This window comes from Rothia gullae (assembly GCF_024294905.1).
Lineage (GTDB): Bacteria > Actinomycetota > Actinomycetes > Actinomycetales > Micrococcaceae > Rothia.
On record NZ_JANCOC010000003.1, the window covers coordinates 1 to 52,103 of the forward strand.

Here is a 52,103-nt window from a genome sequence, read left to right on the forward strand (position 1 = left end):
CCCCCCCCCCCCCCCCCCCCCCCCCCCCCCCCCCCCCCCCCCCCCCCCCCCCCCCTCCCCCCCCCCCCCCCCCCCGGGGGGGGGGGGGGCCCCCGCCGGGGGCCAGTCCTTCACTAAGTGTACTCGCGACCTCAAGAGTGCAGAAGTGTGAGTTGAAGTTCCAGATTTGCGGAATATTTGCAGAATTCGACTCGAATGACCCTCAGCTCGTGAGCTACGGGTTCAGGTGTTGTATTCTGAGTGCATATGCACCGGAGTGTGCGAACCCTGCGTTTAGGCGGGTGCCGCCCGGTGTGAAACCAAGAAGGCAACGACGCCCGCATCCGACGCGGACGCATCAGCGCTACAAATACACGCTATTCATAGCGCCACACGACCAGAAGGAGCATATATGTTCGGTTTCGGCAAGAAGAAGAAGGAAGCTGCCGCACAGGAAGCATCGTCCGCAGACGTCTACGTCGCACCTGCTGCCGGCGAGTACCTGCCGCTGAGCGAAGTCTCCGACCCCGTTTTCTCTCAGGGCGTTATGGGCGACGGCTACGCAGTGAACCCCACCGCAGGCACCATCGTCGCACCCGTTGCAGGCACCATCGCACTGATTCAGGACACCCTGCACGCATTCATGCTCCGCACTGAAAACGGCGGCGAGGTACTGGTCCACATCGGTATCGACACCGTTGAGCTCGGTGGCGACGGCTTCACCAAGCTCGCTAACGTAGGCGACAAGGTTGAGGCAGGCGCACCCATCATCGAGGTCGACTGGGCAGCTATCGAGGGCCGCATCCCCTCCAAGGAAACCATGGTGATGATCACCAACACCGCAAAGTTCAACATCTCCAAGGACTCTGAGGCACGCCGACCCGTCGCAGCCGGTGACCGCGTCGCTCAGGCATCCAAGAAGTAAGCTGAACCAGCGAAAATAGCTCAGCTTCAACAGCGGTAAAAAACCCGCGAAAAATATTTCAATACAAAAGGTCGCGTCCTGCAGGCTCAATCGGGCTGTGGGCGCGGTCTTTTTCGTTACACGAGAAACTTTTTAACGCCGCATGAAATGCCGCTAATAAAAGCGGTGGAAAAGGAGAAACACATTCACCCGCATTACACTGCGGGTAAGAATGAGGCGCATATAATACCCTATTTGCCTGTGAATGCAGTGAATTACCGATAAAAAAATCGTTATCCTACATAGAGTTGCAGTTTGAGTTGAGAGAATCGGGACCCTCAGCTATAAACCAAAACTTCAATGACCAACCACACACATTACGCTCAACTCATAAACGAAAAAGAACCACTACGGTGACTGCATTCCCGAAGATCTCCAAGAATCTGAGCCGCCGCGGCTTCATCGGTGCCTCCGCACTGGCACCCGCCGCCCTCATGCTCCAGGCAGGCGAACCCCACGCCCCAGCCAGCACCCGCGCACAGCTCGCGGCAGTACACAGCGGCTCCCCCGCACATCAGCTGCTCTACAAGACCTATGAATTCTTCATAGCCCACCGCGGCGCCGGCAACATCAGCCCCGAACACACCGCCTACGCTTACGCAGAGTCCGTAAGCAGCGGCGCCCTCGCCGTCGAAATTTCCGTACGCACCACCAGCGACGGCCGGTTCGTCTGCATGCACGACACCAACATCAAGCGCACCACCGGTGCGTCCATGGACGTGCGCGGCCACACCCTCGAAATACCATGAAGCTGCGCCAGAAAGTCACCACCGGCCAGGTAGTGAACTGCAAGGTGGAGAGAGCGGGCGAGGGTGCGTAGGGACGCTGGGATGTGTATGTGGGCGGGGAAGGTTCGCAGGGTAGGGGAGCGCGCGGGACTAGAATTAAAAGCGTCAGAGTCGACCGTACCGGACGCCCCAACCCGAAAGGCACGCCATGACCACCTCACCCGAAAGCTCCGCCGAGAATCCCACCGCAAAGACCGCTGCGAAATCCGCCCAGCTACGAGGCCGCACCGAACCGCACATGCAAAGCATCAACATGCCGCAGCGTGAACCCATCGACCCCTACGAACGGCCCTCCTCCCCCTTCTTCTACGTGCCCACCGACCTGCTCATCGGCGGCAGCTGGGTCACCGGCGACAACGGATCCTTCCCCGTACACAACCCCTCCTGCGGCCAAATCCTCACGCACGTCGCCGACGCCAGCATCGAACAGGGCATCGAAGCACTCGACGCCGCCTGTGACGCCCGCACCTCATGGGCGGCAACCAGCGTCCGCGAACGCGCCAACATCCTCAACCGCGCCTACACGCTCATGACGCAGCGCACCGAAGTCATCGCCCGGCTCATGACCCTCGAAATGGGCAAGCCCCTCGACCAGTCCCGCGGCGAAGTCGCCTACGCGGCAAACTACCTGCGCTGGTACGCCGAAGAAGCCGCCCGCAACTTCGGCCGCACCGCCGTCGCCCCCGAATCCGGGATGCAGATCACCACCGTACGCCGCCCCGTCGGCCCCTGCCTGCTGATTACCCCCTGGAACTTCCCGCTCGCCATGGCGGCACGCAAGGTCGCCCCGGCGCTCGCGGCGGGCTGCACCGCGGTGCTCAAGCCCGCCTCCCTGACTCCGCTCAGCTCCCTGTACTTCGCGTCCCTGATGCGTGAGGCGGGCCTGCCGGACGGCGTGCTGAACGTGGTAACCACCTCCCGTACCGGCGAGGTTGTCTCCGCGCTGATGGCTGATGAGCGTCTGCGGAAGGTCTCGTTCACCGGCTCCACCGCCGTGGGTCGCACCCTGCTCGCGCAGGCCTCGCAGAATGTTCTGCGCACCTCCATGGAGTTGGGCGGCAACGCCCCGTTCATCGTCTTTGAGGATGCGGACATCCCTGCCGCCGTGGAGGGCGCCTACGCGGCGAAGATGAGAAATATGGGCGAGGCGTGCACCGCCGCTAACCGATTCATTGTGCACGAGGACATTGCGGAAGAGTTCACGGCCGCCTTTGTAGAGCGCATGGAGGCGACCGTCGTGGGTGACGGAACCGTCAACGGAACCGAATGCGGACCGCTAATTCAACCTTCAGCGGTTGAATCCATGCTTTTTATGGTCGAAGACGCCCTGGGCAAGGGTGCGCTCCTCGCCTGCGGCGGGTACATTCCCGAGCTTGAGGAGAACGTTCCGAGCGATACCGGCGGCATGCCCAAGAACCTGAACAAGGGCAACTTTGTGGCCCCCACCGTGCTGACCGGCGTGACCGATTCGATGCGCGTGTGGCGTGAAGAGATTTTCGGGCCCGTAGCCCCGATTGCCACGTTCGGTGGCTACGGTGAGGAGGGTGAACGCACCGCCCTGAAACTCGCCAACGACACCGAGTACGGCCTGGCGGCGTACGTGTACACGAGCAACCACCCGCGCTTTACACGCATGGCGGCTGGTCTGGAGTTCGGGCTAATCGGTTACAACTCCGGCGTTATCTCGAACGCGGCAGCCCCCTTCGGCGGCGTGAAGCAGTCCGGCATGGGTCGCGAGGGCGGCCCCGAGGGTTTGGAGGAGTACACCGAGCTGCAGTACATCGGCGCGCCGAACCCGTTCGCCGGATAAGCCTGTTTGCCGGGTACGGCGGGATACCGGCTGCGACGAACCCTGGACACGGCGAACTTTGGATACAGCGAAGCTCCGGCGGGTACCCGAGAAGGTGCCCGCCGGGGCTTTACGCTGTCTACATCATGCGCGGGTGCTAGAACTGGCTCTGTCTAGAGCTGGCGCAGTGCGAGCAGCTCGCGGCTGAAAGCATCTGCGGGACCCTTGCCGCACGAGTTGGGGCGCGGCTCAAGGGTGACCCGCTCAAAGAAGGTGACCCAGGTGCGTCCGTCGGTGTGGGAGGTGAGCGCCACCTCCATGGTGGGGTGTTCGGCGGTATCTGCCGGGGGCTCAATGCCCGCCTCGCGGAGCGCAATGAATGCCTCCCGCCCCGATGTTTCACGTGAAACCAAACCTCCAGAGGTTACTTCTTCACCTTTTTTCTCCAGTTCGAAGCGTACGGCAACCTCCGCCGCCTGCTCCACCGGGGTATCCGTGCTGCGGCCTCGCAGGCCGTGCAGCGACGGAATGGAACGACCCGCCAGCGACAGGTACGCCGCCAGCGCCGAAGGCTCCGACAGGCGACCGTAGGTGTAGCCGGTGGGCAGCATAATGCCGACCGGGGCAAAGCGGTGACCGCCCGTATGCGAGCACTCCCAGACCACATTACCCGGCAGGATATCCGCCAGGTGCGCCGCAATGGGGCGACCGCGCAGGGCACAGCAGCGGTCACGCTTGGAGTGGGCGCACACGAGAATGGCGGGGGAATCAATGAGCTCCGCGCCGGTCACCTGAATCAACTCCTGGGGGTTGCCCAGGGGTAGGTCGAGGAGCTGTTCGGGGGTGCTCACGCTGAACGAGTAGAGCTTCTCCTCGCCCGGGGTGCAGAGCGCGTAGAGCACCCGGTGGGTCGGGTTGCCGGATGCATCCGGCGCACCGTGCAGCACGCGGCCCGCCCTGCCCGTCTGGCGGATCAGCAGGAACTTCAGCCCCGCCTGTGAGACTGCCTCACCCAACGCCTCCGAAAGCTCCTCGCCGAGGGCGGAGCCGTCCAGCACGTCGCGGCCCCACTGGCCCACGTGCTCGAGAGCCAGCCAAGCGGTGGCGCGTCCGGCGGTGCCGCCGAGAGCCTCGTCGCCGTAGAGGGAGCAGGAATCCGTCGGGATGCTCGTGGCGCGGGTGCGTGAAGAGAGCTCATCGGCGTGTGCGGCACGCAGGTTGTTCAGCTCGGCGGGGTTGGTGGCGCGCGGCTCGGGGGTTGCGGGGGTGCAGGATTCAGTCATGGTTCCTTGATTCTACGCCTGCAGGATGTGAATGACCTATGTTGCCCCTGTATGGTCTAAATGCTGAAAAACAACCGCACAAGGGTGATTTTTGGGGGCTATCGGGGGGGGGTAACTACTCAGGAAGAAGTGCTGAGGCGACGCGGTAGAGGCGGTCCTTTTCCTTGGGGGTGCCGAAGAAGGAGCGGAGCATGTACCCCTGGAAGACCATCATGAAGGCGTCTGCAGTGTCGCGGGCGTAGTCGGCGATGAGCGCCTCCTGTTCGGGGGTGCGCTGCGCCGAATTGGGGTTGATTTCGTGTAGAACGCGCAGCTGTTCGGCTGCCCAGGGGGTGAGGGTCTTTACGATGATGCCCTGCAATAGAGGCATGATGTCCGCGGTTGCCCTGGCGATTTCGGGTGCGTGGAGCGATTCGGCGCGGATGCGCAGCATGGCAGAGAAATTGTCGTTTACCAGCTGGTTCGTGTGGATGGTTTCGAGAATATCCTGGGGGCCTGCGCCTTCGGGGAGTGTTTCGTAGAGCTCCTTGACGTTGTTGAGGCGCTCGTTGATGGCGGTGATGAGGATGTCTTCTTTGCCGGAGAAGTGCGAGTAGATGGACCCGGAGGACAGTCCGGAGGCTTTGATGATGTCGCTCATGGAGGTGTTGGTGTAGCCCTTTTCGAGGAAGCAGCTAATGGCGGCTTCGATGATTTGGGCTCGGCGTGCGGCTTTGGTGGCGTCTGTTAGTCGGGGCATGGTTCCAGTCTAGGGGGTGGGGCTAAAGAACGCGTAAACACAACACTGATTCTTTTTGTGACTTTACAAACAAAATAGCTATTTTGTTTGCACTCGGTAAAAATCGAGAGTAGAGTTCTGACTCGTAAACGAAATAAGCATTTTGTTTGGAGATTGTCATGAACAACGAAACCACCACCGCAGTCACCGCAGAAGCAGTGACCGCCGCAGCCACCCAAGCTGCCGCATCCCAGAAGATCGCGGCAAAGAGCATTGCAGAAACAAGCACGCAAGAAACCACCGACCGTTCCTCCTGGCTCAAGGTCGTCACCACCTCCGTACTATCATCCTTGGTGGTAGCACTCATCGTCCTAGCCTTCACCTGGCCCACCAAGACCATGGAAGCAAAGAACCTGCCCGTCTCTATCGCAGGCCCCGAGGTGACCGTCAGTCAGTTTGAACAGTCCCTCAAAGACCAAGGTATTGAAACCTTCGACTTGAAGCAGGCATCCTCCCGCGAAGAGGCTGAACAGCAAATCAAGCAGCGCGAAACCTACGGCGCAATCATCTTCACCGAAGGCGCCGCCCCCGAAGTGCTGACCGCACCAGCCGCAAACGCCGCAGCAACCCAGATGCTCAACAGCGTAGCCACCCAGCTGAACGCACAAATTCAGCAGAAGGCACTCGCCGCCAAGACTGAGGCCCTCACCCAGGCGGTGCAGGCGGGCGGTGAACAGGGTGCGCAGGCTGCCGCCCAGCTGGAGCAGATGAAGGTGCAGGCCGAGCAGGCATCCGCAATGGCGGTGAAGACCACCATCGTAGTACCCCTGAATGATGTTGACACCTCCGGCACTGGTATCGCTATCTCCGCATTCCCGCTGGTTATTGGCGGTATTCTCGGTGGTTCCTTCTCCGTACTGTGCGTGAACGGCACCTGGCGCCGCTTCGCCACCGCAACCCTGTACTCCGTCATCGGTGGTGCACTGACCGCCCTGATTCTGAACGTCTGGTTCGGTTTCATCCCCGGCGACTTCGCAACCCTGTGGGCTGCGTTCGGCGCTACCTACCTGGCGACCGCCTTCTTCATTGTGGGCGTGGGTGCGCTGTCTTCGCCGCTGGTTGGTCTCGCTGTAGGCGCGGTCATCACCATGTTCATTGGTAACCCGATTTCGGGCGCAAGTATGCCGAGCGTGTTCCTGCCCGGTGCGTGGGGGCAGATTGGTCAGATGATGGTGCCGGGTGCTTCCTCGACTCTGCTGCGTTCGATTGCGTACTTCCCGGAGGTTGCAACGAGCGACCAGTGGCTGGTGCTTGGTTCCTGGATTGCGTTCGGTCTGCTGACCGGCGTGATTGGCTGGGCTCTCAAGGAGCGCCGCCCCGCACGGGGGGCGGCATACCCCCGGGGGGTGGCATACCGGGCGAAACGTCCCCGACGAAATATCCCGGTAAAAAGTTAAGAGGGGTGTGGGCGGGGTCCAGTCAACCCGGCACACACCCTTTTCTGTCGGCCAACCGGCTGTTATTCGCTGTTATTGGTTGTCGAGGACGTACTGCTTGAACTGCTCGTCCCGGCGCTTGAATTCTTTAAGCTCATTCTCCAGGGCTGCCTGGTTCTTGGCGACGAGCGGCTTCTGGTACTGCGCCTCCAGGTCGTAGAGCTTCTGCGAGCGGCCTACATCCTGATTGCACTGTGCCTGGATGGTGGCCATTCGAATTTCTTCTTCGGAGGCGACGGTGCTCTGACGAATATTCTTTTCTTCCTTAACGGTCACCTCACTATCGGGGGTGAGGCCCTTATCCTTGACGCATCGCTTCCACTCGTCGTCGAGAGATTTTTTGAGTTGCCTATCGCCTGCGGCATTTCGGGCGTCGGTCTCCAAACGCGTAAACGTGCTGCTTCCGAAGGGTATCTCTCCAATTTGCTTCATCTCATCGACGGCGCGCTGATAGCATTCGGTGCGGACATCCTTCCCAGGGTCGGATGAGGCGGCAGGGGAGGAGAGGTCCAGCGTATTTGAGTCTTCGCGCTCGTGGAGGCCGTATTTTTGGGCGTGCTCAACGTTCCAGATCCCGTAGGTTCTGCCGAGGTTCCTGCCGGATCCTTCGGTGGGGACGAACATCTCGTAGTGTTGCCCGTGTTCGGCAAAGCACTTTTTGCGGGCGAGCTCAAGGGCTTTGGTGAAGTATTCGCCCTTGCCGGCGGTGTTGTATGCGTCCAGAGGCAGGATCACCCGGTCATTTTCTGTGTCGAAGATTGCTCGGGCGCTTTCATCCTTCTCCAACGTGGGACCGAAGGAGCAAGAAGACAGCACAGTGCTGATGAGGGCAGCCGCCAGAAGCTTTTTCAAAGCTGACATGGTGCTCCTCCAATCTATAAGATTCGTTGAAGAGAGCTGATGCGGTCGTTCCAATCGAACGGGTCCCACCACTCAAGTCCTTCGCGAACACCCCTTAGATTATTGAAATCTCGTGCATTCGTAGTAAGGCATGCCCCTCGGTACCCCTCGTGTTCACAGACGCGGTAGTTCTCACCGTAGCTACGAATCGAGCTAATCGAATCGTTGTAAGTTCCGTACCCCCACCACACGGCAAGGTTTTCGACGGAGTGTCCCTTGGTATCCAGGGTAAGGAATCCCTGCCATTGGGCTTCGGTAAAGAACTGAGCGGAATGACTTGCAGGGACATTAATCCCTACCAACGTGGTAGCAACCAAGCCGGTTGCCAACAATTTTCGCAGACGCATTGAGTGTCTCCAATCTGTCTCAGGGGCTATAGACGTCGCGGTCGTTGCCCTGTAAAACCACATGGTTTATGTGGTTTTTGAAATACTTCTCAAGAAGTATTTTAAAGATACACCAAGTCAGGAGTGATTTGCATGAAAATTAGACATGTGTTTTGGTGAAAATTTCACACAAAACCCTATGTGGCTGATCTTGTAGTCGCTGACGTGGTTGGCTGGTTCGTCTTGGCTGGTTCATCAAGGAGCGCCGCCCGGCACCGGGGGGAGGTATAAGCGCCTCCGCAATAACCACCATGTGAACCCTGCCGATAGGCTCGGGGAAAGCGATAGGCGGGCGGGCGCACCTGATTTGGCGCCCCGCCCGCCTCGCGCCACAATGAACACATGACCGCAGAAGACACCAACGCACTAACCAGCGCCAGGCTCGACCTCTGGCTCTGGTCAGTGCGCATCTTTAAAACCCGCTCCCTCGCCGCCGACGAATGCAAAGGCGGCCACGTGCGCGTCAACGACGCCCCCGCCAAACCCTCCCAAAAACTCAAGAAGGGCGACGTGGTGCGCGTGCGCTACCCCGGCTGGGAACGCGTCTTCAAAGTCGAAAAACTCCTCGTCAAACGCGTAGGCGCACCCATCGCCGTCACCTGCTACGAAGACCTCTCCGGCCCGCGCCCCGCCTACCTCTCCATGCCGCCGGTCGCCAAACGCGAACGAGGCAGCGGCCGCCCCACCAAGAAGGAACGCCGCGCCCTCGACGAACTACGCGGTCGAGGCGCCTAACTGCGCATCTCGCACGCCCATCTCGCAGAGTGCACCCCGCCCCGCGCGCAGGCACCCGCGGCGGCGCCGGGGAGTAGCCTAGAAGGATGAGCACACAGAAGCACCCGAATACCGAACCCGCTGCGAACACCACCGAGCCTTCGCTGAACCGGCGCATCCTCGCGCTTGCCGTACCCGCCTTCGGCGCGCTCATCGCCGAACCCATCTTCGTGCTCACCGACTCCGCCCTCATCGGCCAACTCGGCAAGGCAGAACTCGCCGGCATGAGCATCGCCGCCACGCTCGTCACCACGGTCGTGGGCCTCATGAACTTCCTCGCCTACTCCGTCACACCCGCCGTGGCGCGCGCCTTCGGCGAGAAGAACCTGCGCCGCGCCTGGCAGATCGGCGTGGACGGCGTGTGGGTCGCCTTCGGCCTCGGCATGCTCCTCATGATCGCCGGATACGCCTTCGCAGACCCGCTGCTGCGCGGCCTCGGCGCGACCGACGAAACCATGAGCTACGCCCTCGACTACCTGCACCACTCACTGTGGGGCATCCCGCCGATGATGATTATCCTCGCGCAGGTCGGCACGCTCCGCGGACTGCAAGACACCGTCACCCCGCTCAAAGTCGCCACGGTCGGCACGCTCGTAAACATTGTGCTGAACTGGCTACTCATCTACCCGGTCGGCTGGGGTGTTGCCGGTTCGGCGACCGGCACCTCCCTCACCCAGTGGGGCATGGCTGCCGCGCTCGGTGTGGTCATGATGCGCGGCACCCGTGAACACGCCGTCCCCTGGGCACCCGATGTCGCCGGCATGCGTTCGGTGCTCTCGCTCGGCTCCTGGCTCATGCTGCGCACCCTGTCCATGCGCATCGCCTCCCTGCTGACCGTGTTCGTCGTGGCACGATTCGGCACCGAACACACCGCTGCCTACCAGCTCGGCATGGGCGTATTTAACCTTTTCCTCTACGCCCTGGACTCCCTCGCCATCGCTGCCCAGGCGCTACTCGGCAAGGAACTCGGCGAACGCGACCTCAACGTAGAAACCGAACGTGCGAAGGTGCGCCAGCTGAAAAACCGGCTGCTCCGCATGAGCCTCATCTACGGCGTCATCACCGGACTGATTTGCCCGCTCATTGGCTTCTTCGGCTCCTGGATCTTCACGCAGGATGCGCAGGTGGCGTTCCTCTTCACCATCGCAACCGTCATCATTGCGCTCGGCCAGCCCATCGCCGCGTACGTGTTCACCCTGGACGGCATCCTCATGGGCGCGCAGGACGTGAAATACCTGGCAATCGGCTGCTTCATCATGCTCGTCATGTACGTGCCCGTCATGCTCGGCCTGCACTGGGCTGTCGGCGCCGGTGCCATGGATGCGCTCGCCGGGTATTGCGGCTTGTGGGCGGCGTATATTCTGTACTTCCAAGGAATCCGCGCGGTCATTTTCGGTCGCCGCGCCCGCTCGGATGTGTGGATGAAAGCCGGTGCCTAAACCCTTCGAGCCTGACTGCTTTGGAACATGCGTGCTCTGGGCGTAATGGTTCACAATTAGACCGCCCGCACCTTCCGCAGGTGTAGCACGATGGGGTATTGAAACCCTCATGTAAAGGATGAAACCGTGACCGTAACCCGCGAAGAAGCCCTCAAAATTTTCGCCCGCCGCCGCTCCATCGAGGACCTGGTCACCTGGGCGTAAGGTGCATGCCGGGCTCTCGGCGAGGTTTTCTTGCCGCCGTCCGTGAAAACTAAATATAAAGAAATGCACCTCCTTTACACGGGCGGTGCATTTCTTTATATCTTTTACCGCGCAAAAAGCAGGGTGAGATGCGCTTTTGAATTTTTCGTTTAGGCTATTGAGGAGCTAATTTTCGGATAATTTCGCGCTATACGCTCAGGCAATTTCTCGCCGTATTTCGCTACTTTCTAAACGCCGTCAGACGCATAGAATTCAGCACCACAAATACCGAACTAAACGCCATTGCCGCAGCCGCAATCATCGGGTTCAGCAGACCCGCCACAGCGACCGGAATAGCCGCCGAATTGTAGGCGAACGCCCAGAACAGGTTCGACTTAATGGTGCGCAGCGTAGCGCGGGAGAGACGCAGTGCCGTCACCACCGAAGCAACATCCGAACGGGTCAGCACAATATCGGCTGCCTCCGCGGCAACATCCGTGCCCGAACCCATCGCAATGCCCAACTCAGCAAGAGCCAGCGCCGGGGCATCATTCACGCCATCACCGACCATCGCCACGCGGTGACCGGCAGCCTGCAACTTCTCAATCACCTGCGACTTACCCTCCGGGGTCACGCCGGCGTACACGTTCTCAGCCGAAATACCGACCTGCGAGGCGACCGCCTGCGCAACCTGCGGGGCGTCACCGGTGAGCAGGATTGGCTCCATGCCGAGCTCACGCAGCTGTGCCATGGTTTCTGCCGCCTCCGGCTTGGGGATGTCGGCAACCGAAATCATGCCGACCGGCTGCAGAGCGGAGGTGCTGTTCGGGGTGTCATTCGGGGCCTCATCAGGGGCCTCGCCGCGGGCGACAACCACCGTCGTTAGACCCGCCCGGCGAGCCTGATCCAGCAGGGCCAACTGAGCCTCGCTCAGCTGCGCACCCGCCGCCTGCAGGTACTCGGGAGTACCCACAACAACCAGCTGGGAGGTACCATACTCGGCGCCACTCTCAGTGCCTTCACCCGCGCCGCTCAGCACGCCGCGCACGCCTCCGGGAACACCCTCAAAGCCGCTCACACTCGGTGCCGAAGCGCTCTCCGCCAGCACGCCCTGCTCACGGGCAAAACCGGCAATCGCGCGGGCAATCGGGTGCTCACTCAGCGCCTCCACGGCGGCGGCATCACGCAGAACAGACAGGGAACGCTCGTTCTTGGAGTCGGCAGAATCCGGCGAAATACCGGACAAATCACCCGCCGACTCATAGTCACCAAACGTGCCGTAGAATGCCACAGACATCTCTCCGGTCGTCACCGTACCGGTCTTATCCAGCACCACGCGATCAACCGTGCTCGTCGCCTCCAACACCTGCGCATTACGAATCAAAATGCCCAACCGCCAGCCGCGACCCGTACCTGCCAGCAGCGCCGTCGGAGTAGCCAAACCCAAAGCGCACGGGCACGCCACCACCAGTACCGTCACCGCCACTGACACCGCCGTCGCACCGTCACCAGAAACCAGCCACCAACCGACCAGTGTCAGCGCCGAAATCACCAAAACCACCGGCACAAACACCGCAGAAACACGATCCGCCAAGCGAGCAATCGGAGCCTTCGTCTCCTGCGCGCTCGCCACCAGCTCACCCATCTTCGCCAGAGTCGTCTCAGCGCCCACGCGGGTCGCACGCACCGTCAACGAACCAGACGTATTCACCGTCGCACCCGTGACCGCATCACCCGGATGCACCTCAACCGGCACAGACTCACCCGTCAACAGGGACGCATCCACCGCCGATGAACCCTCAACCACCACACCATCCGTGGCAATCTTCTCACCCGGGCGCACCAAGAACAGATCATCCGGCATAAGGTCCTCCACCGGAACCTGCACCTGCTTCGTCACGCCCTGCTTATCGGTGCGCAGCAGAGTCGCCTCCTTCGCACCCATACTCAGCAGGGTGCGCAGCGCCTCCGAAGAACGATGGCGAGTACGGTGCTCAATCGCGCGGCCAATCAGCAAGAACAGCGTCACCATGGACGCCGAATCAAAATACAGCGGCGCATGGTTGCCGGTAAACATCGACCAGAAACTACCGCCCGCATGATGCACATGCGCCGTCAACGCCGGGTTCATGAGCAGCTGCGCCAGCGAATAGAAATACGCCAACACCACGCCGAGAGACACCAGTGTATCCATCGTGGACGAGCCATGACGCGCATTAATAAGCGCCGCACGGTGGAACGGCGCAGCACACCAAAATGCAACCGGCGCCGTCAGAACCGCCACAACCCAACCCCAATTCGGGAACTGGAACGACGGGAACATCGAAATCAAGAAAATCGGCACACCCAAAATCGCCGCATAAATAATGCGGTCAGTGAAGTCGCCATTCATGCTCGGAGTGCTGTGATGGTTGCCGCCGCCGGATGCGCTCGCGTTCGTTCCAGCGCCCGCGCGCGGCCCGTTCTTAAGGTGCGCCGCGTAGCCGGCATTGTTGATGGTCTCAACGATCTGTTCGTCGCTCACGCCCTCAGGTACGATGACGCGCGCCGACTCCAGCGGCAGGTTCACCGCCGGGTCAACGCCGGGGATTTTGCGGAGCTTACGCTCCACACGACCCACACAGGATGCGCAGGTCATACCCTGAATATCCACGTGAATGATTCGGGTGGACTCCGTTGATTTTACGGTTGTTCCGGCAGGATTAAAAAGAGAGCGCTCACTCTGTGATGAGGGTTCACGGGTGGTTGGTGAAGGCTGTGTAGAAGACACAATACTTCCTTAAACTCAAAAAAAAGGGGGGTAGAAAAAGGTACACCAAGCCGGGGGAGGGGCCCCGAAGGACCCCGCCCTGGACGGTGTGTGGTGCAGTGTTTAGGGTGCAGTACTGAGGGTGTCGCGCGAGGGCGAAAGCTGCGGGTAAAACAGCGAGGCTGTAAACGCGGCGGCGGGAGTAATGCTGCGGCGGCTTAGTGGTCGCCGGGCAGCTCATCCAGCCTGCTCGTATGCGGGCGAATACCGGTCACCTTCGCGCCACGATCAGACACACCGTAGGCACGTTTCACGGCAGCCCGCGGGAACGGTGAAGCGTTCGCCTTCTCGCACGCTTTCACGCCCTGCTCGTGCTCGGCGGAACGTTTATTCGCGCTCGTGCCGCTACGTCGTGCCGCACCGGGTGCATCCTCACGCGCCGTATATTCGGGGCTCTGCTTCACCCACGAATCGACCAGCGCCGCATCCAGATTCATCTGCCTGGCCACGCGGGTGATCGCGTCGCGCAGGTGCATGTTTTCGGTGCCGACAAGGGTGCGAACCGCGCCAACAACCATCGCAATGTACTGCGGAGGGTAAGCCATGATGACTCCTAATCGAGCCGGCTACCGCGCTAGACGGCAGGGGTGTAGCCAGCCTCCACGATAGCGTCTGCAACAGCCTGGGTGCTGAGGGTGCCCTCGTGCTCAATGGTCACGGTGGAAACGCCGTCCTTGACGACGTCCACGGTCACGCCGGTCACGCCGGGAACTTCGCTGACCTCTTCGCTGACGCTCATAGCGCAGTGGTTGCAGGTCAGGCCGGTTGCCTTAACGGTGGTGGTGCTCATGATGATTTCCTTTCGATAATGGGTTGAAAACTTGGGCCCGCCCGGTGTTTAGGTGCGGGGCGTTTAGCTGCGCATGAGGCGGGAGATCGCGGCGGTTGCCTCTTTGACCTTGGCTTCTGCGATGGTCGGGTCGCCGGTGCGTTCGGATTCGACGGCGGCGCCGGTTACGCAGTGACCGATGTGCTCTTCGAGTAGGTTCAGAGAGACTGCGTGGAGCGCCTTGGAGACCGCAGCAACCTGGGTGAGGATGTCAATGCAGTATTTATCTTCGTCGACCATGCGGGCGATGCCGCGAACCTGCCCTTCGATGCGGCGCAGGCGCTTGAGGTGCGCCTCTTTGTTGGAGGTGTAACCGTGCTGGGTTTTGGGTGCCTCGCCGCTGCAGCATGCGCCGGTGTGCGCCTCGGTGGGTTCCTCAGTGGGGTTTTCAGTGGGCGTGCCGGATGCGGTGCTGACCTGGGTGGATGTGCTGTGACAGCACTGGTTGCTAGTGGTTTCCATGGCTTCATTATATACCCTAGGGGGGTATGCCACAAGGGGGTGTTACGGGTTGTTACGCGGTATGGGTGTGGGGGCTCGTTGGTACGGGGATTCTTCGATAGGTTACGGCCCTGTCGATAGGTTAGTGACTTTAATGCGGGTTAAAGATCCACCGCGAAGACACTAACCTATCGAAAACCTCGGTCTAAAAAGCAGGCGACCCTGAATGTTCAAACATTCGGGGCCGCCTGCTGCGGTTATCTATATATTGGGTCAGAAGTGGTTTACATGTCGGGCCAGTCACGGTGCAACGAATACTCCGTGTCCCCATCGCCACTGTCATTCAGATGCCAACGCTGACCGGTACGAATATCGGCCTTGCGTAGGCGCGGGTTCGGGTTATCCTTCTTACCCATGGTGGGATCATTCTTGCAACCCCAACGAGTGTCGTCTTCATCGCAGGTGCCGCCGACACGGCCCACATCAACCCACCACACACGAATTAGCAGCGGGTCACTGGTAGCCTGCGGAGTCACCTCCATCATCTGCCACGGGCCACCATCCACACGGAAACGAGCCGTGTAATGCACGGTCGCGTACGCATGGAAGTTACCGGAACGCTGGTAGGCGTAGCTGGTATCCGTCTGCCTCGGACGCTGACGAGGGTAGGTGGTGACCGGTTTGCCCGCGGTGTAATTGGTGTCTGTATCACCATTGCCGTACTCGATGACATAGGAGGAGGGCATGAGCTCAATTTCGACGTGCCCGGCGAGCATATCTGCTTCGAGACGGTAAGGGCCTCCGTCATCGACGTAGAAGTTGATCTGGTCGCCCTTGTAGATGTTCGGGTCGCCTTCTGCTCGGCCGGTTCCTGCGGGGTTGTTGTAGGACTGGTGCAGGGTGGGCTTGCCCGGCTCTAGCGACTCTGCAGCATGGCGAATTTCCGTCATAACTTCTTCGTAGGTCGGGCCGGCGGGACCTGGGCTGTCGGCACTGGTTAAGGTGCGGGTATCGTCGGGGACGCAACTAGCAGAAGAGGGGCTTCGAGGACTTCCATGGTCTACAGGAATGCCAGATTCAAGTGACATGTTTGTGAACTTGAATGTTCCTATTCTTCCGTCTTTGGTTGTGCATGACATAATATTGGGATTTTCGTTGGCGTAGGTAACTTTTACGCCATTTCCCTGATTTACTGTGGAATAAGTATATTGTTGCTGAATTTCCTGGTCAGCGGCACCAGAATTTCCGTGTCCATCGTGATGCCCATCGGTTCCTCGTCGCGTAGTCGATTTTTTGACTTCGACTTGACATACCTTAGCGGAAGTTTCAGAGCAGGAGGTAGTAACAACATATGCGTTAGCTCCCGATACGCATTCTAAAACAGGTAAGAGAGCAATAGCAGCAGTGTAAGTGACTTTTCGTAAATTACGCATATTAGTCATCTACCTGTTCGCAGCCAACAATCTTCCAGGAAGAATCGGAGTACTTAAACTCAAACTTCCACGTATCGTTATCCTTCTGGATATTGACGTCTCTGTGCCACTCGCCAGTAGGCTCCACAAGAGTTATATAATTCCACTCGCGATACGCCTTCCAGAAATAGTTTTCCCCATCTTCAGACCACGGATTTCCATCAGCAACATAGTTGTCAATGCCATCAATAATCCATCCACCGCGCTTATACAAATCTTCAAAACTCTTATACCCTTCCAATTCCTCCGTAAAATCACTGGAAATATACTTTCGAGATTCCGTAAAATCGCCTACCTGAATTCCATAATTAGTCCATTTAACCCAAGCGTCCATCGTCTTACGGATACCTTCAATAGACTTCTCACGGTAGCCCTCTTCAGGGGCATTAGGTTTAGGGACGTTCTGGGCAGGACCGTAGCCGTCAGCTTTACGGTATTCGCCGTCGGGGGCTTTGGATTGTCCAGAGTAGCCGCGGACAGTAGACGGGGTCGCACTCGCCGAGGGCGACTCAGATGCCGAAGCCGACTGGGTCGGCGTTGCAGTCGAGGTGGCTACCGCCTCGTTGTTGGCCTGCTGGTCACACGCCGCAAGCAGGGCCCCCAGGCCCATAAGTGCGCCGCTACCCAACAGGGTACGGCGATTGAAAATGGTCGAATCCATAGAAGATACGCTCCTATCGTCGGTGATGGTGTGTTGTTTAGTTACTAGTCGGGCCGTTATTCACAGGTCAAGCTGACTGCCGGAAGGAAAACAGCCCCGTAGTGCACCCATTAAGCGCATCGGTGCGCTATTGAGTACTACAGTTACCACCCTACCGCATGTTTGCCGTCGTTTGCATTCTTTTGAGGGTTGTGGCGGTGGTTGGTCATTATTCAGGCATTCTCAATGCTTTATGTATCAAATATCTTTGTGCCCGCGGAGGTGCCGCCCCTGCAGAAATTGGACCATAGGTTAGTGTCTTCGACCATGGTTTTTAACTACGACTAAAGACGCTAACCTATGGCACAAATCCGCAACTCATGACCGAATCTCCGGCTGCGCCAGGTAGGTGAGAGCTGGTTATGGGTTATGACTTAGCCTTTCGCCGATAGGTTAGTGTCTTCACTGCGGGTTAAAGACCCACGGCGAAGGCACTAACCTATCGAAAACCTCGGTCTAAAAAGCAGGTAGCCTCGGACACACACGCATCCGGGGCCGCCTGCTGCGGTCATTCAGCGACTACGAGGCAATCTTCGCGATCTGGAACATGGATGCCGGCATCGGCCGGTCCAACGCCCAGCGAATATGCATCGGCTTAGAACCTTCGTGAGAAATGTATTTCACGGTGCCCAGGCACAGGTAGGGTTCGGGGCCGAGCCTATTCTCCCTGTGCTGGCGGGCGAAGAGCACGATGCGTCGGCCTCGCTCCTCGTGGTGTTGGAAGAGCTGACCCGTCGGACTTTCGGGGGTTGTCGCGCTCTGCGAATCCCACGCGAACTCGTCAGTGCTGATGGCGTAGTCCTTGTACATGGTGGCCGGGGAGAAGTGCTTCTCAGATTTCTCCAGCGTCACCAGTAGCGCGGTGGTATTCGTCGGGTCGAAGGGTACAACACCGTTGACCACGCCGCCGGGTACCTTGAAGTTCTCCTCCTGACCACCCAGACCAGCAAATAGTTCCTCGCGGGAGTAGAGGGCGTGAGTGCGCAGGGGGATACCTTCGCCTTCAAAGAGCGGCAGGGTGGAGGTGGTATCCATACCGGAGTTGAAGTTCCAGACGCTCTCCATCTCCTGCAGCATGCCGCGGTTCTTACGCAGAGTTGCCAGGCCCTCGTCGAGGCTGAACTTCTCAGAGGAACCGTCCCACTTGGCCTTCGGCCAGATGGAGAACAGGAGCATCCATGCGTGGCGGCGCTGTTCATCGGTCATGTCCTGTTCCAGGATGCCCGTGTTCAGTAGCTCCAGGTATGCGTTAATGCGGAACGTGTCGTGCACGTGCGTGAGTGCCTTGACGCGCTTATTCGTCTCGACGGCCACGTTGTCCTGGAAGGGAACCACCAGGTCGGGGTACAGTCCACTTGCAGCCTGGAGGCTGGTCCAGGTCGTTGCGACGGGCTTAGCGACACCGGGCAGGGTCACCTTGCTGCTACGGCCGTAAATCTGCGGCAGCCCCAACCCGTAGCGGTTGATGAAGTCAATGACGGTGGGGCGAATATCGGGCTCCGTGGAGTTTCGGCGCATATCTTCCAGGTAGCTCTTTGCGGTGTCGATGAGGGCGCTCTGGTTCATGCGTAGGGACTCGCGAATCTTCTTGATGACCTGCTTCTGAGTCAGCTCGTCCAGGTGGAAGTGGCAGCCGGCCGGCAGCTTGGGGCTCTCAATGTCCTGCTCGGTCAGGGTACCCTGTCGTGCAAAAGCACGGTACTTGCTGTGAATCATGAAGTTCTTGTTCTGATGTCCCACGAAGTCGAGGACCGTCAGAACAGACTTCAACGGTGCACGGCGCAGACCGCGGCCCAGCTGCTGCAGGAAGAGGGTGAGCGACTGGGTGGGGCGTAGCATCAGGAGAGTGTCGACGCTCGGAATGTCGACGCCCTCGTTGAACAGGTCCACGGTGAAGATCGTGGTCAGCTCGTGCGCTTCGTCTGCAAGGTTCTTCATGACCTCGGCGCGGCGCTCGGCGGAATCTGTACCGACCAAGAAGTCGGCGGGAATACCCACCTCGTTGAATTTCTGCGCCATGTATTCGGCGTGCTTCACGCTCACGCAGAACCCGAGCGCCTTCATGCGCAGGGGGTTGTCGACCTTCTCGCGTAGCTCCTCCACGATGATGCGCAGGCGGCGTTCAGCCTCGCCCTTGGTGTACAGGTTCTCCAAGGCGTTTTCGTCGTATTTGCCGCCTCGAACGTTGATGTGGCGCAGGTCGGTGCCGTCGGCAATACCGAAGTACTGGAAGGGTACGAGGAGGTGGTCTTCGAGTGCGTCCCACAGGCGGATTGAGGTTGCTACGTAGCCGTCAAAGTACTTGTCGGCGATGTTTACCCCGTCTTCTCGCTCGGGGGTTGCGGTCAGGCCAATAAATTCGCGGGGCTCGAAATAGTTGAAAACTTTGTCCCAGCTGGCGGCCTTAATGTGGTGGCATTCGTCCATGATGATGACGTCGAAATAGTCCGGCGCGTAATTTTCGAGGGCGGCACCTGACAAGGTTTGAATGGTCGCAAAAACAGCCTCATTATATTCGGGCTTTTTGGCGCCGGTCAGGAGCTCACCAAAATTACCTTTAAGCATGACGTCGCCGAAAGTGCGGCGTGCCTGGTCAAGGATTTCTTTTCGGTGCGCAATGAAAAGCAGCTTCAGCTTTTTGCCAGACTGTTCGCAGAGGCGCCTGTAATCGAGAGCCGAGAACACGGTTTTGCCGGTGCCGGTTGCGGCCACGGCGAGGTTACGGTGGCGGCCCTTAGAACGAGCGTTCTGCATCTCTTCGAGCATGCGCACCTGATGTGGGAACGGATGCACATCAAGCAGGGACGAGTCGATATCGTACTCCAGGCCCTTGCTTTTACGGCCGGTAATATCGGCCTTGGCTAGGGCGGTGTCGAGCTCCTGCTTCTCCTTGTCAGAGGCGGTGTAAGAGGTGAAATCACCGCTCTTCCAGTAGCTTTCAAACAGGCCTTCAAACTGGCGGATCAGGCCGGGCGTAATCGGATTAGAGATGCGAACATTCCACTCCAGGCCGTCAGTGAGCGCGGCACTGGACAGGTTCGAGCTACCTACATAACCGGTGGACATGCCGGTATTGCGGTGGAACAGCCAAGCCTTCGCGTGCAGGCGGGTACTGTCGCCCTGGTAACTGATTTTTACCTCGGCACCGTACTCTTCGACGAGGCGGTCAATAGCCTTGCGGTCGGTTGCGCCCATGTAGGTGGTGGTAATAATGCGGAAAGGGATACCGCGATTTTTAATAGCTTTAAGTTGCTCACTCAAACTATTAACGCCAGACATTTTAAGAAATGAGCAGAGCAAATCTACACGGTCTGCACTTTCTAATTCTTTCTGAATTTCAGTGTTGAGATTCAGGTCTTTAGAAGTATTCGTCATTAGAGCAACATCGCTCAGAGGAATATCGGGGCGCGTAGTTTTTGCGTCAGTGAGGGCAATCTCGCGCATCTGAATTACGTTGCTGTCATCATCGGTCAGCAACGAATCGTTCTGCTCCTCGGCCTCCTGCGGCAGGAGCTCCATCATGCGGTTGACGAGTTCCACCTGGTCGGCAGGGGTTTTGAGGCTTTCGAGGGCGGGAGCCAGCTGGGTGGCGAAGAACTGGGTGAGCAGTTCGGGGATGTTGTAGTCGTCCTTTTGGAGGATTTCTTCCTGCCATTGCGCGCCTTCGGGGATGGTGCGGCCCATGAGTGAGGTGCTCTTGAGGTGTTCGTAGAGTCCCAGGGGGAGAGTTTCGTCAGTCGTGTCCATAGCAGCAGCCTAGCAGCCCGGGCGGTTTGCCGCTGCCTGGGCGGTCACCGGCTCACGGGGTAGGGGCGGCGAAATTCTGTAATTACAAAAACCGGGCGGCTCCTGCATGCATCCCTCCTTAAAAAGCCACATGTGTTTCGAGAAGCCACCAAAAATGTGGCTTTTCGAAACACATGTGGCTTCTCGGCGATTAAACTCGGCGCACCAAACACCCCGCCCCGCACGCAGAACACACCAGCCCAAACGCTATTGATTCGCATCACACGCCGGTGTTCTTAGGTATCCTTGGAGTAATACTCAGACAGAAGCCCTCCTCCCACCTCAAAAGGGGCCGCATGAAAACCTTCTGGACCAACCTACCCCTCACCATCCGCGCGGCTGTCATCTTCTGCTACGCCTACGCCGCGGTGCGCATCCTCAACCTCTTCGCTGAGGCAGGCACCGCACCGCTGACCCCGCGCACGCTCCTTGACGGTGCCCTCACCGCGGCGGTTGTCGTCGGCGCCCTCGCCCTGTACCTGGGTAACGCCCTGGGTGCCGCTCTGCGCGCCCGACGAGAAGGCTACGAGCCCCGCCCGGTCGGCATCATCGTCGCCTACGCCCTCTTCGTGGCGGCGTGTGCCTACCTTGCCTACCGCCTCATCGCTTACACCGTGGAGGCGGGGCTCACCTGGCTCTTCCCGCCCGCCCTCGGCCCGGTTCTGACCGCCGTGGGCATGGCTGTTCTTGGTGTGATTAACTATGTGCGCCTCCGCCGCACCCGCAAGGACTAACCGGGGAATGGCACTACAAGAAACCCTGTAATTACAAAAAATCTCCCGCACCGGGTAGAGCACACCTCCAAGGCATGCCCCGCCCAGTGCGGGAGATTTCTATATCAACGGAACGCCGTAGCCTTCACGCTACAGCGCCGCGTGCACCTTACAGGCTCTGTGCCTGAATTGCGGTGATCGCAACGGTGTTGATGATGTCCTCAACGGTGGTACCGCGCGACAGGTCGTTCACGGGCTTACGCAGACCCTGCAGAACCGGGCCCACAGCGGCAGCACCCGAAGACTGCTGAACAGCCTTGTAGGTGTTGTTACCGGTGTTCAGGTCGGGGAAGACGAACACGGTAGCCTGACCAGCGACCTCGCTGCCGGGCAGCTTGGTCGACGCAATGGACATGTTCGAAGCAGCGTCGTACTGAATCGGGCCCTCAACCGCGAAGTCGGGGTTCGATGCGCGCACGAGCTCGGTTGCCTCACGCACAACGTCCACATCTGCGCCAGCGCCGGAGGTGCCGGTCGAGTAGGACAGCATAGCAACCTTGGGGGTCACGCCGAACTGGCGTGCAGTCTCCGCGGATGCCTTCGCGATGTCGGCGAGCTGCTCTGCGTTGGGGTTCGGGTTCACTGCGCAGTCGCCGTAGACCAGAACACGGTCTTCCATCAGCATCAGGAAGACAGAGGAGACGATCTTGGTGCCGGGGCGGGTCTTGATGAACTCGAGCGAGGGGCGGATGGTGTTCGCGGTGGTGTTCACAGCACCGGAAACCATGCCGTCGGCGATGCCCTTGTAAACGAGCATGGTGCCGAAGTACGAGGGGTCGGTCATGCGCTCGCGAGCAGCCTCAATGGTGACGCCCTTATGTGCACGCAGCTCAGCGTAGGTTGCTGCGAAGTCTTCAGTGTACTCGTTGTTTTCGATGTCGATGATACGAACGGTGCTGGGCAGTTCGATACCTTCGGCCTGGCAGATCTCTGCAATCTTGGCGGGGTTGCCGAGCAGGATCAGGTCGCAGAAGTCGCGGCGTGCAATGATTTCGGATGCACGCAGGATTCGCACGTCGTAACCCTCGGGCAGGACCACGGAGCGGCGGTTTGCGCGTGCGGTCTCGATGAGGTTGTGCAGGAAGCGCAGCGGGGTCATGGATGCGGGGCGCTCAATTTCAAGGCGTGCGAGCAGTTCGTCCTTGTTGATGTGCTCGTCCCAGCCGCCCATTGCTGCTGCGAGCTTGCGCTGGTGGCCGCTTTCGAGGGTGCCGCGGACTCGGGAGACTGCGCGTGCAGACTTGAAGGTGTCCTTGGTGGTGGACAGCACGGGGAACGGTGCGTTGTCGATGAGGGAGCCGACTGCGGTGTTCTTGCCGGGCAGTGCGTCCAGGCCGCCGGTGAGCAGCACGCCGGAGGGTGCGGGGAAGGTCGGTGCTAGTGCGGATGCGAGGGTTGCTGCGATGATGTCTGCACGGTCGCCGGGGACGATGACGAAGTCGCCGTCGACGAACTGGTTGAGGAAGTTGGAGACGTTCATTGCTGCGACCTTGATACCGTGGATGTCGCGGCTGAGGTCTTCTGCCTTGATGTCTTCGGTGTCGAGCTTGAGGGCTTCGGCAACTTCACCGACGGTGGGTGCGGTCAGTTCGGGGATTTCGGGCAGTACGTAGACGGGCAGGTTTGCGTCGCCGCGCTTGACGGAGTTCTCGATTTCGTCGCGCAGTTCGGGTTCTGCGCGGCCGACGATGATTGCGAGCAGGTCTACCTTGGAGGCGAGCAGTTCGGTGCGTGCCACGTCGACTGCGGTGACTGCTTCTTCGACGGTTGCTTCGTGTGCGCCGACGATGGCGACGACGGGCAGGCCGAGGTCGCGTGCGACCTGGACGTTCAGGTCGAATTCGACTGCGAGCGCGTTGGCGGGCAGGTAGACGCCGTCGACGATTACGACGTCGCTGTTTGCTGCGACCTTTTCGTAGGCGGAGACTGCGCGTGCGGAGATTTCTTCGGTGTCGCCTTCTGCGATGAGTGCGAGTGCGTCGGTTATGGAGACTGCGCCGCCGACCTGCTCTTCGGCCAGGCCGAAGTGTTCACGGATGAGGCGTGCCATGGGGTCGTCGGTGATGGTTGCGCCGTCGAATACGGGGCGGAAGAAGCCGACGCGGTCTGCGCGCTTGATGAGGGAGTCTACTAGGCCCAGGGCTGCGAGGGACTTGCCCGAGTTCTGGGACATAGCGGAGAGGTAAAGACCGGTGGTCATTGTTTTACTGTCCTTCTATGCGATGTTCGGCGCTGGGTCCCGCGGTTGCGCAGGGGTGTATGTGCTCCTGTGCGCGGGTGCGTCGAGCTTATAGGTCTCTTCTATCTTAAGGCGTTGTGGGGATGGTGCCTAACAGGGTGTGCGGTGCGCTGCGTCATGTGGGCGGGCTGTTTCCCTGTTGTGGTGTGCCGTTTAGGGGTTGAGGATGCGCGTGTATCGTACGCTGCGTCCGGGTTCCCAGGAGCCGCGTGCTTGGAAGTACACGCCTTCGTTGCGGTAGCCGAGCCGCTCGTAGAAGGAGAGTGCTCGTTCGTTTTCTGCCATGACCCACAGGTAGGAGTTTTCGTCCGGGTAGATGATGGATTCGTAGAGCGCCTGACCGAGCCCGGTGCCGTGGGTGTGGTTGAGGGTGTACAGGTGCGTGAGTTTGCGGGTGCCTGCGGGCAGTTCGGGGAGGTTGTCGGCGCGTTCGAGTTCCCAGGAGGAGGGTTCGCACAGGGAGAGCGCCAGGCCGACCGGCTTATCCCAGTCGATGCGGGCGCCGATGGAGCAGGAGAGCCCGCCGTCGGGGGTCCAGCCGGGTACGTCGTAGGCGAAGAAGCCGCGCACGGTGGGGGAGGAGAGGTGGCGGTGGAAGTCTTCGAGGTATTCGTTGCGTTCGGCGCGGTGGCGGGCAGTGAAGCTTTCCCCGAGCGCGTCGAAGTAGAGCGGGTCGTAGGTTTGCTCCATGCAGTCCAGCTGCAGGTTGACGTATTTTTCGGCGTCGGTCGGTTCAATTGGTGCGAGCGCGTAGCGGCCCTGACATACAAATCCCATGGGTTCTAGTCTACTCAGCCGACCCCTGTGGAGGCGGTTCCTTGCGGGTGCGTACGCTAGGGGCGTGCGGGGCTGTCGGCTAGGCTAGTGGGTATGGCGAAAAAGAGCAGGGCGCCGAAGAAGTCCCAAAAGGCGCAGAAAGCCCAGAAGTATCAGAAGAACCGCATCGACGATACTGAGAGCACCCCCGTGCAGGGTGCCACCGCTGGCGTGTACCCGATTTCTACGGGAGAGGCGGAGCTGGTCCCTGACGGCTATCACGTTGACGGCTGGTTGCTGCTCATTAATGGTGTGCAGTCTTCCCACGTGATTGTGGGTGAGCCCCGCCAGCTGGATTTTGAGTACATGCGCTGGATTGCGGCGGTCGTCTCCTCGCATGTGGAGGAGCACCTGGACGCCGCGAAGCTGCGCATCACCCACCTGGGCGGCGGCGCGTGCTCGATGGCGCGCTATTTCGCTGACCTGTACCCGACCAGCCGCAACACCGTCGTTGAGCTGGATGCCAAGCTCGCCGAGTATGTGCGCGCATGGTTCGACATCCCCAAGGCGCCGCGCGTGAAGATTCGCGTGGGTGAGGCGGGTGCCGTCACCGCGACCTTCGCGCCCGCATCCCGCGACGTGCTGATTCGTGACGTGTTCGCGGGGGACACCACCCCCGAGGCGCTCACCACCGTCGAGTTCACCCGCACTGTCGCCGAGTCGCTGGCACCCGGTGGCCTGTACATCCTGAACTGCGGTGACGGGCCGGCCCTGACCGGTGCCCGTGCGGAGGCGTCCGCCCTGCTTGAGGTGTTTGAGTACGTGTGCATTGTGGCAGATTCGGCAATGTTGAAGGGCCGCCGCCGCGGCAACGTTATTATTGCCGGTTCGCACGCGCCCCTGCCGGAGGCTGGTTCCGTGCAAGCTGCCGCTATCGCCCGTGAGCTCATGGGTGGAGGCGTGCCCGCCCAGTACTGGGACACCGCGCGGGTGCGCCAGTTCGTGAGGTAGCGGTTTTCAGTAATGACTTAAATTTTTTCGACCATAGGTTAGTGACTTTGGTGGGGGCTTTTAACTACCGCCAAAGTCACTAACCTATCGCCAAATTCGGCGCCCTCTCCACAGCAGACGCTACTATAGTGGCATGCGATACACCTACCTTGGCCCATCCGGCACCTTCACTGAATCCGCCCTGCTGAGCGTCCCCGGCGCATCCGACGCCGAACGGATCCCCGCCACCAGTGTGCCCGACGCGCTCGCACGCCTGAACGCGGGCGAGGCGGACGCCGCCATGGTGCCCATCGAAAACTCCGTGGAGGGCGGCGTGAGCGCCACCCTGGACGCTATCGCAGCCAGCGAGGGTGTACGCATCATCCGCGAGGTGCTCGTACCGATCCGCTTCGTGCTGGTCGCTGCAAAGCCCATCAGCATTGAAGACGTCAAGACCATCTCCACCCACTCGCACGCCTGGGCGCAGGTGCGCGGCTGGGCGCAGGAGAACGTACCCGCCGCCGCCTACCTGCCCGGCTCCTCCACCGCCGCGGCGGCTGTCGGCCTGCTCGAAGAGGGCTGCACCTACGATGCGGCAATCTGCTCCCCGGCGCTGCTGAACTACCACCCGGAACTGCACGTGTTGCAGGACAACATCGGCGATAACAAGAACGCCGTAACCCGCTTCGTGCTGCTCTCCCGCACCGCCGACATCCCCGAACCAACCGGCTCCGATAAGACCACCCTGACCGTGCCGCTGCCCACCAACCGCGCCGGCGCGCTGCTCGAACTGCTCGAACAGTTCTCCGTGCGCGGCGTGAACCTCTCCCGCATTGAATCGCGCCCGACCGGCGAAGGCATGGGATCCTACTCGTTCAGCATCGACGCCGACGGCCACATCTACGAGGCGCGCATGCGCGATGCACTGCGCGGTCTGCACCGCGTCTCCCCGACGCTGAAATTCCTCGGCTCCTACCCGCGCGCCGACCACGAAAACACCGAAGTCGACAGCATCCACTCCGACGGCTCCTTCGACGCCGCACACGAATGGGTTGAGTCGCTCTTCCCGAACGGCCGCCCCGCACAGCTGCAGCGCCACTAGCCGCCCGCCGCTAGACACCCCCGCACCTACCCGCGCCCCACCAGCGCAAACCCCGCCCACAACCCACCGCAAGATTAGGTAGGATAAAACAGTGATTGATATTAACCTCCTCCGCGAAAACCCCGACGTCTTCCGCGCCTCCCAGCGAGCACGCGGCAAGGACGAAACCCACGTCGACCGCATCCTCGAAGCCGACACCGCACGCCGCGCACTCATCGGCGAATACGAGACCCTGCGCGCCGAACAGAACGCCTTCGGCAAGACCGTCGCAAAGGCACCCAAGGAAGAAAAGCCCGCCCTCGTCGCACAGGCCAAGGAACTTGCAGCCCGCGTCAACGAAGCAAAGGCAGCCTCCGAAGCGAAAACCGCCGAATACGAGGAACTGATCAGCAGCATCGAAAACCTCATCATCGACGGCGTACCCGTCGGCGGCGAAGACGACTACGTAGTCGTCAAGGAAGTCGGCACCCCCCGCGACTTCACCACTGAAGGCTTCGAACCGCGCGACCACCTCGAAATCGGCGAACTCGTCGACGGCATCGACATGGCACGCGGCGCGAAGGTCTCCGGCGCACGCTTCTACTTCCTCAAGGGCCAGGTAGCACGCCTCGAACAGGCACTCATGTGGATGGCGCTCGACCTCGCAACCGAGCACGGCTTCACCATGATGACCACCCCCACCCTGGTACGCCCCGAAATCATGAACGGCACCGGCTTCAACGTCAAGCACGACGACGAAATCTACCGCCTCGAACGCGACGACCTGTATCTGGTCGGCACCTCCGAGGTGGCGCTCGCCGGCTACCACACCGACGAAATTCTCGACTTCGAGAAGGGTGCGAAGAAGTACCTGGGCTGGTCCTCCTGCTACCGCCGCGAGGCAGGCTCCGCAGGTAAGGATACCCGCGGCATCATTCGCGTACACCAGTTCAACAAAGCTGAAATGTTCGTCTACTGCCCCGTCGAGCAGGCAGAAGAGATGCACGAGAAGCTGCTGTCCCTCGAAGAGGAAATGCTGCAGCGCTGCGGCCTCGCATACCGTGTGATTGACACCGCCGCAGGCGACCTGGGCACCTCCGCAGCCCGCAAGTTCGACTGTGAGGCGTGGGTCCCCACCCAGGGCACCTACCGTGAGCTGACCTCCACCTCGAACTGCACCACCTACCAGGCGCGCCGCCTGAACATCCGCGAGCGCACCCCCGACACCGTGGATGAGGCAGGCAACGTGCGTAAGGGCCGCACCCGCTCCGTAGCGACCCTGAACGGTACCCTGGCGACGACTCGCTGGGTGGTTGCCATCCTGGAGACTCACCAGCAGGCTGATGGCTCTGTTGTGATTCCGGAAGCACTGCGCCCCTACATGGGTGGCGCCGAGGTTATCCCGGCAGTAGCTGCTGAGTAATCTCACAACCAGCTGAAAAACCCGCTCACCGCGTAAACGGTGGGCGGGTTTTCGCGTATCCCGGTAGTCTAAGAACTATGCCTCTATACCGTAAACTCCTTGGTGTTTCTGCGGCGGCGGCTCTGACCGCCTCCGTCACTCGTGCCCGCCGTGAAGCGCGCCGACGCGCTATCGAACTGGGCGCGCCCTTCGGCGTTCTGCCGACCCTGCCTACCGGTGAGGCGCAGCGCGTGGGCGTGGTGTACAACCCGAGCAAGCCCGGCGCTGCGGCGGCTATCGAGATTCTGGAACGCACCCTCGCGGCGAACGGCCACCCGCAGCCGCTGGTGCGCACCACCCGCGTGGACGAGCCCGGTTCTGAGGCGGCCCGCGAGCTGATTGCTGAGGGTGTTGACCTGCTGATTGCTGCCGGTGGTGACGGTACGGTGCGTGCTGTGGCGGCGGCGCTGGCGCATCATGAGGGGCGCAAGCCGCGCCTGGGTATTCTGCCGATGGGTACCGGTAACCTGCTGGCGCGTAACCTATATATTCCGGTCAGTGACGTGGCGGCGTGCGTGAATATTGCGCTCAACGGTGCAGGTCAGAGCGTTGATGCGATTGAGATGACGACGACGAGCACCCCCGGCGAAGAAACCGAACACACGTTCTTTGTGATGAGTGGTGCCGGCTTTGATGCGCTTGTCATGAATGATACGAACGAGGAGATTAAGGCGAAGTTCGGCTGGGTGGCGTACGTGCAGTCCGGCATGAAGCATATGCTGGGCAGGTCGCACCCGGTGAGTATCAGCGTGGATGGTGGGGTGCCTCGTATTCTGCCAATGCGTTCGGTGCTGATCGCGAATTGTGGCCGCCTGCAGGGTGGTATTCGTCTGGCGGATATGACGGATGTGAATGACGGCAATCTTGAGGTGATTGTGGCGTCGCCGCGTGACTTGGTGGAGTGGGGTCTGCTGATGGCTAAGGTTACGCGCCGCACGATTTTGGGTTCGCCGCGCATTGAGCTGCCGGTGATTCGCCATTTGGTGGGGTCTGAGGTGGTGTTGGAGTTCCCGGATGGTGCGCAGCCGGTTGAGGTGGATGGTGACCCGGCACCGTCGGCGTACCGTATTAGTGCGCGCGTGCTGCCTGCCGCTGTGGAGGTGGCGGTCCACCCCGAGGTGCTTTAGCGGGCGTGGTGAAGGGGCTGGGGGAGAAGCTGGCACCCCAGAATCACTTATATGTGACCTGGATTATGAAAAAAATCGCCGATTTTTTCACTATTTCCTGAAAATTTTAGGAATAATGAAAAAAATCGCGGTTTTTTTCACTATCAAGGAGGACTAGATGAGTGTTGCCGGTCACGGATACCGAACTCTTAAAAGTATTTTCCATGAACGAGGCGAAGCTGCCGTACAGGAGGAACTGCAGGCACGCCGCAACGGCCACTCCACTTACCTCCTTGACGAATTCGCGGTAGGGGAGCACCCCCTGTTCTACCTGGCAGACCGCACCGTGCTTGCACATTATGACCGTATTATGGTGCGGGAGCGGAATATCGAACAGCTGAGTTCTCGCTTACCTGGTGTCGCGATGAGGAGCTACCTATCTGACCTGGCAGTACGTAGCATCGTGGCCACTGACAGCATTGAAGGTGTGCATACAACTCGCCGGCTGATTTCTGAGGCACTTGCATCTGGTGACAGTGAAGATCCTCGCGCTAAACGTGCTGTGGAATTTATGAATCTATTGAACACACTAGGAGAACGTCGGCCGCCTGATACGGTCAAGGAAGTGCGCAATCTTTATGACACCCTGCTTGAGGGGCATCTGGATGATGAAAATCGTCTAGACGGAGCACTTTTCCGTGCCGGTCCTGTCCATATCACTAGTGGTACTAAGGTTGTGCATAAGCCCCCGATGGGCGAGGAAGCTATCACCGCTAACATTCAGGCAGCACTCAACCACGCCCTCGACCCGAACGTGCCGGCGTTATTCTCCGCGATTGCCGCGCATTTTATGGTGGAGTACACACATCCCTTCTACGACGGCAACGGACGATTTGGCAGGTACCTCCTCGCTTCCCATATGGTGTGGGTACTCAGCCACCTGACGGCGCTTACTCTGCCGAGCACACTTAACCTCCATAAAGAGCGTTATTACAAGGCGTTTTCTGATGCTGAGGAGCGACTCAACTACGGTGAAGTAACTACTTTTCTGCATGCCTTCCTTGAACTGATTGAGAAGGCGCAGGAATACCTAGAAAAGGAGTTGGCGACCCGCTACGAGGCGCTAGTATCGCTGAATAAGCGTATTAATAAGTTGCATCAGGATCGTGAGTGGTTGAGGGATAAAGCAGAGAAAAGTCAGAAGAAGGTGGGTTACATGCTTGAGCTTCTGCATCTGTTAGGGCAAGCCAGTATTTTCCGTGCGCCGGTTGCGCCTACCTCAAGCGAGCTACAGGAGGTGTTGGGTGTTACGGCGCCGACTCTGCGCGATAGGCTCAAACTGCTGCGGGGGCTTGGCTTTGTTGAGGGCGTGAAGGCTGGCCGCACGATGCGCTGGTCCCTCACCGAGGCGGGAACCGCCCTGCTGGACTTGCCCGCCGTTGATGACGACGAAGAATAGCCCACGAGCATAAGAAACAGGGGAGGGGCCGCACCAGAGTGCGTCCCCTCCCCTGAGCTGTAGTTAAACAGAAAAGGCACCCTTGCGAGTGCCTTATGCGTCAGGAGCGCTAAGTTCGGCCGGAGTCCTCCAGCTTGCCCCTTAGAGCCTTCATCCCTGGGCCCGTAGGCGGTAATCCGTCGTTTTATCCTGACAGTCCTACTATACCTAAGCAACGGACAAGCTACTAGCCGATAGGTCACGCCCTAAAACCTCACCGCGGACCACCCGCAGGGGTACCCGGCTGCGGTCTGTGGCTAAAACACGGTCTGGGCCGTCTCGCACGCAGGCTCGAAAAGTGCGAGAATGGAGCAGAAAAGAAAACTACGAAAGAAGATACTTTCATGCTTATTCTCGTTGTGAACGCCGGTTCTTCCTCCCTGAAGTACCAGGTGCGTGACACCTCCCTGCCCGAGGCAGAGCAGATGCTGACCTCCGGCCTCGTTGAAAACATCGGCACCGACGTGCCCAACCACGAGGTCGCATTCGACATCATGTCCGAGAAGCTTGAGCCCGTCCTGCACGGCCGCGAGCTGCAGGCAGTCGGCCACCGCGTGGTGCAGGGTGCAGAGAAGTTCACCCACCCCACCTTGCTGACTGAAGAAGTTGTCCAGCAGATCGACGACCTCTCCCCGCTGGCACCGCTGCACAACCCCGCACACGTTCAGGGTATGCGCGCAGCAATGCACAAGTGGCCTTCCCTGCCGCAGGTTGCTATCTTCGACACCGCGTTCCACTCCACCATGCCCGAAGAAGCATGGCGTTACGCAATCCCCTACGACCTGGCTGACAAGTACAGCATCCGCCGCTACGGCTTCCACGGCACCAGCCACGAGTACGTCTCTCACGTTGCAGCTGACATGCTCGGCATTGCACGCGATGAGTTCAACGGCGTTGTCGCACACCTCGGTAACGGTGCGTCCGTGACCGCTGTGAAGGGCGGTAAGTCCGTCGACACCTCCATGGGCTACACCCCGCTGGCTGGCCTAATCATGGGTACCCGCTCCGGCGACATCGACCCCTCGGCACTGACCACTATCCTGTCCCGTGAAGGCATTGATGGTGAACGCCTGGACACCATCCTGAACAAGGAGTCCGGTCTGCTCGCACTGGCTGGCTCCAACGACATGCGTAAGGTCGTTGAGGCTGCACAGTCCGGCGACGAGCGTGCACAGCTCGCACTGGACATGACCTCCTACCGCCTGATGAAGTACATTGGCGGCTACAACCTGGTTGTTGGCGGCGCGCAGGCACTGATCTTCACCGCAGGTATCGGTGAGAATTCCGGCGACTTCCGCAAGCTGGTTCTGGACCGCCTTGGCGCTCTCGGCATCAAGTACAACGAGGAAGAGAACGCTAAGCGTTCCCCCGAGCCGCGCGTGATTTCCACCGAGGATTCCGCAATCAAGGTGCTGGTCATCCCCACCAACGAGGAGAAGGCTATCGCTGAGGCTACCGAGGAAATCGTCAAGAGCCTCTAAGCCCTACGCACCCCGCCGTGTAGGTGGCTGAATATAGGCAGTCCGCTGCAGTTCCCGTTCCGTACGGGCGTTGCAGCGGATTTGTTTTTGAATATCCAATAAAGTAAATGCATATGATTCAAGTCACTTTACAACACAATATTACGCCAAGGCAGCACGTATTATATATGTGTCATACATCACATTAAAAACAAGAATAAAAATCGATTAAAAATGTGGGTTTGGGTGCTGTATAGGGTGTAAATTTTTTTGCTTGCTTGGGAAAATTGTGCAGGGGGGTGAGTGTATCGATTCACAACATTCCAATATTGATGGCAGTCAAGGTTGAAGGTGAAAAAGGTTGATAATCCTGGATTAATTCTGTTAGGAATGATCTATCGACCCAAGTTGTTGCACAATGTTGAAAAATAAATACAAATTTTTTGTGCTTTCATATAACGAGTGTTCATCGAAAAGAACTGAAGCGGATTTATAGCCGCAAAAGAATTCTGAGAGCGCCCTCTGAATTACACGTTAAACACATACTGCGATAACCTTTATATCTGTATTTTCTGTGCAGAAATAAAGTGAATCAATGTACAAAACTCATTCCAATTGAGAGAGATTTGGTAATGGATATTGACTCGACTAAGAGCCACTCCGAACAAAGTGGAAAGTTGATGGGCCGTCGCGCCCTGGTCAAGGGTGCAGCATGGGCAACGCCCGTTGTGGCAGCAACCGCTGTAGTACCCGCCTACGCTGCATCCAAGAACTCTTGCGAATACGGCACCATCGTATCCGTGCCCTGGGGTGAACGTGCCGAACGTCGCCGCTACAAGGGTACCGTGAATGAAGAGTACGAATGGGCAGTGATGCCCACCTCCAACTGCAGCCCCCAGCCGCAGACCTACTTCATCGACAACACCACCCCCGAACGTAAGCTTGCTTACCCCTGGGGTCGTTACGAGGGTGTGAGCGACTTCCCGCCGATTTATCCCCCGAACGGCAAGGACACCCCTGACTACAACTCCAAGGACGGCGTTGGTGGTGTTGGTGGCGGCGTTATCATCAACGTTCGTGTTGAGAACGTTGCAGGTGACGTCTCCTATGCACCGACCCCCACAGGTGAGGACCGTTTCGCATTCGGTGAGTCTGACGCAAACCGCAAGAACAACATGTACTACGCCGAAGGTTACAAGGGTAAGGGCGCAAACCCCCCTGTTGTTCGCCTCAACGACAACTACAAGGGCAGCCGCTCTACCTACGTCGCTCACGGTAAGTACAACTACCTGCACTTCCCGGATGGTCCCCGTCCTCCCAAGGAAAATAGCCCCCTGTGGACTTACGCATACGGTAAGCACTACACGACTGCTGAAGGCCGCGACGGCTGGTCCTGGGACATTCAGGTGATGGCTAACATTACCCACCCCAATGCCGGTCAAGACGTTGTGTCGTACATGACCTACCTGCGTAGGCACACCTACGGTGACGCCGCGCATCAGTCGGCAAAGGTCATTCCGGTGCAGTATCGTATTATTGTGACTTCCCCCTGGGGTACTGTCACTTATCTTTCGGCAGCTGTTTAATATCAGCTTGCATTAGGTTTGAATGGAGTAGCGACCCATTCAATCTATTTCAATCTTAGATTGAGATATATATGTGATGTTTATTTGAGTATAAAGTTGATAGATTTTTAGTGTATTAGGGAGTGGTGTCCCTAATAAGTAGACGCTATTCTTCTGTCAGCTTTTGGAGGGGCCGGGGGGGGAGCCCCCGGGGGGCGGGCCCCCCCCCGCGGTTTTATATTGGTCGTCAGATGCTATTGCGTAGCCAGATGCTCTAGCGCTTCAAGAAATCCTGACCCGCCAAAGAACGACGCGCCACCTCACCGGACTCCGGCGAAACCACCGTCGTCTGAGCCACCGCGTACTCGGTCGCCGGCGCCGGCGAACCATCGGGCAGGAAGTCTCCGCCATCAACCGCACGCAAAGGCGCCTGCGGATCAACGCCGCGCTTGATAACAGCCAACGCAATCGGGCCCGCCTCATAATGTAGCGCCACCGAGGTAATACGGCCGACCGGGCGGGACTTACCCTCCACAAATAGCTCACTACCTGCCGCCGGAAGGGTATGCTCCGAACCGTCAATATCCAAGAACACCAGACGGCGCGGCGGGCGGCCCAGGTTATGCACACGAGCCACCGTCTCCTGACCCTTGTAGCAACCCTTATCGAAATGCACCGCGGTACGGGTGTAATCCAGCTCCTGCGGGATGGTCTTATCATCAGCCTCAGTGCCGTAGCGCGGGCGCCACGCCTCAATACGCAGAGCCTCCGCAGCCCATAGACCCGCAAAACGCGCGTCCGAAGATTCAGCCAGGGCGGGCAGAACAGAGCGCGGCACGATGCTCAAGAAACGCACGTATTCCGCACCCGGGTGAGCATCGCCCGCCTCATCGTAGCGGTAGCTACCCGGTTCCGGAGTGTGCCAAGGGTCCTCCCACACCAGCGGCTTGCACTCAGCGAGCGCCGGATGCACCGAACCATCCTGCAGGATCGGGTTGCGGGCACTCTCCAGTACCGCGTACTCGCCGCTGAGGTTCTGCACCTCAACGCGCATCATGAACTTCATGCGGTTTAGGTAATCGGTCAGCAGCTGTGCCTGGTTCCCCTCCACGATCAGCCAGAGTGCCTCGCCGTCTTCAATTGCGGCGGGTGCGTACTCCACGCGGCCCTGAGGGGAAAGCAGCAGGAACTCGCGGCTCTCCCCGGCGGTCATACCGGTCAGAATCTGCGAGGCAATGGAGGTCAGCCAGGTCTGGCGGTCCGGCCCCTCAACACGCACTACACCCAGGGAGGAGCGGTCCACCAGCACTAGCGGCTCATCCGCGCTGGCGGAGCGGTCGAAGCTGAGGGCGCGCTGCTCCAGCATGGGGTTGCCGTAGTGTGCGGCGACGCCGGCATCCAGCCCGGAGGCGGCAAAAGCGCCGTGCAGGCCCAGCAGGGGGCTTGCGGGCGCCGCCTCAGCGGCAGTGCTCGTCGATTCAGTCACGGGGTTGCACCTTTCACGGTAGTGCTCAGCGTGCAGGAGACTGCACGGAACGTAAAGAAAGTAGAAGCGGATGGGGCGTTGGGGCTACTAAGCCTCGGGTGCCTCATCGTCAAAGGAGCCGAACATGCCGGTGCCCAGGGAATCACCGGTCATCGAGGAGGTCTTGCGCAGTTCAGCGGAGGCGTGCTTGTGTAGCTTACCGTCAGCGTCTGCAACTTCCCAGTCCCACATGAGGTTGCCGTTGACGAGGCCCCACAGTCGCACGGAGCCGGCGTAGTCGTGGGAAATATCATCGCGCAGCAGGTTGCCGGTCTGCATGCGAATGACCGGGCCCTTGACCATGCCCACGTAGTTTTCGCTAATACCGCCGGGGTGCGCAATGGTTGCCAGCAGGGAGAATCCGTCGTCGGCGTTGCGGAGAGTTTCTACGCTTGCCGCGTCAGCGAAGGCGGGCACAACGTCCTTGGGGACGATACCGAAGCCGCCGTCAGCGTCGGTGAGGGGGCGGTCAATCTGCCAGAAGCCGGTCTCAACGGTGATGGGGCGCAGCTTCTGACCCTCATCGTCGAGCAGGAAAGACTCGGCGCGGTATTCAATGAAGGGCAGGCCTTCCTGCTCAAAAGTAATGATCTGGCCGAAGGGGGTGTTTTCCTGGCCTTCGTACCACATGGTTCCGGTACCTTCCCAGGTGCCCAGCAGCCAGGAAAGGGGAACAAGTTCGGGGGTTAGATTCGTCGGAATTTCAATAGCCATACCCACCATTTTAGTGCCTGGCTCCTGACAGGCGCCCGTTGTGTTCGCCCGTTCGCTCACGGCACGGGGTAGCGCCGCCGTCTGCAGAGTAAACGGTACGGCGGGCAGCATTAAGAAAACCCCCAACCGGAAGGGACCGGTGGGGGTTTACGCCGTCATTGGCGAGGCGGTACGAACCGTATGGGGACACCGCCTAAGCCCTGTGTGGGCGATGCTTCTGCTCTGTGTGGGAAGACTACTTCTGACCCCTGAAGAGGCCACGCAGTACTGCGAATGCACCGATACCGATGCACACGGAGATAATAGCCATCAGCGACATGAAGAGAGCTTCGAGAGCCATAAGATTGTTATCCATGCCTTAAACCTACCATAGACTCCCCCTGAAAAGGGTGCAGAATCGGTGCTAAAGACATACTGGACAGACCTATCGGCAGCGAGCTGCGCAGACGGGCGAGTAAACAGTCCGGTATACGATATCTGCATCTGCTCTTTACCGCCTCCACAGCTGCAGCATAGGCAGGCGAGTACACTAGAAAGAGCCTATTATTTTACCGGGAAAGGAGAGGGTGTGTACCGTATTGCGCTTCTGAGCGATACCGCCGCGCAGGATATGATTCCCTCGCTGAGTCTACTCAGCCACAAGGTACACGTTTTCCCCCTCGACACCGCCCATACCGCCCTTGAAACCGAGACATTCGACCTGCTCATGGTCGATGCCCGCACCGCCCTTGTTGAAGCACGCCATTGTGCCCAGCTACTGCGCGCCGCAGGTGTGCAACTGCCGCTCATCGCGCTCCTGAATGAAGGCGGTATGGCGGCTGTTGCCGCCTCCTGGCAGGTGGACGATATTGTCTCTGACCAGGCCTCCCCTTCCGAGCTGGATGCGCGCCTGCGCCTCGCCATCAAAAGGGAAGCAACCACCGAAGAAGAAAACCAGCAGGAACGAGTGGTACGCGCAGGCAACCTTGTGATTGACACGCAAGCATATTCGGCGCATCTTTCCGGTACCGCATTGAACCTGACCTTCAAAGAGTTTGAGCTGCTCAAATTCATGGCTCAGCACCCCGGACGGGTCTTCTCCCGCGCCCAGTTGCTCTCCGAAGTGTGGGGTTACGATTCCTACTACGGCGGCACCCGAACCGTGGACGTGCACGTGCGCCGTCTGCGTTCCAAGCTCGGTACCGAGTACGAGCAGATGATTTCGACCGTGCGTAATGTGGGGTATTCCTTCAATAGCACCCGCTAAATTTCGCGGCGCCAACCCCTCATTTGGTGTACCCGCTCTGCGAGTTGCCTCGGTGTTGCGCCGAGTACCAGAATGCGTAAATGTTCCGGTTCTTGTCATATTCGCCCAGAACGGAGAACAAACTCTCTAAAGAGCAACTATCCCCGGTAGAGTTGAATCAGAAGGCTACGAAAGAAGGCGATGATGGTACACAGTCAGACACCCGAAACCTCCACCCTGCCCGCAGCAAGCACCCCAATCTACGCAGAACCGCAGCTCACCGAAGAGCTGCTGGAACGCTTCGATTCCTTCGCACAGAAGGTTGCCCGCCACGACAGTGTCTCGGCGTTCTCTGAGCAGACCCGCATTGAGCTGAGTAAGGCACTCCATGAAAGCACTCTGACCCCTCCGCGTTTCTTTGTCGCCGAGGATAACGGCACCCTCGCTGCCGTCTTTGTGGCGCTCACCCCCGCCAGCAACGAAGACACCGGCGTGATTGAGGCAGCCGTCGCCCCCGAATACCGTGGACGAGGCGCAGGTAGCGCATTCTTCAACCACGCCGTCCGCCAGCTGGGCGATGACGCGACCCGCTACCGCCTCTGGGTTCACGGTAGCCCCACCGACACCGGCATTGAAAGCCCCGCCCACGCGTTCGCGACCCTGCACGGTTTCGAGCCGGTGCGTGTGCTGTACAAGATGGTTCTGCCCCTAGACGCGCAGACCCGCGAAGAGCTCGTGGAACGCTCCGATGCGCGCACTCTGCCGGAGAACCTGCGGATGCGCACCTTCACCGGCGCGGACGATTTCCCCTGGCTGCGCGTGAACGCCGCCGCTTTTGCGCACCACCCGGAGCAGGGCAAGCTCACCCTTGCTGATCTGCGCGAGCGCACCGGCTCCCCCTGGTTCCGCCCCGAGGGTTTCTTCATCGCTTCCGAGGTGGATGATGACTCCGCCATCGCGGCATTCACCTGGACGAAGATCCCGACCGGTCAGGAGCAGGGCGAGTTGTCCCCCTCCGGTGAGATTTATGTGGTAGGTGTGAGCCCGCAGGCTCAGGGAGGCGGCTTGGGTCGCACCCTCACTCTGCGCGCGCTGGCATACCTGGCATGCGCTGAGGATGAGAACGGCGAGCCGCTGCGTGCCATTGACCTGTACGTGGACGCCGATAATGATGCCGCCTACGCCCTCTACACGTCCCTTGGCTTTGGTGTAGCGACGGTTGACCGCATGTACGCTCCCGCACAGCAGGACGCGCCTGCCGTCTAGTTTTCTGTACGCCGTCTCTGGCGTGCTTCTTCACGACTTATCCCCAATCAGAAAGGCAAGTACAGTATGGTACCCGCCCCCAATGGCCTGAATAAGGCGCCTAAGCCCAAGCCGTCTGAGCCTGCGCCCATGACCGGTGTCATTCACATTGGCCACGATATTTCGAAGATTGAGCGCGCTGATTCTCGCGGTGACCGCATTGAGAAGGGTGAGAAGCGTTCCTACTTCAGCCTTGAAGAGGAGTTCGGCCCGGATCGTTTCTTTGACCGTGAGAGCAGCTGGCTGGACTTTAACACCCGCGTGTTGGAGTTGGCGGAGGACCCGAACCTGTTCCTGCTGGAGCGTCTGAACTTCTTGTCGATTGTGGCATCTAACCTGGACGAGTTCTTCATGGTGCGTGTGGCGGGTCTGAAGCGTCGCATTGCGACCGGTCTGGCGGTTCCTTCAGCTGCCGGTCTGAGCCCCGAGGAGCAGATGGAAGAGATTGCTGAACGCGCCCACCAGCTGCAGGCTCGTCACGCTGATGTGTTCCACAACCAGGTGCTGCCGGCTCTGGAGGAGCAGAACATCCGTATCGTGGGTTGGACCGACCTGGATGCGGACGCTAAGCAGCGTCTGCGTCAGGATTTCATGCGCGATATTTTCCCGATTCTGACTCCGCTGGCGGTTGACCCGGCGCACCCTTTCCCCTACATTTCGGGTCTGTCGCTGAACCTTGCGGTGCTGGTGCGTAACCCGCAGACTGGCAAGGAGCTGTTCGCGCGCGTGAAGGTGCCCGATCAGCTGGACCGTATGGTCTCTGTGGATGGTTCGCGCGCCGCTAATACTGCGGGCCGCGAGAGCCGCTACATTGCTCTGGAAGACATCATTGCTGAGCACCTGGACACTCTCTTCCCGGGCATGGAGGTTGTGGAGCACCACGTCTTCCGCGTGACCCGTAATGAGGATCTTGAGGTGGAAGAGGACGATGCAGAGAACCTGCTGAAGGCTCTGGAGAAGGAGCTTCTGCGCCGTCGTTTCGGTCCGCCGGTCCGTCTGGAGGTTGAGGACACCATCAACCCGACTATCCTGGATCTGCTGATTTCTGAGTTGAACATCAACGAGTCTGAGGTGTACCGTTTGCCGGCTCCGCTGGATCTGCGCGGTATGAGTGCGATTGTTCGTGCGAACCGCCCGGCTCTGCACTACCCCAAGCACATTGCGCACACTTCCTGTTGGCTCAACGCTACCGAGACTGCAAAGGCTGCGGATGTATTCGCTGCCGCCCGCGATCACGACGTGCTGCTGCACCACCCGTACGATTCGTTTGCGACCAGTGTGCAGGCGTTCTTAGCGCAGGCTGCTGCTGACCCGCGTGTTCAGGCGATTAAGCAGACCCTGTACCGCACCAGTGGCGATTCCCCCATTGTGGATGCGCTGATTGAGGCAGCTGAGGCGGGCAAGCAGGTTGTGGCGCTGGTGGAGATTAAGGCTCGCTTTGATGAGGAAGCCAACATCTCGTGGGCTCGTAAGCTGGAGCGCGCTGGCGTGCACGTGGTGTACGGCATCGTGGGTCTGAAGACTCACTGTAAGCTTTCTCTGGTGGTACGCCGCGAGGGTAACCACCTGCGCCGTTACGCTCATATTGGTACCGGTAACTACCACCCGTCGACGGCTCGTTTCTACGAGGATTTGGGCATCATCACCTGCGATGAGCAGATTTGTGAGGATGTTTCCCGCCTGTTCAACCAGCTGTCTGGTTACGCGCCGAAGACCAACTACCAGTCGTTGCTGGTGGCGCCGCGTACTCTACGTAGCGGCCTGATTGAGTGCATTGATCAGGAGATTGAGAACCATAAGGCGGGTCGCCCGGCGAAGATTCAGTTCAAGTGCAACTCCATGGTGGATGAGGCCGTCATCGATTCGCTGTACCGCGCTTCGCAGGCTGGTGTGTCGGTGGATGTGGTGGTTCGCGGTATTTGCGCTCTGCGCCCGGGTGTTAAGGGTCTGAGCGAGAATATTCGCGTCCGTTCGGTGCTGGGCCGTTTCTTGGAGCATTCGCGTGTGTTTGCGTTTGAGAATGGTGGCGATCCGATTGTCTACATTGGTTCTGCCGATATGATGCACCGCAACCTTGACCGCCGCATTGAGGCGCTCGTGCCGGTGAAGGATTCGCGCCATGTGAAGTATCTGCGTGATATGTTCACCACTTATATGAGTGATTCTTCGCGTACCTGGCACTTGGATTCTGAGGGTAACTGGACCCGCCACGACACCGACGACCAGGGTAATCCGCTGCAGGATGTTCAGTCGTACTATCTGCGTTCGCGTTCCCGTAAGAACGTGGTGGATAAGGTCTAAGGAATTTCCTCTGGTCTGCCAGTGATTTCTGCTTGTGAGCCCCGTCTGCTCTCACGCTTTTTGCTGTGAGGGCAGGCGGGGTTTTCCGCGTGTCGTGCAAAAACGTGCGGTGGACTAGCGCGCTTAGAGCAAAAGTGAACAACAGGTTACGTTGAGATTACAACTTGCCGCTTCTCTCCCCTACAATTAGACGCGGAGCATGGTGCCCGTTGGCATTGTGCGCAGCCTAGCGAAGAGGATTAGAGAGAGATATGGCACCGCTGGATTCCCCCTCCATCTACTACTCGGCACGACGTTTTGATGCGGTCAACAGCATTGACCGCGCCCCCGCGAACACTGCGGATATTGTTGCTTCTGGCGCACTGATTTGGCGCATCCGCGATGGTGCGCTTGAGGTTCTGATTATTCACCGCCCCCGCTACGATGACTGGTCCTGGCCTAAGGGCAAGCAGGATCCAGGCGAGTCCCTGGCAGAGACCGCTATTCGCGAGATTCGCGAAGAGGTTGGTCTGCAGGTTGTTTTGGGTGTGCCCCTGGCGGTAACTTCCTACCCGGTGGGCGGCCGTCCGAAGGATGTTTTCTACTGGGCTGCTGAGCTTCCCGAGGGCGCCCGCGCCCTGGCGGATGAGGGTGAAGTGGATGAGTTGCGCTGGGTGAGCACCGAGGTTGCTCGCGCTCTGCTGACCAACGAGGACGACCTGGCCCCCTTGGAATCCCTGGAAGCTCTGGCTGAGGCGGATGCGTTGCGTACCCGCCCGATTCTCATTGCCCGCCACGCGAAGGCTAAGCCGCGTTCGAACTGGGCTGCTGCTGAGGATGACCGCCCGCTCGCGGCGACCGGCAAGCGTCAGGCATTGGCTTCTAGCCGCCTCTTTGCGGCGTGGGCTCCGAGCCGTATTATTTCTTCCCCGTGGCTGCGTTGCGTTCAGACCGTGACCCCGTACTCGGTGGATTATGGTGTGTCGGTGAAGGAGAAGAAGTCCCTGTCTGAGGCTGGCGCTCAGCGTCACCCGGCGCGTGTTGCCCGCACCGTGGCGTCGCTGTTCGATAAGGATTCTTCCTCGTTGCTGTGCACTCACCGCCCGGTACTGCCCCAGGTGATGGATGTTCTGCGTGAGTACCTGTTTAAGGGTTCCGCGGAGGTTCTTCCGACTGAGGATCCGTACCTGGAGCCTGGCGATGCCCTGGTTCTTCAGGTGACTGAGGGCGATAACCCGCGAATTGTCTCGGTGGAGCGTGTACGCGTGGCTCTGGACTAACATCCATATATTTATCTTCTAACGGCAACCGCGCTGGGCTTTATGCTCAGCGCGTTTGCTCTACCTGCGCCCATTCGGGGGTTTTACAATAGAGGGGCGGTTGATTTGTGACCGTCTCTCACGTCTACTGACAGGATTCAAGGTTTTTCTTATGACTCACGCGATCCCCACTCCCTATGAAGATCTTCTGCGCGAAATCCTCGAGGAGAACAAGGATGCCATCGCGGCGGATGCACAGCGTTCCGACCGTACCGGCACCGGAACTTTCGGCGTGTTTGGCCGTCAGATGCGTTTTGACCTGCGTGAGTCATTCCCGCTGATTACCACCAAGCGCGTGCACTTCAAGTCTGTTGCCATTGAGCTGCTGTGGTTCTTGCGCGGTTCCTCGAATGTGCGCTGGTTGCAGGAGCGCGGCGTGACCATTTGGGATGAGTGGGCTGATGAGAACGGCGATTTGGGTCCGGTGTACGGCGTGCAGTGGCGTTCGTGGCCGACCCCCGACGGTGGCACGATTGACCAGATTGCTAAAGTTATCGATTCGTTGAAGAATAACCCGAGCTCGCGCCGCCATATTGTTTCGGCCTGGAACCCTGCCGAGGTGGACAACATGGCGCTTCCGCCCTGCCACGCACTCTTCCAGTTCTACGTGCATGAACGCGCGGACGGTGTAAGGGAGCTGTCCTGCCAGCTGTACCAGCGTAGCGCGGACATGTTCCTGGGCGTGCCCTTCAATATCGCCTCGTACGCGCTGCTGACCTACCTGATTGCACAGGAGGTAGGCATGGAGCCGGGCGAGTTTGTGTGGACCGGCGGCGACTGCCATATCTACTCGAACCACTTGGAGCAGGTGAAGAAGCAGCTGGGCTACGGCACCGACCCGGAGGGTAAACCCTACCCGCCGCGCGAACCTTACCCGTACCCGAAGCTGGTCATTAAGACCAAGAAGCCTTCTATTTTCGATTACGAGTATGAAGACTTTGAACTGGTGGATTACAAGCACCACCCCGGTATTGCCGCCCCGATTGCGGTCTAACCGCAGGTAACGAGGAGGAATGATGTTTCATCTGGCCGCTATTTGGGCTCAAACTGATGCCGGCATCATTGGTCGTGACGGGGATATGCCCTGGTACGCGCCGGAGGATTTGGCGCACTTCAAGAAGGTGACGCTGGGCGCTCCGGTGATTATGGGTCGCCGCACCTGGGAGTCGTTCCCGCCGCGTTTTCGTCCCCTGCCGGGCCGTACAAATATTGTGATTAGCCGTTCGGTCGCCGAGGCGGAAGAACGCGATGGTGCACTGTGGGTTCCTTCGCTGGATGCGGCGCTGTACGCGGCTCGTGACGCCGCGGGCGCGCCGGTCGAAGCTACCCGGGCAGATACCGCTACAGATACTCCCGCGGTTAATGCTTGGATTATTGGTGGAGGCTCGGTCTACGCGGAGGCGCTCTCCCGCACCGACCTGCCGGCCTTCGGTCGGGTGGAGACGGTGGAGCGTACCCTCTTCTACTGCCAGGAAGGCAACGAGATTACCGGCGATACGCGAGCGCCCGAACTACAGCTTGCAGATTCTGCGGGTAACTGCGAGGTCAGCTCCCCGAACGGGTGCTGGCGGGTCACCTCCGAGAGTGCTTGGGAGAATAGCGAGAAAGGCTACCTGCTTGATGAGTCGGGCACGAAGAACCCCATGTACTTCTCGTTCCAGCGCCTGGAACGTCTCTCCTAAAGAACGCCTCCCATAGATACCTCCCCCGGACAATCAGCTCAGAAAGACAGCTCAAGCCTGCGGCTACTCCCCTGCCGGAGTGCCGCAGGCTTGAGCGTTTAACGCACCCTATTGCGGCCCCTGCTGGCCCGTCTGTTCATCTCCATCTGAGCGCCCCTATTGCAGTGGGCGTCTGCGCAGATTATCCCGTTCCGAATATCAAATTTTTTGTACGGTGTTAGTCCACACCCGCCAAGCTACGAGTACACTTGGAACCATGAACTTTAATCCCGGTGACTCTGTAGGTTTTGTTGGCTGGCGCGGCATGGTGGGCTCCGTCCTCATGAAGCGCATGGTTGAGGAAGGCGACTTCGAGGGCATTACCCCCGTCTTCTTCACTACCTCTAATGTTGGTGGCGTTGCGCCCACCTTCGACGGCGTAATTAAGCCGTCCGAGCTGAAGGACGCATACGACATTGATGAGCTGCGTAAGCACTCGATTATTGTGACCGCTCAGGGCGGTGGCTACACCGAGGCTGTGCATCCGAAGCTGCGTGCAGCCGGCTGGGACGGCCTGTGGATTGATGCCGCTTCCACCCTGCGTATGAACGATGACTCGATCATCGTGCTGGACCCCATTAACCGCGACGTCATCGACCGCGGCCTGGCATCCGGCGTGAAGGACTTCGTCGGCGGTAACTGCACCGTCTCCTGCCTGCTGATGGGTCTGGGCGGTCTCTTCAAGAATGACCTGGTCGAGTGGGCTACCTCCATGACCTACCAGGCAGCTTCCGGCGGCGGTGCCCGCCACATGCGCGAGGTGCTCGCGCAGTTCCGCGACCTGGGCAACGAGGTCTCCGAGGAGCTGAACGACCCCGCATCCGCAATTCTGGACATCGACCGCAAGATCCTTGCTAAGCAGCGCTCCGGTGAGCTGGATTCCTCCCAGTTCGGTGTTCCGCTCGCCGGCTCCCTGATTCCCTGGATCGACTCGGATCTGGGTAACGGCCAGTCCCGCGAAGAGTGGAAGGCTGAGGTTGAGACCAACAAGATTCTGGGCCGTTCCAAAGACGACAAGATCACCATGGACGGTCTGTGCGTCCGCATCGCTGCGATGCGCTCGCACTCTCAGGCGCTGACCATCAAGCTCAAGAAGGACCTGCCGATTGAAGAGATCGAGCGCATCATCGCTGAGGACAATCCCTGGGTTCGCTTCGTGCCGAACCAGCGTGAGGAGTCCATGGAGCAGCTGACCCCCGTGGCTGCTTCCGGTTCTCTGGAGATTCCGGTTGGTCGCGTGCGTAAGCTCGCGATGGGCCCCGAGTACATTAGCGCGTTCACCGTGGGTGACCAGCTGCTCTGGGGTGCTGCTGAGCCGATTCGCCGCATGTTGCAGATTGCTGTTGGCAAGCTCTAAAGCTCACTGACAAGCTATATAAAAAGCCCTCGCTACCATTCTTATCGGATGGGAGCGAGGGCTTTTTGCGTCTGTCTATAGCTGGTGTGGCTTAGCGCGAGCTGGTTTAGCGCTGGTTCGCGGCGGCGGCTTTGCGTTCTGCCTTGCGTGCAGCTTTGCGTTCCTTGCGTTGCTGTCGCCAGGCGCGGTAGCGGTACCAGGCAGTGAGCACCACGTGCTTCATGAAAATATTGGCGCGGCGTGCCCAGGTGAATTCGGTACCCCAAATGCCCAGGCCGATGAAGATGAACAGCCAGCCGGGGCCGGGGGTGACGAGCATAATCAGTCCGGCGATAAAGCAGAAGGCGCCCACGCCGATGACGAGGGGCTTGTAAAGATGACGCATGACCGGATGCGCGTGCATACGCTCCTTGCGGACTTCGAGCCAGCGGTGAAAGCGGCTGGTCTCACTTTCCTTGACTTCATCTTCAATGGTTTTCAGGGGTGGTCCTTCCAAACGTGCCGTAGGTGAGTTTCACCGGGCGGCGGTGGTTAGAGAATAGCACCTACCGCTGGATGGGTGCTGTGAAAGATTTCTTCATATTGAGATTTTTCCGTCATCTTCAAAATTTTTTCGTTTCAATAGTGTTCAAGTCGAAAGTACCTTTATACACTGTAAGGGAACAATTCGCCCGGCACTACGCCTAAACACTAAGGAAGCGACCCACTACCGTGTCCTCCCCTCGTCCCGTATCAACGGATTCACCCCGCACCAACGCTGCTGCACCTGCTGGTACCTCTGCGCCCGCTGCTGAACGCAACACCGCACCGACCCTCAACGAACGCCTCGAAAACCTGCCCTTCACCCGCGCCCACGGCAAGCTCCTGGGCATCTCGGGTCTCGGCTGGGCTCTGGACGCCATGGACGTCGGCCTCATCTCCTTCGTCATGGCGGCACTCATCAAGGAATGGCAACTCACCCCCACCGAGGCCTCCTGGCTCGGATCCATCGGATTCGCAGGCATGGCGCTCGGCGCAACCTTCGGCGGCCTACTCGCCGATAAGCTCGGCCGCCGCTACATCTTCGCCCTCACCCTGCTGGTATACGGTCTGGCGACCGGCGCCTCCGCCCTGGCCACCTCTCTGGGCGTGCTGCTCGTCTTCCGTTTCCTGGTCGGTCTAGGTCTGGGCGCGGAACTTCCCGTGGCATCCACCCTAATTTCTGAGTTCTCGCCGCGCGCTATCCGCGGCCGCGTCGTGGTCGCTCTGGAGGCTTTCTGGGCTCTGGGCTGGATCCTCGCCGCTCTCATCGGCACCTTCATCGTTCCGCAGGCAAACGGCTGGCGCTGGGCACTTGCCATCGGCCTGATTCCCGCCATCTACTCGCTCGTAATCCGTATGGGAACCCCCGAGTCGGTGCGGTTCCTCGAGTCGGTCAGCAAGCACGATCAGGCGCGCCAGATTGTTGAACGTTTCGAGTCCTCCCCCGCACTCTTCTCCCAAACCGGTAAGAATCAGACCGAAGACGCTTCCGTACACGGCGCGTCTGAAAGCGCCGACAACGCAGAATCCGCGAAGATTCACTCCATCTGGGCTGCAGGCCAGCGCCGCAAGACCATCGCCCTGTGCATCATCTGGTTCTGCATCAACCTCTCCTACTACGGCGCGTTCATATGGATTCCGGCGTTGCTGAACGCCCAGGGCTTCAGCCTCGTGAAGTCCTTCGCGTTCACGCTCATCATGACCCTTGCACAGCTGCCCGGCTACGCGGTCGCCGCCTACCTCATCGAAAAGTGGGGCCGACGAGCAACCCTGGCGACCTTCCTGCTCGGCTCCGCCCTCGCAGCGGCTGGCTACGGCATGGCACACGCCGAGGTATTCATTATCCTCGCCGGATGCATGCTCTCCTTCTTCAACCTCGGCGCGTGGGGTGCCCTCTACGCCCTGAGCCCGGAAATCTTCCCGACCCACCTGCGCGGAACCGGCACCGGTGCCGCCGCCGGTATCGGTCGTATCGCCTCCATCGCGGCACCGCTCATTGTGCCGCCGCTGGTCGCATTCGGTGGAACCCCGCTACTCTTTACGCTCTTCTCCACCGCATTCCTGGTAGCGGCAACCACCGTGTTCCTACTACCTGAACGCCGCGGCGAGTCCCTCTAACGAGCCGCCCAGCCTACATGATGGGCTGTCCCTCCTGAACGCTCTTTCCGAGCAGTCAGAAGGGACAGCTCATTTGTCATTTAAGCCCCCTATCCATGCGCCACAACCTCAAACTATGAGAGGATACGTTCTATGCTCGATTCCTTCCTCTCCAGCCCCTACCACACGGAGTTCAGCCCCTGGCCCGTGAGCAAACACTACGCCACCGAACGTGCCGGCGGCGTGCCCGAAGCCATGCTACTACCGGGCGAACTCACTGTGCACCGTGGCGACGGGGCAAAAATGAGCTACTACCTGGATTGGCCCGAGGAATTCAACGAATACACCCGCGCAATCACCCTGCGCCCGCGCACCAAAAACGGCTACCCGCAGGACTTTACGCTCAGCGTCGCCGTACGCGACGGCCAGGCTGTCTTCACCGCAACCGCTCTCAGCTTCTGGGAGCAGCGCGACGGCCGCCCCTACGACCGCGAGCCCATCGCCCGCGGCTACGTGGACATCGCCTCCTACGAATCCTACGAGGAATACGCCAGCAATTCCGCCGCGCCCGCCCTCATCGGCTGGGATATCGCAGACCTCTACCCTGCACGCATGGCGCTCATCCGTGCCCTCTGCGAAGGAATCGCCAGCAGCATCACGATGGGCGCCCGAATCCTTGCGGACGGGCAGGTACAGGTCGACCACAAGGACGGGGATCTGCTCGCCCTACACGTGAACGCGGTCAGCACCGTAGGCGGCATGGTCCGCGCCCTTATCATCGAGCAGGACAGTCTGCCCAGCGGCGTATCTACCGGCACCTCCGAACGTGCCGACCTGCAGACGCGCGCCTACTACGCCAACGTGCTTTCCCCCGTTCCCAGCGAGTTCGGCAACCTTGTCTGGTCCCACAGCGAGGACGCGGAATACTACCCGTACCGGCCCACGCGCCATAAGCCGATTTTTCACGCCCCCAGCCCGCCGCATAAGCTTCCCCTGGCGGTTCAGGAGCTCATAGAGCACCTGCCCACCGCTCCCCTTGCGGCAACGCGCACAGCGCCCAAACGCAGGCCCTACCTGCCGGGGCAGGTGCGTATCTCCTCACCTTGCCACTAGCTCAGCGGGTCGATACAACGCTTCGGGCGGCCTCTTTATCAGAGACCGCCCGAAGCGTTTATTCTATGCGTCCTCGCGCTACGAGAGGCGAGAAGTTGAGCGTTTAGATTTCGCCGTTGACCACGACAGGCTCAGGAACCAGAGTCACGCCAAAACGTTCACGCACGCCGTCGCGCACAGCGCGGGCGATAGCGGAGATGTCCTCAGCGGATGCGCCGCCGCGGTTCGTAATCGCCAGGGTGTGCTTGGTCGACAGGCTGGCACGACCCTGAGCAATCTCGCGAGAGTCACCCTCCAGGCCGAAACCCTTCTCGAAACCGGCGTGCTGAATCAGCCAAGCAGCCGAGAGCTTCACGTGATCGGGGTCCTCGACACCCGCGGTGAACGGGGAAGTCTTCACGACCACCGGGAAGTTCGGGACGCCCTCCGGCAGGGAATCCAGGGTCGAGCGCGGAACAATCGGGTTGGTGAAGAAGGAACCGGTAGAGAAGGTGTCACAGTCCTCGGGGTTGAGCACCATGCCCTTGGAACCGCGCAGCTCCAGCACCTTTTCGCGCACCAGAGCGGATTCGGCGCGCTGACCGGGCTCAACGCCCAGGCTCTTCGCTAGCTCAGCGTAACGAATAGGGGAGGACAGGCTACCGAGGGTGAACTGGAAATCAACGGTCAGCACCACGTAGCGGGGCGAGCCGTTGACGGTTGCGCGCTTGAGCACCGAGTCGCGGTAGCCGAAGCGCAGGTCTGCGCTCGCGAAGGTCTTCCGAGTGTTCTTTTCGCGGTCCCAGGTGCGTACGGAGGCGATGAACTCGCCCACCTCAACGCCGTATGCGCCGACGTTCTGCACGGGGGTTGCACCCACAGTACCGGGAATGCCGGAGAGAGCCGCGGGGCCGACCCATTCGTTCTCGATGCTGAGCTTCACGAAGTCGTCCCAGATGGTGCCAGCTTGCACGCGCACGTTCGCGCCACCGCATGCGGGGATGGGCAGAACCTCTACGCCTTCGGAGGCGATGTGCACGACGGTTCCGTTGAAGCCTTCGTCGGAAACCAACAGGTTGGAGCCGCCGCCCACGATGAGGACGGGTTCGCCTGCGGCGTCTGCAGCGGAGACTGCTTCGATAATTTCTGTTTCGGAGGTGGCGCGGACGTAGGTCTTAGCGGGGCCGCCTACCTGGGCGGTGGTCAGTTCGCTCAACAGCTTTTCAGTCATAGGTTAAGAATACCGGTCGTTGTGCGGGGTCAACACCCACCACGTGTTAAAGTCACGAAAACCTTATGGTGATTTTGCCTTCATTGTCCGGCGCACCTCCCCCAAAAAGAAGCGCCGCCATCTGCACCGGCGAGCGCGCAGCCGAGCATGCATAAGCCCCGGCACCACCGCATCGGGTAGCGCCGAGGCTTTCACATAGTTGCTTTCACACGGCTATATGCAAGCGCAGAAACTCTATGCCGAGAGACGAACCACAGCCTGGCTCTTCATCAGGACCTTCTGCTCCTTGCCCTCCTCATCACGAGCGGTGACGGTCAGGTCTATGCGGACGGTGCGCGCCTCCTCATTCAGGGCACCCACCTTACCGCTGATGGTCAGGGCGTTCGTGGGGGTGTCGGGGTTTTCGCCGCCGGGCGCATCCGCCACGGGAACGGGCTTGGTGAATCGAGTCTGGTAGTCCACGATTGCGCCGGGGTCACCCACCCAGTCGCTCACGAGCTGCACGGCGGTACCCATGGTCAGCATGCCGTGAGCGATCACGCCGGACAGGCCCACCGACTGAGCAAAACGCTCGTTCCAGTGAATCGGGTTGAAGTCACCGGATGCACCAGCGTAACGCACCAGCGAAGCGCGGGAGAGCTCCACGGTACGCGAACCGATATCCTGGCCCTTTTCAAGATCTTCAAAACGCACCATTAGTTCTCCTCCTCAGCACGAACCAGTAGGGAAGAAATGCAGGTAGTGACCGGCTCGCCCTGCGCGTCAACAATTTCTTCGCGGGTAGTCAGCATTGCGCCGGCACCCATGACGCGCACGGAGTCCACGTGAACTTCGGTGCGCAACTCATCACCGGCAACGATGGGGCGGTGGTGGGTGAAACGCTGGTCGGCGTGCACCACGCGGGAGAAATCAATACCGGCGGAATCGTCATTGATGAGTGCCGCGTCGGCTGCCTGCGCCAGGATAATGGCGAAGGTCGGCGGGGCAATCACATCTGCGTACCCTGCCGCACGGGCTGCCTCAATATCGTGGTGGAGGGGGTTTTCTGCGTGAACTGCTCGGGCAAATTCGCGGATCTTTTCACGACCGACAACGTAGGTATTCTCGGACGGGTAGACCCTGCCCACAATCTCAGGGTTAATGCTCATGATTTCAGTCTACCGTTCTTGTGCACAGTGTTCAGCTCAAACGCACAGAGTGGACAGACCGCTGTACAGGCGACCAGCTTTCAGGTGCAGGCGTGCAGTATTTCGTCGCATTTTTTACCTGCTAGCGAAGGTGTCCGGCGCACCCCTACCCGCACAGCCCAAGCAGGCGTAGGCTGGACGAGTACCAGCAATCAATCAAGAAGGAAAAGTTGTGTCTTCCAACGTAAAAATTTCGGTGCTTGACCTGATGCCGCACCGCCCCGACCAGAGCCAGCACCAGACTATGCTCAACACCATCGATGCCGCCCGCGCGGCTGAGTCCTACGGCTACGAGCGTTTCTGGGTCGCCGAACACCACAATGCCGGCTCCCTGCTGTCCTCGGCAACCGTCGTGGTCATGGCTGAGATTGCTGCCGCAACCGAGCGTATTCGCGTGGGTTCGGGCGGCATTATGCTCCCCAACCACGCACCCTACGTGGTGGCGGAGCAGTTCGGTACCCTCAACGCATTCCACCCCGGTCGTATTGACCTGGGTGTGGGCCGTGCGCCCGGCACCGACCCGATGACCGCCGCCGCTCTGCGCCGCGACGATTCTGCCGCCATGAGCTTCCCCGCCGAGGTGCAGCAACTGCAGCGCTTCCTGGGCGAGCCCTCCCCCATGCACCGCGTACACGCCATTCCCGGCCAGGGGTCGAAGGTGCCCCTGTACATTCTGGGTTCTTCCCTGTTCGGTGCGCAGCTTGCCGCCCAGCTGGGTCTGCCCTACGCGTTCGCTTCGCATTTTGCGCCCGCAATGTTGCAGGAGGCAGTAAACACCTACCGCGCGAACTTCAAGCCCTCGGAGCACCTGGAGCAGCCCTACGTCATGGTGGGTGCAACCGCAATGCTCGCCGATACCGACGAGCGAGCTCGCTACCTGTACACGAGCCAGCAGCAGCATTTCCTGGGGGTGGTACGCGGCAATCTGTCTTTCGCACCTCCCGTGGAAGATATGGACGCCGTCTGGACCGACGCGGAGAAGATGCACATTGACCGCATGACCGCCGAAGCAATCGTAGGCTCCCCCGCCACCGCGCAGGCTCGTATTGAGGACCTGGTGGCGCGCACGGGCGCTGACGAACTCATCGTTATGACCGAGGCCTGGGAGCACGAGGACCGCCTGCGCTCCTACGAGCTGCTGGCCCAGCTGCCGGTGGTGCGCCGCGCCTCCTAACGCTTTGATCAGAGCGTAAAGATGAAGCCCCCGAGTATTTTTCTCGGGGGCTTTGCTATGCCCGGTATCGAGCCATGCGCTGAGCGCATGCTGACCGGGCTTCAGGCAAAGAAAATAGGCAGATAAAATAGGTAAACAAAAAAGCCTGCCTCCGAAGAGGCAGGCTTATCTGAGCCCCGACCGGGAATC

Annotated in this window: 42 protein-coding genes and 1 tRNA gene (1 of these 43 running past the window's edge); 24 read left to right on the forward strand and 19 right to left on the reverse strand. The window is 59.8% G+C overall.

The annotated features are described in order from the left end of the window. Window positions 1-391: 391 nt before the first annotated feature. The 3 genes from NML54_RS02680 to NML54_RS02690 all read left to right on the forward strand — a co-directional run bounded on the left by NML54_RS02680 (window position 392) and on the right by NML54_RS02690 (window position 3,541). Complete coding sequence (locus NML54_RS02680) at window positions 392-904, forward strand: PTS sugar transporter subunit IIA (RefSeq protein ID WP_254755790.1); 513 nt, start codon at window positions 392-394, stop codon at window positions 902-904. 392 nt (window positions 905-1,296) lie between these two features. Then, complete coding sequence (locus tag NML54_RS02685; RefSeq protein WP_254755791.1) at window positions 1,297-1,692, forward strand: glycerophosphodiester phosphodiesterase; 396 nt, start codon at window positions 1,297-1,299, stop codon at window positions 1,690-1,692. A 187-nt stretch (window positions 1,693-1,879) separates the two neighbouring features. Continuing rightward, entirely contained in the window at window positions 1,880-3,541 is a 1,662-nt protein-coding gene (locus tag NML54_RS02690; RefSeq protein WP_254755792.1) for an NAD-dependent succinate-semialdehyde dehydrogenase, read from the forward strand. A gap of 152 nt (window positions 3,542-3,693) precedes the next feature. Here the strand turns inward: NML54_RS02690 and NML54_RS02695 are convergent, their stop codons facing one another. Continuing rightward, window positions 3,694-4,803 (reverse strand): ferredoxin family protein, encoded by a 1,110-nt coding sequence (locus NML54_RS02695; protein WP_254755793.1) that lies wholly within the window; start codon window positions 4,801-4,803, stop codon window positions 3,694-3,696. 115 nt (window positions 4,804-4,918) lie between these two features. Further along, on the reverse strand, window positions 4,919-5,542 hold the full coding sequence (locus tag NML54_RS02700; protein ID WP_254755794.1) for a TetR/AcrR family transcriptional regulator: 624 nt from the start codon (window positions 5,540-5,542) through the stop codon (window positions 4,919-4,921). Window positions 5,543-5,700: 158 nt separating this feature from the next. Between NML54_RS02700 and NML54_RS02705 the strand changes: the two genes are divergently transcribed. After that, window positions 5,701-6,978 (forward strand): ABC transporter permease, encoded by a 1,278-nt coding sequence (locus NML54_RS02705; RefSeq protein WP_254755795.1) that lies wholly within the window; start codon window positions 5,701-5,703, stop codon window positions 6,976-6,978. A 72-nt stretch (window positions 6,979-7,050) separates the two neighbouring features. Here the strand turns inward: NML54_RS02705 and NML54_RS02710 are convergent, their stop codons facing one another. Next, complete coding sequence (locus NML54_RS02710) at window positions 7,051-7,878, reverse strand: UDP pyrophosphate synthase (RefSeq protein ID WP_254755796.1); 828 nt, start codon at window positions 7,876-7,878, stop codon at window positions 7,051-7,053. A gap of 767 nt (window positions 7,879-8,645) precedes the next feature. Between NML54_RS02710 and NML54_RS02715 the strand changes: the two genes are divergently transcribed. Continuing rightward, on the forward strand, window positions 8,646-9,038 hold the full coding sequence (locus tag NML54_RS02715) for an RNA-binding S4 domain-containing protein (protein ID WP_005507918.1): 393 nt from the start codon (window positions 8,646-8,648) through the stop codon (window positions 9,036-9,038). An 86-nt stretch (window positions 9,039-9,124) separates the two neighbouring features. Next, window positions 9,125-10,516 carry an MATE family efflux transporter gene (locus tag NML54_RS02720; RefSeq protein WP_254755797.1) on the forward strand — a complete coding sequence of 464 codons (1,392 nt, stop codon included), beginning with the start codon at window positions 9,125-9,127 and terminating at the stop codon, window positions 10,514-10,516. Window positions 10,517-10,940: 424 nt separating this feature from the next. On the opposite strand, the gene NML54_RS02725 is transcribed toward NML54_RS02720, so the two are convergent. From NML54_RS02725 to NML54_RS02755, 7 genes are all read right to left on the reverse strand, one after another. Continuing rightward, the gene (locus NML54_RS02725) at window positions 10,941-13,472 is read right to left on the reverse strand and encodes a heavy metal translocating P-type ATPase (RefSeq protein WP_371925785.1); all 2,532 of its coding nucleotides are present in this window, start codon (window positions 13,470-13,472) and stop codon (window positions 10,941-10,943) included. Window positions 13,473-13,666: 194 nt separating this feature from the next. Then, entirely contained in the window at window positions 13,667-14,053 is a 387-nt protein-coding gene (locus NML54_RS02730) for a chorismate mutase (RefSeq protein ID WP_254755798.1), read from the reverse strand. Between the two features lie 29 nt (window positions 14,054-14,082). Further along, on the reverse strand, window positions 14,083-14,298 hold the full coding sequence (locus NML54_RS02735; protein ID WP_254755799.1) for a heavy-metal-associated domain-containing protein: 216 nt from the start codon (window positions 14,296-14,298) through the stop codon (window positions 14,083-14,085). A gap of 63 nt (window positions 14,299-14,361) precedes the next feature. Continuing rightward, on the reverse strand, window positions 14,362-14,799 hold the full coding sequence (locus tag NML54_RS08835; RefSeq protein WP_256500171.1) for a metal-sensitive transcriptional regulator: 438 nt from the start codon (window positions 14,797-14,799) through the stop codon (window positions 14,362-14,364). Between the two features lie 263 nt (window positions 14,800-15,062). After that, a complete protein-coding gene (locus NML54_RS02745; RefSeq protein WP_254755800.1) occupies window positions 15,063-15,728 on the reverse strand; it encodes a hypothetical protein in 666 nt (221 codons plus the stop codon). A 484-nt stretch (window positions 15,729-16,212) separates the two neighbouring features. Continuing rightward, on the reverse strand, window positions 16,213-16,911 hold the full coding sequence (locus NML54_RS02750) for a DUF6318 family protein (RefSeq protein ID WP_254755801.1): 699 nt from the start codon (window positions 16,909-16,911) through the stop codon (window positions 16,213-16,215). A gap of 558 nt (window positions 16,912-17,469) precedes the next feature. Beyond that, the gene (locus NML54_RS02755) at window positions 17,470-20,697 is read right to left on the reverse strand and encodes a DEAD/DEAH box helicase (protein WP_254755802.1); all 3,228 of its coding nucleotides are present in this window, start codon (window positions 20,695-20,697) and stop codon (window positions 17,470-17,472) included. A 335-nt stretch (window positions 20,698-21,032) separates the two neighbouring features. Here NML54_RS02755 and NML54_RS02760 point away from each other — a divergent pair, with 335 nt between their 5' ends. Next, window positions 21,033-21,470 carry a hypothetical protein gene (locus NML54_RS02760; protein ID WP_254755803.1) on the forward strand — a complete coding sequence of 146 codons (438 nt, stop codon included), beginning with the start codon at window positions 21,033-21,035 and terminating at the stop codon, window positions 21,468-21,470. A 148-nt stretch (window positions 21,471-21,618) separates the two neighbouring features. Here NML54_RS02760 and pta read toward each other — a convergent pair whose 3' ends face one another. Beyond that, window positions 21,619-23,709, reverse strand: coding sequence for a phosphate acetyltransferase (gene pta, locus NML54_RS02765; RefSeq protein ID WP_254755804.1), 2,091 nt, complete (start codon window positions 23,707-23,709; stop codon window positions 21,619-21,621). 192 nt (window positions 23,710-23,901) lie between these two features. Next, on the reverse strand, window positions 23,902-24,525 hold the full coding sequence (locus tag NML54_RS02770) for a GNAT family N-acetyltransferase (RefSeq protein ID WP_254755805.1): 624 nt from the start codon (window positions 24,523-24,525) through the stop codon (window positions 23,902-23,904). A 93-nt stretch (window positions 24,526-24,618) separates the two neighbouring features. Between NML54_RS02770 and NML54_RS02775 the strand changes: the two genes are divergently transcribed. The 7 genes from NML54_RS02775 to NML54_RS02805 all read left to right on the forward strand — a co-directional run bounded on the left by NML54_RS02775 (window position 24,619) and on the right by NML54_RS02805 (window position 33,687). Further along, window positions 24,619-25,515 (forward strand): spermidine synthase, encoded by an 897-nt coding sequence (locus NML54_RS02775; RefSeq protein WP_254755806.1) that lies wholly within the window; start codon window positions 24,619-24,621, stop codon window positions 25,513-25,515. Between the two features lie 133 nt (window positions 25,516-25,648). Then, the gene (gene pheA / locus NML54_RS02780; RefSeq protein WP_254755807.1) at window positions 25,649-26,596 is read left to right on the forward strand and encodes a prephenate dehydratase; all 948 of its coding nucleotides are present in this window, start codon (window positions 25,649-25,651) and stop codon (window positions 26,594-26,596) included. 91 nt (window positions 26,597-26,687) lie between these two features. After that, a complete protein-coding gene (gene serS / locus NML54_RS02785; RefSeq protein WP_254755808.1) occupies window positions 26,688-27,998 on the forward strand; it encodes a serine--tRNA ligase in 1,311 nt (436 codons plus the stop codon). Window positions 27,999-28,075: 77 nt separating this feature from the next. After that, a complete protein-coding gene (locus NML54_RS02790; protein WP_254755809.1) occupies window positions 28,076-29,164 on the forward strand; it encodes a diacylglycerol/lipid kinase family protein in 1,089 nt (362 codons plus the stop codon). A gap of 157 nt (window positions 29,165-29,321) precedes the next feature. Beyond that, window positions 29,322-30,602: a Fic family protein gene (locus NML54_RS02795; RefSeq protein WP_254755810.1), complete on the forward strand. Its 1,281-nt coding sequence runs from the start codon at window positions 29,322-29,324 to the stop codon at window positions 30,600-30,602. A 383-nt stretch (window positions 30,603-30,985) separates the two neighbouring features. Then, on the forward strand, window positions 30,986-32,122 hold the full coding sequence (locus NML54_RS02800) for an acetate/propionate family kinase (protein ID WP_254755811.1): 1,137 nt from the start codon (window positions 30,986-30,988) through the stop codon (window positions 32,120-32,122). A gap of 611 nt (window positions 32,123-32,733) precedes the next feature. Continuing rightward, window positions 32,734-33,687 (forward strand): hypothetical protein, encoded by a 954-nt coding sequence (locus NML54_RS02805; RefSeq protein ID WP_254755812.1) that lies wholly within the window; start codon window positions 32,734-32,736, stop codon window positions 33,685-33,687. 253 nt (window positions 33,688-33,940) lie between these two features. On the opposite strand, the gene ygfZ is transcribed toward NML54_RS02805, so the two are convergent. Together ygfZ and NML54_RS02815 are read right to left on the reverse strand one after the other, a co-directional pair. Further along, complete coding sequence (ygfZ, locus tag NML54_RS02810; RefSeq protein ID WP_254755813.1) at window positions 33,941-35,152, reverse strand: CAF17-like 4Fe-4S cluster assembly/insertion protein YgfZ; 1,212 nt, start codon at window positions 35,150-35,152, stop codon at window positions 33,941-33,943. 87 nt (window positions 35,153-35,239) lie between these two features. Then, window positions 35,240-35,905: a heme-binding beta-barrel domain-containing protein gene (locus NML54_RS02815; protein ID WP_254755814.1), complete on the reverse strand. Its 666-nt coding sequence runs from the start codon at window positions 35,903-35,905 to the stop codon at window positions 35,240-35,242. A gap of 568 nt (window positions 35,906-36,473) precedes the next feature. Here NML54_RS02815 and NML54_RS02820 point away from each other — a divergent pair. The 7 genes from NML54_RS02820 (at window position 36,474) to asd (ending at window position 45,112) form a co-directional block, all read left to right on the forward strand. Further along, window positions 36,474-37,151, forward strand: a complete 678-nt coding sequence (locus tag NML54_RS02820; protein WP_254755815.1) for a winged helix-turn-helix transcriptional regulator — start codon at window positions 36,474-36,476, stop codon at window positions 37,149-37,151. 180 nt (window positions 37,152-37,331) lie between these two features. Then, complete coding sequence (gene mshD / locus NML54_RS02825; protein ID WP_254755816.1) at window positions 37,332-38,396, forward strand: mycothiol synthase; 1,065 nt, start codon at window positions 37,332-37,334, stop codon at window positions 38,394-38,396. 66 nt (window positions 38,397-38,462) lie between these two features. Then, window positions 38,463-40,736, forward strand: coding sequence for an RNA degradosome polyphosphate kinase (locus NML54_RS02830; RefSeq protein WP_254755817.1), 2,274 nt, complete (start codon window positions 38,463-38,465; stop codon window positions 40,734-40,736). A gap of 251 nt (window positions 40,737-40,987) precedes the next feature. Next, window positions 40,988-41,995, forward strand: a complete 1,008-nt coding sequence (locus NML54_RS02835) for an NUDIX hydrolase (RefSeq protein WP_254755818.1) — start codon at window positions 40,988-40,990, stop codon at window positions 41,993-41,995. Between the two features lie 151 nt (window positions 41,996-42,146). Next, window positions 42,147-43,028 carry a thymidylate synthase gene (locus NML54_RS02840; protein ID WP_254755819.1) on the forward strand — a complete coding sequence of 294 codons (882 nt, stop codon included), beginning with the start codon at window positions 42,147-42,149 and terminating at the stop codon, window positions 43,026-43,028. Window positions 43,029-43,050: 22 nt separating this feature from the next. After that, complete coding sequence (locus NML54_RS02845) at window positions 43,051-43,716, forward strand: dihydrofolate reductase (protein ID WP_254755820.1); 666 nt, start codon at window positions 43,051-43,053, stop codon at window positions 43,714-43,716. Between the two features lie 256 nt (window positions 43,717-43,972). After that, window positions 43,973-45,112, forward strand: a complete 1,140-nt coding sequence (gene asd, locus NML54_RS02850; RefSeq protein ID WP_254755821.1) for an aspartate-semialdehyde dehydrogenase — start codon at window positions 43,973-43,975, stop codon at window positions 45,110-45,112. Between the two features lie 106 nt (window positions 45,113-45,218). On the opposite strand, the gene NML54_RS02855 is transcribed toward asd, so the two are convergent. After that, window positions 45,219-45,608, reverse strand: a complete 390-nt coding sequence (locus tag NML54_RS02855) for a PGPGW domain-containing protein (RefSeq protein ID WP_254755822.1) — start codon at window positions 45,606-45,608, stop codon at window positions 45,219-45,221. A 215-nt stretch (window positions 45,609-45,823) separates the two neighbouring features. On the opposite strand from NML54_RS02855, the gene NML54_RS02860 reads away from it, so the two are divergent. Then, complete coding sequence (locus NML54_RS02860; protein WP_254755823.1) at window positions 45,824-47,251, forward strand: MFS transporter; 1,428 nt, start codon at window positions 45,824-45,826, stop codon at window positions 47,249-47,251. Window positions 47,252-47,383: 132 nt separating this feature from the next. After that, a complete protein-coding gene (locus tag NML54_RS02865) occupies window positions 47,384-48,343 on the forward strand; it encodes a histidine kinase (protein ID WP_254755824.1) in 960 nt (319 codons plus the stop codon). A gap of 103 nt (window positions 48,344-48,446) precedes the next feature. Here the strand turns inward: NML54_RS02865 and NML54_RS02870 are convergent, their stop codons facing one another. From NML54_RS02870 to NML54_RS02880, 3 genes are all read right to left on the reverse strand, one after another. Further along, window positions 48,447-49,553 (reverse strand): UDP-N-acetylmuramate dehydrogenase, encoded by a 1,107-nt coding sequence (locus NML54_RS02870; protein WP_254755825.1) that lies wholly within the window; start codon window positions 49,551-49,553, stop codon window positions 48,447-48,449. Window positions 49,554-49,787: 234 nt separating this feature from the next. Continuing rightward, window positions 49,788-50,249, reverse strand: coding sequence for a MaoC family dehydratase (locus tag NML54_RS02875; protein WP_254755826.1), 462 nt, complete (start codon window positions 50,247-50,249; stop codon window positions 49,788-49,790). Beyond that, complete coding sequence (locus tag NML54_RS02880) at window positions 50,249-50,701, reverse strand: MaoC family dehydratase N-terminal domain-containing protein (RefSeq protein ID WP_254755827.1); 453 nt, start codon at window positions 50,699-50,701, stop codon at window positions 50,249-50,251. Before NML54_RS02880 ends, NML54_RS02875 begins: the two co-directional genes overlap by 1 nt. A gap of 211 nt (window positions 50,702-50,912) precedes the next feature. Here NML54_RS02880 and NML54_RS02885 point away from each other — a divergent pair, with 211 nt between their 5' ends. After that, window positions 50,913-51,914, forward strand: coding sequence for an LLM class flavin-dependent oxidoreductase (locus NML54_RS02885; RefSeq protein ID WP_254755828.1), 1,002 nt, complete (start codon window positions 50,913-50,915; stop codon window positions 51,912-51,914). Between the two features lie 172 nt (window positions 51,915-52,086). On the opposite strand, the gene NML54_RS02890 is transcribed toward NML54_RS02885, so the two are convergent. Next, window positions 52,087-52,103 (reverse strand) — tRNA-Thr (locus NML54_RS02890); it runs 155 nt beyond the window's last position.

What these genes read in the sequence shown, in the direction of transcription:
- NML54_RS02715 (WP_005507918.1), top strand. Translation starts at nt 8,646, where the DNA reads ATGACCGCAGAAGACACCAACGCACTAACCAGCGCCAGGCTCGACCTC.
- NML54_RS02835 (WP_254755818.1), top strand. Translation starts at nt 40,988, where the DNA reads ATGGCACCGCTGGATTCCCCCTCCATCTACTACTCGGCACGACGTTTT.
- NML54_RS02770 (WP_254755805.1), bottom strand. Translation starts at nt 24,525, where the DNA reads ATGGGATTTGTATGTCAGGGCCGCTACGCGCTCGCACCAATTGAACCG.
- NML54_RS02775 (WP_254755806.1), top strand. Translation starts at nt 24,619, where the DNA reads ATGGCGAAAAAGAGCAGGGCGCCGAAGAAGTCCCAAAAGGCGCAGAAA.
- pta (WP_254755804.1), bottom strand. Translation starts at nt 23,709, where the DNA reads ATGACCACCGGTCTTTACCTCTCCGCTATGTCCCAGAACTCGGGCAAG.
- NML54_RS02750 (WP_254755801.1), bottom strand. Translation starts at nt 16,911, where the DNA reads ATGGATTCGACCATTTTCAATCGCCGTACCCTGTTGGGTAGCGGCGCA.
- NML54_RS02760 (WP_254755803.1), top strand. Translation starts at nt 21,033, where the DNA reads ATGAAAACCTTCTGGACCAACCTACCCCTCACCATCCGCGCGGCTGTC.
- NML54_RS08835 (WP_256500171.1), bottom strand. Translation starts at nt 14,799, where the DNA reads ATGGAAACCACTAGCAACCAGTGCTGTCACAGCACATCCACCCAGGTC.
- NML54_RS02755 (WP_254755802.1), bottom strand. Translation starts at nt 20,697, where the DNA reads ATGGACACGACTGACGAAACTCTCCCCCTGGGACTCTACGAACACCTC.
- NML54_RS02700 (WP_254755794.1), bottom strand. Translation starts at nt 5,542, where the DNA reads ATGCCCCGACTAACAGACGCCACCAAAGCCGCACGCCGAGCCCAAATC.
- NML54_RS02870 (WP_254755825.1), bottom strand. Translation starts at nt 49,553, where the DNA reads ATGACTGAAAAGCTGTTGAGCGAACTGACCACCGCCCAGGTAGGCGGC.
- NML54_RS02875 (WP_254755826.1), bottom strand. Translation starts at nt 50,249, where the DNA reads ATGGTGCGTTTTGAAGATCTTGAAAAGGGCCAGGATATCGGTTCGCGT.
- NML54_RS02690 (WP_254755792.1), top strand. Translation starts at nt 1,880, where the DNA reads ATGACCACCTCACCCGAAAGCTCCGCCGAGAATCCCACCGCAAAGACC.
- pheA (WP_254755807.1), top strand. Translation starts at nt 25,649, where the DNA reads ATGCGATACACCTACCTTGGCCCATCCGGCACCTTCACTGAATCCGCC.
- NML54_RS02745 (WP_254755800.1), bottom strand. Translation starts at nt 15,728, where the DNA reads ATGACGGAAATTCGCCATGCTGCAGAGTCGCTAGAGCCGGGCAAGCCC.
- NML54_RS02865 (WP_254755824.1), top strand. Translation starts at nt 47,384, where the DNA reads ATGCTCGATTCCTTCCTCTCCAGCCCCTACCACACGGAGTTCAGCCCC.
- NML54_RS02720 (WP_254755797.1), top strand. Translation starts at nt 9,125, where the DNA reads ATGAGCACACAGAAGCACCCGAATACCGAACCCGCTGCGAACACCACC.
- NML54_RS02730 (WP_254755798.1), bottom strand. Translation starts at nt 14,053, where the DNA reads ATGGCTTACCCTCCGCAGTACATTGCGATGGTTGTTGGCGCGGTTCGC.
- NML54_RS02695 (WP_254755793.1), bottom strand. Translation starts at nt 4,803, where the DNA reads ATGACTGAATCCTGCACCCCCGCAACCCCCGAGCCGCGCGCCACCAAC.
- NML54_RS02790 (WP_254755809.1), top strand. Translation starts at nt 28,076, where the DNA reads ATGCCTCTATACCGTAAACTCCTTGGTGTTTCTGCGGCGGCGGCTCTG.
- NML54_RS02710 (WP_254755796.1), bottom strand. Translation starts at nt 7,878, where the DNA reads ATGTCAGCTTTGAAAAAGCTTCTGGCGGCTGCCCTCATCAGCACTGTG.
- asd (WP_254755821.1), top strand. Translation starts at nt 43,973, where the DNA reads ATGAACTTTAATCCCGGTGACTCTGTAGGTTTTGTTGGCTGGCGCGGC.
- NML54_RS02840 (WP_254755819.1), top strand. Translation starts at nt 42,147, where the DNA reads ATGACTCACGCGATCCCCACTCCCTATGAAGATCTTCTGCGCGAAATC.
- NML54_RS02680 (WP_254755790.1), top strand. Translation starts at nt 392, where the DNA reads ATGTTCGGTTTCGGCAAGAAGAAGAAGGAAGCTGCCGCACAGGAAGCA.
- NML54_RS02880 (WP_254755827.1), bottom strand. Translation starts at nt 50,701, where the DNA reads ATGAGCATTAACCCTGAGATTGTGGGCAGGGTCTACCCGTCCGAGAAT.
- NML54_RS02800 (WP_254755811.1), top strand. Translation starts at nt 30,986, where the DNA reads ATGCTTATTCTCGTTGTGAACGCCGGTTCTTCCTCCCTGAAGTACCAG.
- NML54_RS02705 (WP_254755795.1), top strand. Translation starts at nt 5,701, where the DNA reads ATGAACAACGAAACCACCACCGCAGTCACCGCAGAAGCAGTGACCGCC.
- NML54_RS02830 (WP_254755817.1), top strand. Translation starts at nt 38,463, where the DNA reads ATGGTACCCGCCCCCAATGGCCTGAATAAGGCGCCTAAGCCCAAGCCG.
- NML54_RS02805 (WP_254755812.1), top strand. Translation starts at nt 32,734, where the DNA reads ATGGATATTGACTCGACTAAGAGCCACTCCGAACAAAGTGGAAAGTTG.
- NML54_RS02735 (WP_254755799.1), bottom strand. Translation starts at nt 14,298, where the DNA reads ATGAGCACCACCACCGTTAAGGCAACCGGCCTGACCTGCAACCACTGC.
- mshD (WP_254755816.1), top strand. Translation starts at nt 37,332, where the DNA reads ATGATGGTACACAGTCAGACACCCGAAACCTCCACCCTGCCCGCAGCA.
- NML54_RS02815 (WP_254755814.1), bottom strand. Translation starts at nt 35,905, where the DNA reads ATGGCTATTGAAATTCCGACGAATCTAACCCCCGAACTTGTTCCCCTT.
- NML54_RS02795 (WP_254755810.1), top strand. Translation starts at nt 29,322, where the DNA reads ATGAGTGTTGCCGGTCACGGATACCGAACTCTTAAAAGTATTTTCCAT.
- NML54_RS02845 (WP_254755820.1), top strand. Translation starts at nt 43,051, where the DNA reads ATGTTTCATCTGGCCGCTATTTGGGCTCAAACTGATGCCGGCATCATT.